35 protein-coding genes, 1 rRNA gene and 1 pseudogene (1 of these 37 only partly in view) are annotated in these 41,285 nt (G+C 71.0%); 18 read left to right on the forward strand and 19 right to left on the reverse strand.

Translation table 11 applies throughout. The features are described 5' to 3' along the window. Positions 1 to 235, forward strand: the 3' portion of a protein-coding gene (locus tag ACH4SP_RS15915) for an Lsr2 family protein (protein ID WP_398414964.1). Its footprint begins 98 nt before the window's first position; only the last 235 of its 333 coding nucleotides appear in the window; the start codon falls outside the window, past its left edge; the stop codon is at positions 233 to 235. On the opposite strand, the gene ACH4SP_RS15920 is transcribed toward ACH4SP_RS15915, so the two are convergent. After that, a complete protein-coding gene (locus tag ACH4SP_RS15920; RefSeq protein WP_398414966.1) occupies positions 214 to 810 on the reverse strand; it encodes an SCO3374 family protein in 597 nt (198 codons plus the stop codon). The two genes, ACH4SP_RS15915 and ACH4SP_RS15920, sit on opposite strands and share 22 nt — an antisense overlap. A 430-nt stretch (positions 811 to 1,240) precedes the next feature. Here ACH4SP_RS15920 and ACH4SP_RS15925 point away from each other — a divergent pair, with 430 nt between their 5' ends. Further along, positions 1,241 to 3,766: an ATP-dependent Clp protease ATP-binding subunit gene (locus tag ACH4SP_RS15925; RefSeq protein ID WP_398414968.1), complete on the forward strand. Its 2,526-nt coding sequence runs from the start codon at positions 1,241 to 1,243 to the stop codon at positions 3,764 to 3,766. Positions 3,767 to 3,896: 130 nt separating this feature from the next. On the opposite strand, the gene ACH4SP_RS15930 is transcribed toward ACH4SP_RS15925, so the two are convergent. From ACH4SP_RS15930 to ACH4SP_RS15945, 4 genes are all read right to left on the reverse strand, one after another. Beyond that, positions 3,897 to 6,416 carry an NACHT domain-containing protein gene (locus ACH4SP_RS15930; RefSeq protein WP_398414970.1) on the reverse strand — a complete coding sequence of 840 codons (2,520 nt, stop codon included), beginning with the start codon at positions 6,414 to 6,416 and terminating at the stop codon, positions 3,897 to 3,899. A 13-nt stretch (positions 6,417 to 6,429) separates the two neighbouring features. Then, complete coding sequence (locus ACH4SP_RS15935) at positions 6,430 to 6,774, reverse strand: trypco2 family protein (protein ID WP_398414973.1); 345 nt, start codon at positions 6,772 to 6,774, stop codon at positions 6,430 to 6,432. Between the two features lie 181 nt (positions 6,775 to 6,955). Beyond that, complete coding sequence (locus ACH4SP_RS15940) at positions 6,956 to 7,201, reverse strand: hypothetical protein (protein WP_398414975.1); 246 nt, start codon at positions 7,199 to 7,201, stop codon at positions 6,956 to 6,958. Next, a complete protein-coding gene (locus ACH4SP_RS15945; RefSeq protein WP_398414977.1) occupies positions 7,198 to 7,527 on the reverse strand; it encodes a hypothetical protein in 330 nt (109 codons plus the stop codon). Before ACH4SP_RS15945 ends, ACH4SP_RS15940 begins: the two co-directional genes overlap by 4 nt. A gap of 587 nt (positions 7,528 to 8,114) precedes the next feature. Here ACH4SP_RS15945 and ACH4SP_RS15950 point away from each other — a divergent pair. After that, a complete protein-coding gene (locus tag ACH4SP_RS15950) occupies positions 8,115 to 8,699 on the forward strand; it encodes a M23 family metallopeptidase (protein WP_398414979.1) in 585 nt (194 codons plus the stop codon). Positions 8,700 to 8,719: 20 nt separating this feature from the next. On the opposite strand, the gene ACH4SP_RS15955 is transcribed toward ACH4SP_RS15950, so the two are convergent. Then, positions 8,720 to 9,304, reverse strand: a complete 585-nt coding sequence (locus ACH4SP_RS15955) for a TetR/AcrR family transcriptional regulator (RefSeq protein ID WP_398414982.1) — start codon at positions 9,302 to 9,304, stop codon at positions 8,720 to 8,722. Between the two features lie 125 nt (positions 9,305 to 9,429). On the opposite strand from ACH4SP_RS15955, the gene ACH4SP_RS15960 reads away from it, so the two are divergent. Further along, complete coding sequence (locus ACH4SP_RS15960; RefSeq protein ID WP_398414984.1) at positions 9,430 to 11,031, forward strand: MDR family MFS transporter; 1,602 nt, start codon at positions 9,430 to 9,432, stop codon at positions 11,029 to 11,031. A 97-nt stretch (positions 11,032 to 11,128) separates the two neighbouring features. Here ACH4SP_RS15960 and cseC read toward each other — a convergent pair whose 3' ends face one another. From cseC to ACH4SP_RS15990, 6 genes and pseudogenes are all read right to left on the reverse strand, one after another. Beyond that, positions 11,129 to 12,433: a two-component system sensor histidine kinase CseC gene (cseC, locus tag ACH4SP_RS15965; protein ID WP_398414986.1), complete on the reverse strand. Its 1,305-nt coding sequence runs from the start codon at positions 12,431 to 12,433 to the stop codon at positions 11,129 to 11,131. A 93-nt stretch (positions 12,434 to 12,526) separates the two neighbouring features. After that, the gene (gene cseB, locus ACH4SP_RS15970; RefSeq protein ID WP_398414988.1) at positions 12,527 to 13,228 is read right to left on the reverse strand and encodes a two-component system response regulator CseB; all 702 of its coding nucleotides are present in this window, start codon (positions 13,226 to 13,228) and stop codon (positions 12,527 to 12,529) included. Positions 13,229 to 13,430: 202 nt separating this feature from the next. Beyond that, a pseudogene (locus ACH4SP_RS15975) lies at positions 13,431 to 14,126 on the reverse strand (hypothetical protein); the annotation flags it as partial. Continuing rightward, positions 14,114 to 14,716 carry a SigE family RNA polymerase sigma factor gene (locus tag ACH4SP_RS15980; RefSeq protein ID WP_398414990.1) on the reverse strand — a complete coding sequence of 201 codons (603 nt, stop codon included), beginning with the start codon at positions 14,714 to 14,716 and terminating at the stop codon, positions 14,114 to 14,116. The pseudogene ACH4SP_RS15975 and the gene ACH4SP_RS15980, both read right to left, overlap by 13 nt. 157 nt (positions 14,717 to 14,873) lie before the next feature. Then, positions 14,874 to 15,836, reverse strand: coding sequence for an A/G-specific adenine glycosylase (locus tag ACH4SP_RS15985; protein ID WP_398414993.1), 963 nt, complete (start codon positions 15,834 to 15,836; stop codon positions 14,874 to 14,876). Between the two features lie 51 nt (positions 15,837 to 15,887). Beyond that, positions 15,888 to 16,514: a phosphatase PAP2 family protein gene (locus ACH4SP_RS15990; RefSeq protein WP_398414995.1), complete on the reverse strand. Its 627-nt coding sequence runs from the start codon at positions 16,512 to 16,514 to the stop codon at positions 15,888 to 15,890. A gap of 185 nt (positions 16,515 to 16,699) precedes the next feature. Between ACH4SP_RS15990 and ACH4SP_RS15995 the strand changes: the two genes are divergently transcribed. Beyond that, positions 16,700 to 17,563 carry a hypothetical protein gene (locus tag ACH4SP_RS15995; RefSeq protein ID WP_398414997.1) on the forward strand — a complete coding sequence of 288 codons (864 nt, stop codon included), beginning with the start codon at positions 16,700 to 16,702 and terminating at the stop codon, positions 17,561 to 17,563. Between the two features lie 314 nt (positions 17,564 to 17,877). Here ACH4SP_RS15995 and disA read toward each other — a convergent pair whose 3' ends face one another. Both disA and radA read right to left on the reverse strand, forming a co-directional pair. Continuing rightward, positions 17,878 to 19,017 carry a DNA integrity scanning diadenylate cyclase DisA gene (gene disA / locus ACH4SP_RS16000; RefSeq protein ID WP_398414999.1) on the reverse strand — a complete coding sequence of 380 codons (1,140 nt, stop codon included), beginning with the start codon at positions 19,015 to 19,017 and terminating at the stop codon, positions 17,878 to 17,880. 103 nt (positions 19,018 to 19,120) lie between these two features. Then, positions 19,121 to 20,530 carry a DNA repair protein RadA gene (radA, locus tag ACH4SP_RS16005; RefSeq protein WP_398415112.1) on the reverse strand — a complete coding sequence of 470 codons (1,410 nt, stop codon included), beginning with the start codon at positions 20,528 to 20,530 and terminating at the stop codon, positions 19,121 to 19,123. Positions 20,531 to 20,757: 227 nt separating this feature from the next. Between radA and ACH4SP_RS16010 the strand changes: the two genes are divergently transcribed. Beyond that, on the forward strand, positions 20,758 to 22,554 hold the full coding sequence (locus tag ACH4SP_RS16010; RefSeq protein WP_398415001.1) for a hypothetical protein: 1,797 nt from the start codon (positions 20,758 to 20,760) through the stop codon (positions 22,552 to 22,554). A gap of 212 nt (positions 22,555 to 22,766) precedes the next feature. Here ACH4SP_RS16010 and ACH4SP_RS16015 read toward each other — a convergent pair whose 3' ends face one another. Further along, the gene (locus ACH4SP_RS16015) at positions 22,767 to 23,603 is read right to left on the reverse strand and encodes a hypothetical protein (protein WP_398415003.1); all 837 of its coding nucleotides are present in this window, start codon (positions 23,601 to 23,603) and stop codon (positions 22,767 to 22,769) included. A gap of 54 nt (positions 23,604 to 23,657) precedes the next feature. On the opposite strand from ACH4SP_RS16015, the gene ACH4SP_RS16020 reads away from it, so the two are divergent. The 4 genes from ACH4SP_RS16020 (at position 23,658) to ilvD (ending at position 28,298) form a co-directional block, all read left to right on the forward strand. Beyond that, positions 23,658 to 24,590 carry a Ppx/GppA family phosphatase gene (locus ACH4SP_RS16020; RefSeq protein WP_398415005.1) on the forward strand — a complete coding sequence of 311 codons (933 nt, stop codon included), beginning with the start codon at positions 23,658 to 23,660 and terminating at the stop codon, positions 24,588 to 24,590. A 187-nt stretch (positions 24,591 to 24,777) separates the two neighbouring features. Beyond that, positions 24,778 to 25,614 (forward strand): sugar phosphate isomerase/epimerase family protein, encoded by an 837-nt coding sequence (locus ACH4SP_RS16025; protein WP_398415114.1) that lies wholly within the window; start codon positions 24,778 to 24,780, stop codon positions 25,612 to 25,614. Further along, positions 25,611 to 26,237, forward strand: coding sequence for a TetR family transcriptional regulator (locus ACH4SP_RS16030; RefSeq protein WP_398415007.1), 627 nt, complete (start codon positions 25,611 to 25,613; stop codon positions 26,235 to 26,237). The genes ACH4SP_RS16025 and ACH4SP_RS16030 overlap by 4 nt, the downstream gene beginning before the upstream one ends. A gap of 210 nt (positions 26,238 to 26,447) precedes the next feature. Beyond that, on the forward strand, positions 26,448 to 28,298 hold the full coding sequence (gene ilvD / locus ACH4SP_RS16035; protein WP_398415009.1) for a dihydroxy-acid dehydratase: 1,851 nt from the start codon (positions 26,448 to 26,450) through the stop codon (positions 28,296 to 28,298). 13 nt (positions 28,299 to 28,311) lie between these two features. On the opposite strand, the gene ACH4SP_RS16040 is transcribed toward ilvD, so the two are convergent. After that, entirely contained in the window at positions 28,312 to 30,696 is a 2,385-nt protein-coding gene (locus ACH4SP_RS16040) for a serine/threonine-protein kinase (RefSeq protein ID WP_398415011.1), read from the reverse strand. A gap of 1,065 nt (positions 30,697 to 31,761) precedes the next feature. On the opposite strand from ACH4SP_RS16040, the gene ACH4SP_RS16045 reads away from it, so the two are divergent. Together ACH4SP_RS16045 and ACH4SP_RS16050 are read left to right on the forward strand one after the other, a co-directional pair. Next, a complete protein-coding gene (locus tag ACH4SP_RS16045) occupies positions 31,762 to 32,289 on the forward strand; it encodes a hypothetical protein (protein WP_398415013.1) in 528 nt (175 codons plus the stop codon). A gap of 38 nt (positions 32,290 to 32,327) precedes the next feature. Further along, entirely contained in the window at positions 32,328 to 33,188 is an 861-nt protein-coding gene (locus ACH4SP_RS16050) for a class I SAM-dependent methyltransferase (RefSeq protein WP_398415015.1), read from the forward strand. Between the two features lie 97 nt (positions 33,189 to 33,285). Here the strand turns inward: ACH4SP_RS16050 and ACH4SP_RS16055 are convergent, their stop codons facing one another. Beyond that, complete coding sequence (locus tag ACH4SP_RS16055) at positions 33,286 to 33,537, reverse strand: hypothetical protein (protein WP_398415017.1); 252 nt, start codon at positions 33,535 to 33,537, stop codon at positions 33,286 to 33,288. A gap of 117 nt (positions 33,538 to 33,654) precedes the next feature. On the opposite strand from ACH4SP_RS16055, the gene ACH4SP_RS16060 reads away from it, so the two are divergent. Then, the gene (locus tag ACH4SP_RS16060; protein ID WP_398415019.1) at positions 33,655 to 34,254 is read left to right on the forward strand and encodes a TetR/AcrR family transcriptional regulator; all 600 of its coding nucleotides are present in this window, start codon (positions 33,655 to 33,657) and stop codon (positions 34,252 to 34,254) included. Positions 34,255 to 34,360: 106 nt separating this feature from the next. Here ACH4SP_RS16060 and ACH4SP_RS16065 read toward each other — a convergent pair whose 3' ends face one another. Further along, entirely contained in the window at positions 34,361 to 35,854 is a 1,494-nt protein-coding gene (locus tag ACH4SP_RS16065; RefSeq protein ID WP_398415021.1) for a SulP family inorganic anion transporter, read from the reverse strand. A 389-nt stretch (positions 35,855 to 36,243) separates the two neighbouring features. On the opposite strand from ACH4SP_RS16065, the gene ACH4SP_RS16070 reads away from it, so the two are divergent. The 4 genes from ACH4SP_RS16070 to ACH4SP_RS16085 all read left to right on the forward strand — a co-directional run bounded on the left by ACH4SP_RS16070 (position 36,244) and on the right by ACH4SP_RS16085 (position 39,305). Further along, on the forward strand, positions 36,244 to 37,041 hold the full coding sequence (locus tag ACH4SP_RS16070) for an ABC transporter ATP-binding protein (protein ID WP_398415023.1): 798 nt from the start codon (positions 36,244 to 36,246) through the stop codon (positions 37,039 to 37,041). Between the two features lie 93 nt (positions 37,042 to 37,134). Beyond that, a complete protein-coding gene (locus ACH4SP_RS16075; protein WP_398415025.1) occupies positions 37,135 to 37,911 on the forward strand; it encodes an ABC transporter permease in 777 nt (258 codons plus the stop codon). A 120-nt stretch (positions 37,912 to 38,031) separates the two neighbouring features. Continuing rightward, positions 38,032 to 38,895 (forward strand): pyrroline-5-carboxylate reductase, encoded by an 864-nt coding sequence (gene proC, locus ACH4SP_RS16080; protein WP_398415027.1) that lies wholly within the window; start codon positions 38,032 to 38,034, stop codon positions 38,893 to 38,895. Positions 38,896 to 38,957: 62 nt separating this feature from the next. Continuing rightward, on the forward strand, positions 38,958 to 39,305 hold the full coding sequence (locus tag ACH4SP_RS16085; RefSeq protein ID WP_398415029.1) for a hypothetical protein: 348 nt from the start codon (positions 38,958 to 38,960) through the stop codon (positions 39,303 to 39,305). Between the two features lie 48 nt (positions 39,306 to 39,353). Here the strand turns inward: ACH4SP_RS16085 and trpS are convergent, their stop codons facing one another. Then, on the reverse strand, positions 39,354 to 40,352 hold the full coding sequence (gene trpS, locus ACH4SP_RS16090; RefSeq protein ID WP_398415032.1) for a tryptophan--tRNA ligase: 999 nt from the start codon (positions 40,350 to 40,352) through the stop codon (positions 39,354 to 39,356). An 846-nt stretch (positions 40,353 to 41,198) separates the two neighbouring features. Between trpS and ACH4SP_RS16095 the strand changes: the two genes are divergently transcribed. Further along, a 16S ribosomal RNA gene (locus ACH4SP_RS16095) occupies positions 41,199 to 41,285 on the forward strand; the annotation flags it as partial.

A 41,285-nucleotide genomic window follows, 5' to 3' on the forward strand; every position in this document is an offset into this window, starting at 1 on the left:
CGACCTCACCACCGCGAACGCGGAGAAGCTCCGCGGGCTGCTCGACCCGTACACGAAGAACGGCCGTCGCACGGGTGGCCGTGCCGCGGGTCGTGGCAAGGCGCGCGCCGTTTCCGGTGGCAGCCAGAACACGGCTGAGATCCGCAAGTGGGCCAAGGAGAACGACTACGACGTGAACGACCGCGGCCGCGTCCCCGGCCACGTGCGTGAGGCCTACGAGAAGGCCAACGGCTGAGTCTGCCGTCCTTTTGGCAGTCCCGTATTCACGTTGATCAAACGGGCCCGGTGGCATTCCGTCGCCGCTGCGGCCACAAGGCGTACGAGATCGGGGGCGGCTTCGCGGCCCCCGATGCCGGCGAATACCGGAAGCGACTGTTCCCAGTCGTGCCCCGGTACCGGGGGCCGCAGCCACAGTGCGGCCCCGCCCGCTGCGGAAGGCGCTGTTCCGGGCGGTGCGGGAGCGGTGATCAGGCCACCCGTGCCGATCGCCCGCAGATCCAGGGCGACGGAGCCCCACTCCAGCCACTCCAGGAGTGACGGCACCTCGTCGGCGCTCCCCGGGGCGACCAGCAGCTGCATCCGTCGCCCCAGCAGCGCGACGGGCCCGGTGGGCCCGATCCTGCGCAGTACGGCGTGGCCGGCGGCGGCGGGCAGCTCCAGTACGTCGAACCGCAGCCCGGTACGCAGCAGAACCGGTTCTTCGGGGGCGGTGACCGTCGCCCAGCCGAGCTCGTCCTCGTACCAGGGGGCCCACTGCGCGATGCCGCCGACGGGCGGTGCCGGCCGGGGGCGGGGAACGGTGGGAACCATGCCCGGAGCAACTCCCGAAACGACAGGTGGTTACGCTGTGTCGGTCGACGGATGCGCTCCGTGGGGGAAATGGGGGCGTACGGGCGCATCCGGTGGCGCAAGGATGTTCGCCCGTAGCTGAGGGAACCGGCGTGCGCCGCATGGAGTGTCACTGCTTGCGGGTAGGACAGTCCTAGTGGGGAGGGGCGACACGCATGCGAAGCGGTCCCACGTTCGCCATCGGCGTAGTGGCGATAGGGGTAACTGCTTGGCCTGCGGGAACATCGTCTCGCACCATCGAGTTGAGGAAGTAGTCGGCTGTTCAGGCCGGGAGGCAAGAACGGGTGTCGGCAGTTGGAATGAGCTGTCCCGCCCCGCGGGACTAGCATGCGGAAGGACAGGGAGGGGACCGACCCCTTAACTGCCCGACCGCTCTGAGGAGCGAATAACGATGTTCGAGAGGTTCACCGACCGCGCGCGGCGGGTTGTCGTCCTGGCTCAGGAAGAAGCCCGGATGCTCAACCACAACTACATCGGCACCGAGCACATCCTCCTGGGTCTGATCCACGAGGGTGAGGGTGTCGCCGCTAAGGCCCTGGAGAGCCTCGGCATTTCGCTTGAGGCGGTTCGCCAGCAGGTCGAGGAGATCATCGGTCAGGGCCAGCAGGCTCCGTCCGGCCACATTCCCTTCACCCCGCGTGCGAAGAAGGTCCTGGAGCTGTCGCTCCGCGAGGCCCTCCAGCTCGGCCACAACTACATCGGCACCGAGCACATCCTGCTCGGCCTGATTCGCGAGGGCGAGGGCGTCGCCGCCCAGGTCCTGGTGAAGCTGGGCGCCGATCTCAACCGGGTGCGGCAGCAGGTCATCCAGCTGCTCTCCGGCTACCAGGGCAAGGAGACCGCCGCAGCCGGCGGACCTGCCGAGGGCACGCCCTCGACGTCCCTGGTGCTCGACCAGTTCGGCCGGAACCTCACCCAGGCCGCTCGTGAGTCCAAGCTCGACCCGGTCATCGGGCGCGAGAAGGAGATCGAGCGGGTCATGCAGGTGCTGTCCCGCCGCACGAAGAACAACCCGGTCCTCATCGGCGAGCCCGGCGTCGGCAAGACCGCCGTCGTCGAGGGACTGGCGCAGGCCATCGTCAAGGGCGAGGTGCCCGAGACCCTCAAGGACAAGCACCTCTACACCCTCGACCTCGGCGCGCTCGTCGCCGGTTCCCGCTACCGCGGTGACTTCGAGGAGCGGCTGAAGAAGGTCCTCAAGGAGATCCGCACCCGCGGCGACATCATCCTGTTCATCGACGAGCTGCACACGCTCGTCGGCGCGGGTGCCGCAGAGGGCGCGATCGACGCGGCTTCGATCCTGAAGCCGATGCTGGCCCGCGGTGAGCTCCAGACCATCGGTGCCACCACGCTCGACGAGTACCGCAAGCACCTGGAGAAGGACGCCGCTCTTGAGCGCCGCTTCCAGCCGATCCAGGTGGCGGAGCCCTCGCTCCCGCACACCATCGAGATCCTCAAGGGTCTGCGCGACCGTTACGAGGCCCACCACCGTGTCTCCATCACGGACGAGGCCCTCGTCCAGGCGGCGACGCTGGCGGACCGGTACATCTCGGACCGCTTCCTCCCGGACAAGGCGATCGACCTGATCGACGAGGCCGGATCGCGAATGCGCATCCGCCGGATGACCGCGCCGCCGGACCTCCGCGAGTTCGACGAGAAGATCGCCAACGTCCGCAGGGACAAGGAGTCGGCGATCGACTCGCAGGACTTCGAGAAGGCCGCCTCCCTGCGTGACAAGGAGAAGCAGCTCCTCGCCGCGAAGGCCAAGCGGGAGAAGGAGTGGAAGGCCGGCGACATGGACGTCGTCGCCGAGGTCGACGGCGAGCTCATCGCCGAGGTCCTCGCGACCGCGACCGGCATCCCGGTCTTCAAGCTGACCGAGGAGGAGTCCTCGCGACTGCTCCGCATGGAGGACGAGCTGCACAAGCGCGTCATCGGTCAGCAGGACGCCATCAAGGCCCTCTCGCAGGCGATCCGCCGTACGCGGGCCGGTCTGAAGGACCCGAAGCGTCCCGGTGGCTCGTTCATCTTCGCCGGTCCTTCCGGTGTCGGTAAGACCGAGCTGTCCAAGACGCTCGCCGAGTTCCTCTTCGGCGACGAGGACGCACTGATCTCCCTCGACATGTCGGAGTTCAGCGAGAAGCACACGGTCTCGCGCCTCTTCGGCTCGCCCCCCGGCTACGTGGGGTACGAAGAGGGCGGCCAGCTGACGGAGAAGGTGCGCCGCAAGCCGTTCTCGGTCGTCCTCTTCGACGAGGTCGAGAAGGCCCACCCGGACATCTTCAACTCCCTGCTGCAGATCCTGGAGGACGGTCGCCTGACCGACTCCCAGGGCCGCGTCGTGGACTTCAAGAACACGGTCATCATCATGACGACCAACCTGGGTACGCGGGACATCTCGAAGGGCTTCAACCTGGGCTTCGCCGCCCAGGGCGACGTCAAGACGAACTACGAGCGGATGAAGGTCAAGGTCAACGAAGAGCTCAAGCAGCACTTCAGGCCCGAGTTCCTCAACCGTGTCGACGACACGGTCGTCTTCCACCAGCTGACCGAGGAAGACATCATCCAGATCGTCGACCTCATGATCGACAAGGTGGACGAGCGTCTCAAGGACCGCGACATGGGCATCGAGCTGAGCTCGGAGGCCAAGTCGCTGCTCGCCAAGAAGGGCTACGACCCCGTGATGGGCGCCCGGCCGCTGCGCCGGACGATCCAGCGCGAGATCGAGGACATCCTCTCCGAGAAGATCCTCTTCGGTGAGCTGCGCCCCGGTCACATCGTGGTCGTCGGCACCGAGGGCGAGGGTGACGCGAAGACGTTCACCTTCCGCGGCGAGGAGAAGGCGGCCCTGCCGGACGCCCCGCCGATCGAGTCCGCTGCCGGTGGCAACGGGCCGAACATGACGAAGGACGCCTAACGCGTATCGCTTGGCGCGTGCGCCGAGGTGAGCGTGTGAGGGGGCCGGCCCCGGAAACCCAAGGGTTTCCGGGGCCGGCCCTTTTCTCGTGGCTGCGGAGGATCGAATCCGGCCCGGCTGCGCCCCGCCCTCACTGCTGCTGGTGATTTCGGACCGCGTCGGCAAGCGCGTACAGGTCCTGACCCTCATAGGTGCCGCCCAGGGTGATCACCGGGTAGTGGTCGGCCAGCAGGGGGAGCTGGGCCAGCCGTTCAGCCGTGCCGATGGCGATTTCGTACGGTGAGGACGCGAGCCGCGCGAGCACGTCGCGGGCGTACTCGGCCGTGGGGAACGAGGACCATGCGTCCGTGAGCTCCTGGGCGGTCTCCTCGCCGGCGCTCCGCGCGAGCCCGGCCGCGTACTCCAGGGCCTCCGCCCCGCCGATCCGGGCGAGCATCCGGATCGTGCAGTGGGCGTGCGTGTTGCTCAGTTCTCCGGGCGGGGGCAGCAGCGGGATCGCGGACGGGCCGAGGCGGGCCAGCTGGGCGGCGTGGTCGCTGCTCGCGGGCGGGACGACCGTGCGGAGCTGGTTGCGGATGTGGCGGGCCAGGGTCTCGTCGAGATAGGTGGCGTGCTGGGCGCAGAGGGCGGTCAGGACGGGGCGGGTGCCACATTCCAGGAGGCCGGTGAGCAGCCGGTGGAGTTCGCGGCGGTTGCAGTGGCCGGCCGCGAGGAGGGTGACGTCCTCCCATTGCGGGTTCTCCGCGTGCAGGAGCAACTCCGCTATGTGATCTCCCTCGACGAATTCCCGGGCGGCCAGGAAATCCTGGAATGTGCGGTGGGTGAATTGGAAGAAGTCGTCCGTCCGTTCCTGGAGGAGACCGGTCCGGTTGACCAGGTGGGTGAGGATCGCATCGGACGAGCCCTGGGCGCGGACGCGTTCCATTCCGGCGAGCGCCGGCTGGAGCTGACGTACGGCCTGTAGGCGGGTGAATTCCGTTTGTCCGCCGCGGACCTGCCAGATCGCTATCCGCTGGAGGAGCTGGGTGTGTTCCTCGATGGTCATCTCGATGCCCTCGGGCGAGCCGATCTTGCGCCGTTTGTCGCGGTTGCCGAGAAGCATGTTGAGGGCGGACCGGTAGAGGTCCCAGCGCGTTTCCGGCAGGAATCCCTGGCGGGCCCGGTGCACCGCACAGATCACCGCGCAGAGCAGCGGAGTGCGGGCGAGGTCGGCGAGGGCCGGACTCTGTCGGAACTGGTGGGCGAGATCGCGCTCCAGTTCGGAGATTTCCTCGTGGGGATCGGAGGTGCTGAGGCGGGCGGCCCGGTGCCAGGCGGTGACGAAGGACTGGATGTCGCCATTCCGCATGGGGAGAAGGCGTAATTCTTCGAAGCCCTCGGAGCCGAGCCAGCCCGGATCGACGGCGAGGGGGCGGGACGTGACGATGCAGCGGTTGTCCGGGTAGCGGGCGAGGAGGTCCGAGAGCCAGGTGTGGGCGTCCTCGCGGTCGTCCTGGGAGACCTCGTCGAGGCCGTCGACCAGGATCAGCGCACGGCCCGCCTTCAGTACCCGACCGGCCCAGCCGTCCGGAGCCTCGTCGATCATCAGGCGTGAGGCGGTGGGGAGCTGGGCCGGGCCCGGGAAGGAGCGGCCCTGCGCCCGGAGGGTGCGGAGCGGGACGACGTACGGGACGAGGCCGTTGAGCTCGGCGAGCCCGGGGCCGAGGGTGCCGGCCGCGGCGTGGGAGGCGAGCCACCAGACGAGGGTGGTCTTGCCCGCGCCGGCGTCACCGCGGAGCAGGACGCGGGGGCGGGCGGTGAGGAGGCTGTCGATGCGCTGGGGCGTACGGGCCGTCCGGTCGCCGGTGGACTGGGCCTCCAGGCTCAGATAGGCGGTGTCGAGGTCCCACTCGGTGTCCGGCTTGCCGAGCTCGTCGAGACCGAAGATCTTGGTCTTGCGGTAGGCGGCGCGCAGTGCGTGGGCGTACTCGCGCTCGTGGGGCGGGTCCTCGGGGTGCGCGCCGGAGATGTTCTCCAGCCGGAACACCGGTTCCTGGTGCAGCAGGCGGTACACCTGGCGGAAGGACTCGTCCTCGGTGAGCAGCGTGAGCGGCACGCACGTCACGCGCCGCAGCCCGCGGCCGGTCCGCACCGACCGGACGATGCCGAGCAGATTGCCGCCGGCGAAGACCGGGGCGCCGGAGAGGCCCGCCAGCGGAGAGGGCCCCTCGGGGCTCTCATCGGCCGGCGGGCGGTCGAACTCGAAGGTCAGCTCGCGGCGGATCAGACCGGCCGACGGCAGCACGGTGCCGGTGAAGTGGTCCGTGTCCAGCTTCGCGCCGTCGTCGTACCGCTGGATGTCGGGGAAGCCGACGATCTCGCAGCCGGGGAGCGGGCTGCGGGTGTCGGTGCTGCTCGCCCTGGCGTCCTGGTGCCAGGCGCGGAGCAGCGAGTCGTCCGGGGTCAGCAGCGCGGCGTCGAGAGAACGGCTGCGCCAGGCCACGGTGTAGCGCCGGGTGCCCGGATGATTCGGGTGGGCCACCCGCACCGGGGACCTGGGGTTGTCCCCGATGACGTGCGAGCAGGTCAGGATGGTCCGGCCGAGGAAGACGCCGCTGCCCTGCCGGGCACCGAGGACCGCGACGGCCGCGCACGCGTGGTCGGTGCTCATCGGCGGCGGCCTCTCACTCCACGTCGCCGAAGTTGCTCAGGTCCGCCGGGGGGTCGTTGCCCACGTCCACCGAGGCCCCCGTCGACCGCACCTTCGGCTTCAACGTCAGCGACACCTTGTGCGTACGCCCGGTGGAGCGCGCCGCGTCCGCCCCCGCCTCCACCACCCACGCCTTGACCTTCGCCCCGCCCTTGATCTCCTTGCGGAGCTCCACCGTGAACTCCATCTGGATGTCGCCGACGGTGAACGTGATCTCCTTGCCGGCCGAGCGCGCGGCGGCCCGCAGCAGCTGGTTGCGGACCGACTCGACCGCGTCCGCCAGCTCGATGCCGTCGAATTCGTGCGAGGAACTGGCCATGGCGGACCCCCTGGGCTGAGTGGTGTGCCTTGTGCACCGTGAACTGTTCACTCCTACAACGGAGTTGGGAGGGGTTCCGGTTCCCGCTGTGCGCAATTCACGCATGCACGACTTGCGTGTGCACGGCTCACGCCTGTGACGTGTGTACCGCTCACGTGCGTACGGCTCACGTGTGCACGGCTCACGCGTGCACGATCCGTACCACCGTCACCACCAGCACCGCCGCGCTCACGTAGTAGACGACCACCGCCCCGCCGGCGACCCCTTGGCGCCGGTCCTTCTCGCCCTTCACGTCTCTCGTGCCCTGGCCGTACGGGTCCTTGGCGAGCGCGCGCATCGAGTGCTCGAAGCGCTGGCGGAGGTCGGGGTGCATCGCGTGCCGGGCCGTCTCCGCAGCCGGGGCGTACTGGATGCGCAGACGCGTCATGAGGCTTCCGGACGGGGTCGGGGCTCGTCGGACGAGGCGGCCACGCAGTCCGAGAAGTCGCCGGTCGCGAGGCGGGCGAACACGGCCTCGTCCTCCTCGGCGGCATCCGTCGGGGCCAGCGCCCAGCGGGCCAGTACTAAGGGGAGGTCGAGTGCCGGGGTGCGGGCGATCTCGGCGTCCAGATCGGCCGCCTGGGCGGCGGTGAGGGCGGCGCGGATGGTGGGGAGCGTGGCAGGGAGGTCGATCTGCCGGCCGCTGACCACCGTGTGCCAGAGGATGCCGCTGCTGCCGGTGTTGCTGTTCTCGCCCTTGCGGTCTTCCCCCATACGGTGCCCCTCCGGTCCGGCCAGCACGGTCCCCCGCCACCACGGTACGCCGACGCCCCTCATGCGGTTGAGACTGGCGCACGAGGAACGAACGGGCTAGGGAAACGGCGGCTCATCGTCCGTACGAGTGGGTGACGGGTGCCCGATTGACGCCGTATCGGCCCGTACGGAAGCCCTGTGGAGGGCCTGCGGAGGCCCGTACGGAAGCGGCGCACGGGCGCGCCCGTGACAAGGCGCACAGGGGTTTCGCTGCCTACTAGCCGGGATAGTGGTCCGTTTCGGACCTCCGGCGGGATCTTGGCGGAGGGGTGCGCGGGGGCCTTCGACCGGCGGGGCGGGACCGCCGCGGAGCTGGGGTGTCTGTCCGAATCGGGGTGTTCTGGCTAGGAGCTAAACCCGCTCCGTCCAAGATTTTTCGGAGTGCGCGGAAGAGCCCCGCACGGCGTCAAGATGCGGAATCCCGACGATCCCGCTACGAGGCCGCGTAGTAAGTGGGGGGTTTGGGGCTCCGGACCCGGCCGGGTTACCAATGTGGAGCAAGCCCGGCGAACCCGCCGGGTTCCGTCACTTCCGGAGGTATCGCCCGTATGTCGAAGCGCGCCACGTCCCGCCGAATCCGTACCGCCGTCGTCGCCACCACGGTCGGTGCGGCGTGCGTGGTCGGAGCCGGGAGCGCCTTCGCCGCGGGGGCCTCGGTGCCCGCCAAGGCGGCGGCTCCGGCGAAGGCCGAGAAGAAGAAGGCCGCCAAGAAGAAGGCGTGGGCCAAGCCGGTCCAGCGGTACGCGCTCTCCGCCACGTACGGCAAGGGCGGCGGCATGTGGGCCCACAAGCACTCCGGCCAGGACTTCGCCGTGCCGATCGGCACCACCGTCAAGGCCGCCGCGGCCGGCACCGTCGTCAAGGCGGGCCCGAACGGCGGCGGCGACGGCCCCGCGTACGGCAACGCGATCGTGGTGAAGCACGCCAACAACACGTACTCGCAGTACGCCCACCTGTCCCGCATCCAGGTGCGCGTCGGCCAGCACGTCGCGGCCGGGAAGCAGATAGCCCTGTCGGGCAACACCGGCAACTCCTCCGGCCCCCACCTGCACTTCGAGATCCGTACGAGCCCGAACTACGGCTCCTCGATCAACCCGGTCGCCTACCTGCGCTCGGTCGGCGTGACCGTCTGACCCTGAGAAGGAAGAGACGGTCAGGCCGAGTCGGCCTGCGTGATCAGCTCGATGGCGACTTCGAGGACGGCCTTCTGCTTGTCCTCGAAGTCGCCTTCGACGTCTTTCAGCGCGAACATCCCCGCGTGCATCGTGAACAGCGCGCTCATGCACCTGACCTGGCCGATCAGCGGTCCGTCCGGCTCCCGCATCAGCGCCATCATCTTGAGCATCCGGCTCTTGATGCTGTCGCCGATGCTCAGGTCCCGCACGGTCGCCTGGTTCTCCTGCATGAAGCGGAAGAGGGGGCCCGCGTCGTTCAGTGCGGCGCTGTAGCGGGTCAGCAGGTCCTTCTTGGTGTCCAGCGTGCGCGGCTGGCTCTCGCCCCAGTCGATCAGCTCGTCCATCGGGCGGGTCAGGTCCTGGAAGAGGCTGATCAGGATGTCTTCCTTGGTCTTGAAGTGGTAGTACAGCGCCGCCTTGGTCACTTCGAGCCGCTCGGCGATCTCCCGCAGAGAGGTCTTCTCGTACCCGTGCTCAGCGAACAGCTCCAGCGCCACGTCCTGGATGCGCTGACGCGTGTCACCCCGGCGCGGCCGGCTCGTTCCGCTGGCGCTGCTGCTCATCGACGTACTCCCAAGGGTTGTTCAACTCGCCAAAACTTACTTGACGCCCGGCTAGTTACGGGTCTAGCTTCCTGAAGTGTAGCCAACTTGCCGGGCGGCAAGTAAGTACCAAAGGGGAGCGGGACATGAAGACCACGGGGAAACCAGTGCCGGAGTCACCAGCGGCGGAGCAGGCGGGGAAGCAGTCGCGCAGTGTGCGCGTCGTCCTCCTCGCGCTCATGATCGCCATGTTGCTCGCCATGCTGGACAACATGATCATCGGCACCGCGATGCCGACCATCGTCGGTGAACTCGGCGGTCTGGAGCACCTGTCCTGGGTGGTCACCGCGTACACGCTCGCCACCGCCGCCTCCACCCCCATCTGGGGCAAGCTCGGCGACCTCTACGGCCGGAAGGGCATCTTCCTCACGTCCATAGTCATCTTCGTCCTCGGCTCCGTGCTCAGCGGAATGGCCCAGGACATGGGGCAGCTGATCGGCTTCCGGGCCGTCCAGGGCCTGGGCGCGGGCGGTCTGATGGTCGGCGTGATGGCGATCATCGGCGACCTGATTCCGCCGCGTGAGCGCGGCAAGTACCAGGGCATGATGGCCGGCGTGATGGCGCTCGCCATGATCGGCGGGCCGCTGGTCGGCGGTGCGATCACCGACGGCCTCGGCTGGCGCTGGTCCTTCTACATCAACGTCCCGCTCGGCGCGCTCGCCCTCGTCATGATCACCTCCGTGCTGCACCTCCCGAAGAAGGAGCGCGGCAAGGCGAACATCGACTACCTCGGCACCGTGCTGCTGACCCTCGGCATCACGGCGATCGTGCTGGTCACGACGTGGGGCGGCAGCGAGTACGCCTGGGGCTCGGGGCAGATCCTGGGGCTGGCGGCCGTCGGCGTCCTGGCGATCGTCAGCTTCCTGTACGTGGAGACGAAGGCCGTCGAGCCGGTCATTCCGCTGCACATCTTCCGCAACCGGAACTTCACCCTCATGTCGGTGATCGGCTTCATCGTCGGCTTCGTGATGTTCGGCGCGGTCCTCTACCTGCCGCTGTTCCAGCAGTCCGTGCAGGGCGCGTCGGCCACCAACTCCGGGCTGCTCCTGCTGCCGATGCTGATGTCGATGATGGTCGTCTCGCTGATCGTCGGCCGGGTCACCACCAACACCGGCAAGTACAAGATGTTCCCGATCCTGGGCGGCGCGCTGGTCACCGTCGGGCTCTTCCTCCTCTCGACGATGGGCACCGACACCACCCGCCTCGTCTCCGGGATCTACATGGCGGTCCTCGGTGCGGGCATGGGCTTCCTGATGCAGATCACGATGCTCGTCGCGCAGAACAGCGTCGAGCCGAAGGACATGGGCGTCGCGTCCTCGTCCACGACCCTCTTCCGTACGCTCGGCAGCTCGTTCGGCGTCTCGGTGATGGGTGCGCTGTTCACCGCCCGGGTGACCGACTCGATGGTGGCCCAGGGCGCGTCGTCCGGCGGGCTGCCGCAGGGCGCGGCGCTGGACGCGGCGAGCCTGCTGAAGCTGCCGGCGGAGATGCGCGAGATGTACCAGGTCGCGGTGTCGTCCGGCACGCACGGCGCGTTCCTGCTGGGCACGGGCATCGCGGTGATCGGGTTCGTGGCGGCGTTCTTCGTCAAGGAGGTCATGCTCAAGGGCGCGGGCCCGGAGAAGACCGCCGGGTCGGACAAGGCCAAGGACGGCAAGGCCGAGGACGCGGTCCCGGCTTCGGTCTGAGGGGTACGGGGCTCAGCCCTGAGGCTTCACGGAAGGGGGCCCGCAGCAGCACGCTGCGGGCCCCCTTCCCGTACCGGAAGACTCCGTACCGGAAGCCCTACCTCCGGCGCGGCGGCAGATCCGCCAGGTTGACGATCGGGAAGCTCCCCGTCGCCGTCGGCGCATGCTCCGGAAGCCACAGGACGGCGATCGCCCCGCCGTCCACCTGGGCGTTGCGGAACGTAAGCCTCGCCCCGAGCACCCTGGCCTGACCCGCGGCGATGGTCAGTCCGAGGCCGTGGCCCTGGCCCGCCCGGTCGCTGGACCCGGTACGGAACCGGCTCGGGCCCTCGCGCAGCAGATCCGCGGGGAAGCCCTTGCCGTGGTCGCGCACCCGCACGACCCGGCCCTCGACGGTTACCTCGAACGGGGGCTTCCCGTGCTTGGCCGCGTTGCCGAGGAGGTTGCCGATGATGCGTTCCAGCCGGCGCGGATCGGTGTTCACATGGCTCTCGTGCACGACCGTGACGACCGCGTCCGGGTAAAGCGACGCGACCCGGCGCGAGACGAACTGGCCGAGCGCGATCTCCTGCATCTCCGCCCGCTCGGCCGCACTGTCCAGACGCGCCACTTCCAGTACGTCCTCGACCAGCGTCCGCAGCGCCTGCGCCCGGTCCCGTACGAGCTCGGTGGGGCGTCCGGGCGGCAGCAGTTCGGCGGCGGTGAGCAGCCCGGTGACCGGGGTGCGCAGCTCGTGCGCGATGTCGGCGGTCACCCGGCGCTCGGCCTCGACCCGCTCCTGGAGGGCGTCGGTCAGGGCGTCCACGGCATGGGCCAGGTCGTCGGTCTCGTCCCGTACGACACCGCCGATCGCGTCCAGCACCCGTACCTGCGTATTGCCGTGCGCCACGTCGGTGGCGGCGGACGCGGCCTTGCGCAGCCGGCGCGAGATGGAGCCGCCGATGAGGATGCCGAGCACGGAACCGCCGATGACGACGGCGACCGAGGCGATCACCAGGGACCGGTCGAGGGCCGTCACGACGGCGGCGTTGTTGGGGAAGCGGGTGTGCAGGGAGAGGATGTCGTTGCCCGGGTAGGGGACCGCGGCCCACACCTCGGGCACCCCGTCCGGGTCCTCCTGGACGTGGGTGGCGCGGCGGCCGTGCGCGAGCTTGGCGCGCAGCTCGTCGGGCAGGGCCGGGTCGTTGAGCTTGGAGCCGACCTTCGGGTCGCGGGACGACTCGTACAGCCGCTGCGCGAACTGGAGCCGCTCCAGCTGCAGGTCACGGGCGTTGTCGAGCATCGAGACCCGGGCGGAATTGTGTACGACGAGGCTCAGCGCGACGGCGATGAGCGCGCTGACGGCGGCGATGGCGCAACTGATCTTCCAGCGGATGCCGGTGCGCAGGGAGGAGCGCCTCATGCGGAGTGCCTCACACGGTGTGCCTCATGCGGAATCCTCATACGGGGGACCTCATGCGGAATCCTCATGCGGAGTGCCTCATACGGACCGGACTCACGCCTTCAACTTGTAGCCGAAGCCGCGGACCGTCTCGATCCGGTCCTGGCCGATCTTCGTACGCAGCCGCTGGACATGGACGTCCACGACACGGGTGTCGCCGCCCCAGCCGTAGTCCCAGACCCGCTCCAGCAGCTTGTCGCGGGAGAGCACCGTGCCCGGCGCGGAGGAGAACTCCAGGAGCAGCCGCATCTCGGTCGGCGTCAGCGCCACCGGCTCGCCGTTCCTGCGGACCTCCATGCCCTCCGTGTCGACCTCCAGCTCGCCGAAGGTCAGCAGACCGCCGCCCTCACCGTCCTGCACCGGCTCCAGGGCGCCGCCGCCCGACGCGTGCCCGAAGCGGCGCAGCACCGCACGGATGCGCGCGACCAGCACCGAACCGTCGAAGGGCTTCGTCACGTAGTCGTCGGCGCCCGCCTCCAGGCCCAGCACCACGTCGATCGAGTCGGCCCGCGCGGACAGCATGATCACCGGCACGGTCGACTCGTCACGGATGCGGCGGCACAGACTGACCCCGTCCATCCCCGGCAGCATCACGTCCAGCAGCGCGATGTCGGGCTGCTGCGCGCGGAACGCCTCAAGCCCCGACAGGCCGTCCGGCATCGCGGTGACGGTGAATCCGTCCCGCTCCAGAGCCAGCTGGGTCGCCTCGCGGATCACATCGTCGTCCTCGACGAACAGGACGTGGGTATCGGCCATGTGCTGCTCTCTGCTCTCTCGGTCAGTCCTGGGACGGCGGTTCGGTGCCCTGTGAAGGCGTCGCGGTGCGCGGTGCGGAAGGGGCGGAGGGAGTGGTGGCGGGCGCGGGCGACGAGTCCCGGGCGGCCTCGCCCGCGGCCTTCCGCTTCGCGTCCTGCACCGCCTGCTCCTCCTGCTTCGTGCTCTGCTTCTCGCTGCTCTTGTCGCCGTTGCCGACGTCCGTGCTGTAGCTGTTCTCCACCCTGTCGTGCTCGGTGAACTTGTGCCCGGCCCAGCGGTACGTCACGATCACCTCGCCGGACGGGAACGCCACCGGATCGCCCTGCTTGTACTCCGGACGGGTCACCACCAGGTCGCCCCGGTCGATCTCCGCGTACACGGCGGGTTCCTCGGCCACGAAGACGTTCTCGTACCGCCCATTCTCCTCGCGGAACACGTAGGAGCCGATCCCGACCGCGTCGCCGCAGGTCATCACGTTGACCACGACGTCGTCCGTGGGGCCGGCGGTGACCTTGCCGTAGGAGGCGTCGACCGGGTAGACGTCCTTCACGCACGGCTTCAGGTCGCGCTTGACGGACTCGCTGACCTTCGGGTCGTTCTTGAGGAGCTCGACGGGGTCCATCCGCTTGGGGGGCACCGCCGTGGGCATCGACTCCGTCGCCTTCGGCGTCGGGTTGGCCTTCGCGGCGACCGGGTCGGAGCGGGCCGGGCCCTCGTCGCGGGTGCCCGTGCCGCCCGCGCTGCAGGAGACCGCGAACAGGCCGACGGCGGCGAGCCCGGCCATCGCCGTTCCGCTCACCGCCAGTACGCCCCGGTGGGACCGTTCCCTGCCGAGGCCGCCGTCCTTCGTGCTGTAGCTGCCGCTGTCGCTGCTGTTACCGCCGCCTAGGCCGCGCACCGCTCCTGCCCCCGTTCGCCCCGCACTCCGCCCCGCATGTTGCCGCCGCTGCCGACGTCCGTGCGGCCGTCGCCGCGCTCCAGAGCCCTGGCGTCCAGGTCGCGGTTCTCCAGCTCCTGACGGAGCCGGGCGAGCGCCCGGTGCAGGGTGCTCTTGACCGTACCGGCAGACATGCCCAGTGCGGCAGCGGTCTCCTCGGTGCTCATCTGCTCCCAGTGCCGCAATACGACCACGCTGCGCTGCTTCGGCGCCAGCACCCCGAGGATGTCCATCAGCAGGGCGCGGTCCGCGCGCTGCTCCGTGCCGTCCTCGACGCGGGCGTCGGGCAGCTGCTCGGTGGGCACCTCGTCCAGCTTGCGGGCCCGCCACCACTCCGTACGCGTGTTGATCATGACACGGCGGAGGTAGGCGTCCGCGAGGGACTTGTCCTCTATGCCGTCCCAGCGGCCGTACGTACGGGCCAGTGCGGTCTGGAGCAGGTCCTGTGCGTCGACCGGGTCCGGAACGAGACGGCGGGCACTGCGCAGCAGGGCCTCCTGCCGCGTGCGTACGTACTCCTCGAATCCGAGCACCTCGCCGCCGTGCGCCATTCGAACCGCCTCCGTCCCGTGTCCAGCCGGGGTTCCCGACTGTCTGCCCCTGTGGATCCGAAGTTACGGAGGCGTTGTCACGGGGCTGTGCGGGTCAGCACTCGGAGGACGCACGGCTGTCCATCGGTTGTGTAACGACGAGTTGCCCGGAAGAGGTTTAACTCTGCGGAAGCCGGTAGACGCCGCCCGCCAGCGGCTCCACCAAACCGTCCGAGACCAGCCCGTCCAGGGCCCGCGCCCGTTGCACCGGTTCGTGCCACACCGCGTCAAGATCCTTCTGCGGTACGGGAGTCACGGCCTCGCGCAGTACGGCGAGGAGCCGCCCGCGCACCTGCCGGTCCGTCCCCGCGTACGTCTGCGTACGCCGTGCCGGACCCTCGTGCGGAGGCTTCCCGGCCTGCAGCCAGGCGCACTGCGCGGCGATCGGGCAGCGCCCGCACTCCGGGTTCTTCGCGGTGCACACCAGCGCGCCGAGCTCCATCGAGGACGCGGCCCAGCGGGCTGCCGTCGCCGTGTCCTCGGGGAGCAGCGCACGGGCGAGCTTGCGCTCGGCGGCGGTGGTCGCGTTCGGCGGGTACTCGACGCCGGTCACCGCGCGTGCGATCACCCGTCGCACGTTCGTGTCGAGGACGGCGTGCCGTTGTCCGTACGCGAACGAGGCGACGGCGGCGGCTGTGTACTCGCCGATGCCGGGCAGCGACAGGAGCTGGCTGTGCTCGGACGGGACGTCTCCGCCGTGCCGTTCCGTTATGGCGGTGGCCGCGCCGTGCAGACGCAGGGCCCGGCGCGGGTAGCCGAGCCGGCCCCAGGCGCGGACGGCCTCGCCGGACGGCTCGGCGGCCAGGTCGGCGGGGCGCGGCCAGCGGGCCAGCCACTGCTCGTACACCGGAAGGACCCGGTTGACGGGCGTCTGCTGGAGCATGAACTCGCTGACCATCACCCCCCACGGGCCCGCTTCGGGGTGCCGCCAGGGGAGGTCCCGGGCGTGGCCATCGAACCAGATGTTGACGTCGGGGTGCAGGACGGGCAGCGCGGCAGCGGGCTCGGACGGGGTGGCGGGCGCGGGGGCGGACGGGGTGGGGGACATGGTCTGGGGCTTGAACTCAGTGGTCGCAGTCATGGCACCTCCGATCCTGGCACGAAACGGTGTGCGGACAGCCGTACGACAAGCTCATGTCAGGCTCCGTGACCGGCGGTCGGCACCCGGGCCCGCGAACCAGAGCAGCAGACCGACGCTGCTCGCCCGCATCCACATGATCACTCCCTGGGCGAGCCGGGCACAGCCCCACACCAGCAGCCCCGCTCCGACGCCGCCGATCAGCAGACCGGCCAGCACGTCGTGCGGGTAGTGGACGCCGACGAAGACCCGGGAGAACGCCATCAGCACGGCCATCGGCGCGACGAACACCGCGAGCCGCGGCCAGGCCAGGGCAAGCCCGACGGCGGCGGCGCCCGCGATGGCGGAGTGGTTGCTGGGGAACGACCAGTCGCCGACGGCCGGGCACTCGACCAGCGGCCGGGCGGCCCTGGCGACGGCCCGGCACGGCCGGTCCTCGTTGATGAACGACTTGAAGAGTTCGCTCGCCACGTACATCACCCCCGTCGCCAGCGGGGCGAGCACGGCGACCGCGACGGACGCCGCACTGTCGCTGCGGGCCCGCCACCAGACGACGAGGAACAGGGCGGCGAAGACCAGGAGCCCCAGCTCCGTCCATATCTCGGCGAGGAACTGGAACCAGCCGGGAGTGGAGTGCGCGAAGTTGAGGATGGCGCGGTAGAGCGCGCTGCTGCTGTCCATGGCCACAGACGTTACGGAATGGACGGGGGGCGTTCACAATCGCCGATCGTCAACGCCCGCGCGAGGCCGCACCCGACGAAAGTGGGGGCCGGTTCTCCTCATCCGGAATGATGATCGGCAAAAGATGCCGCGACAGCGGCGGGTGGGGCAGGAGTTGGGCCCGCATCTCTCGTAGAGTTCGGGCCGTGGGATCTCTGCGTAATCCAGTCGGGCCGCTCCCCTCCTCCATTTACTGGCGACGGAGGGCCGTCGGGCTGTCCTTGCTGGCGTTGGTGGTGGTGCTGGTGCTCTGGTTCGTGCTCGCCGGCGGGGGAGCCGACGACAAGAACGGCGCGGGCAAGGGCGGACCCTCGCCCGCCGCCTCCATCACCCCGGGCCCCTCGGGCACCGGCCCCGTGGTCCCGGGCGAGCCGGGCGGCCGCGACACGTCGGGCGGCAACGGCGGTGCGGACGGGGGCAGTACGGGCGGCAGTGCCTCGTCCGGCGAGGCCGATTCCGGCGGGGGTACGGGCGGTGACGCGGCATCGGGCGGCGCCGGCGGTACGGGTGGCACGGGCAGTGCCGGCGCGGGTACGGGCGGTGGCGGTGCGGGTGGCGCGGGCGGCGCAGGGGGTGCGGGTGGTGCGGGTCAGCAGGTTCCGGCGAACTCGCCGCTCCCCAACTGTGCTCCAGGATCGCTGGAGTTGACGATCCGGGCGGTCCCGGTCCAGGTCCCCGTCGACAAGAACCCGAAGTTCGAACTGACCGCGAAGAACACCGCGGCCACGGCCTGCAAGATGGACTTCGGCCCGGACTCGGCGACCGTGACCATCAAGAACGCCGAGAGCGAGAAGGTCTGGTCCTCGAAGGACTGCCCCAAGGGCGCGAAGTCGCTGCTGCTGCAGATCCCGGCGAAGACGACGGTGACGCACACGGTCGAGTGGGACAGGAAGCGCAGCGACGCGACGAAGTGCGAGGCGCCGGCGGGTGGGCAGGTCGCCCCGGGCACGTACGTGGTGGAACTGGCCGGAGCGAAGATCCCGGCCTCCATCTCCCTGGAGAAGGACTAGCCGACGGGCCGGGCGGGTGGGTGACGCCGGCCGCGGGGCGGGTGGGTTGCACGTGCGGGTGCGTCGTGGCTGGCCGCCGGGCCGGTGGTCGTCGTGCGGGTGCGTCGTGGCTGATCGCGCAGTTCCCCGCGCCCCTAACTGCCTGCCCCCTAGCCCCTTGGGCGGCTGACGCCGCCACCCCCTAGCCCTCTTGGGCAGCGGGGCCGCCCCCCGGGGGCGGGACGGGTGGGCAAGGGGGCGGCCCCCCACTGCGGCACGCCCCTTCCGCGACCGCACGCGCACGCGAGCCCGCTCAGCCCGCCGCCCGCGCCCAGCTACACGTACCGTTCCAGAATCGAAGACTCCGCCAGCCGCGAAAGCCCCTCCCGCACCGAGCGCGCCCTCGCCTCCCCGACCCCGTCCACCGTCTGCAGGTCGTCCACGCTCGCGGCCAGCAGCTTCTGCAGACCGCCGAAGTGCTCGACCAGCCGCTCGATGATCGCCCCCGGCAGCCTCGGCACCTTGGCCAGGAGTCGGTAGCCGCGCGGCGATACCGCCGAATCCAGCGTCTCGGGCGACCCGCTGTAGCCCAGCGCCCGCGCCACCGTGGGAAGTTCCAGCAGCTCGCTGTGGGTCAGCGCGTCCAGCTCCGTCAGCGCCTCGGCCACCGTCCGCGACCGCTTCGCCGTCGGTTCCGGTACGTAGTCCCGTACGACGAGCTCGCGCTCCGGCTCGACCCCCGCGATCAACTCGTCGAGCTGGAGGGAAAGGAGGCGGCCGTCGGTGCCCAACTCGACCACGTACTCCGCGATTTCGGTCGCGATCCGCCGCACCATCTCCAGTCGCTGGGCGACCGCCGTGACGTCCCGGACCGTCACCAGGTCCTCGATCTCCAGCGCGGAGAGAGTGCCGGCGACCTCGTCGAGGCGGAGCTTGTAGCGCTCCAGGGTGGCGAGCGCCTGGTTGGCGCGCGACAGGATCGCGGCCGACTCCTCCAGGACCCGGCGCTCTCCGTTCACGTACAGCGCGATCAGGCGCATCGACTGGGACACCGACACCACCGGGAAGTGGCACTGCTTGGAGACGCGGTCCGCCGTGCGGTGCCGGGTGCCGGTCTCCTCGGTGTGGATGGACGCGTCGGGGACCAGCTGGACGCCGGCCCGCAGGATCTTCGTCATGTCCTTGTCGAGGATGAGCGCGCCGTCGAGCTTGCAGAGCTCGCGCAGGCGCGTCGCGGTGAACTCGACGTCCAGGACGAAGCCGCCCGTGCACATCGACTCGACGGTCTTGTCCATACCGAGGACGATCAGGCCGCCGGTGTTGCCGCGCAGGATCCGCTCCAGGCCGTCGCGCAGCGCCATGCCGGGGGCGACGGCGCTCAGCGAGGCGCGGATCTGGGCCTCGTTGCCAGAGCCGGAGTTGCTGGAGCCTCCGCCGGACTTTCCGGGTGATGAGGCCCGGTCGTTGGCTGCCACTGCACTCCTCCGGTCACGGGGGTCACGGGTCGGGTTCCGCCCCTGCCCGGGACGGTCAACTTCGCCTCGCGGACGCGGTGGACAGGCGAGACCAGGCCAAAGTCTACCGGCGCTCCTCCTCACTCCGTGGGGCCTGTGCGCGAGACCGGCGCGGAAGGACGCTCAGGGCGGCCCCCATGTCGGCCACCTCGATCACCTTCATCCCGGCCGGGACACGGCCCGGGTCGCTCGGAACCAGGGCGTGGGTGAAGCCGAGCCGGTGTGCTTCGGCCAGTCTTCGTTGTACGCCCGTGACCCGGCGGATCTCTCCGGCGAGTCCCACTTCGCCGATCGCGACCAGATTCTTGGGCAGCGGGGTGTCGCTGGCGGCCGAGGCGAGGGCGAGCGCGACCGCCAGGTCGGAGGCGGGCTCGGAGAGCTTCACGCCGCCGACCGTCGCGCAGTAGATGTCGCGCTTGCCCAGCGCGCTGATCTTTCCGCGCTGCTCCAGCACCGCCAGCATCATCGAGACGCGGGAGGTCTCCAGGCCGGAGGTGGTGCGGCGGGGGGAGGGGATCTGGGAGTCGACGGTGAGCGCCTGGACCTCGGCGACCAGCGGGCGTCGGCCCTCCAGCGTCACGGTCAGGCAGGTGCCGGGGACGGCCACGTCGCGCCGGGTGAGGAAGAGGCCAGAGGGGTCGGTGAGACCGGTGATGCCCTCGTCGTGCAGTTCGAAGCAGCCGACCTCGTCGGTCGCCCCGTACCGGTTCTTCACGCCGCGGACCAGGCGCAGGCGGGCATGCCGGTCGCCCTCGAAGGAGAGGACGACGTCCACGAGGTGTTCGAGCAGGCGGGGGCCCGCGATGTTGCCGTCCTTGGTGACGTGGCCGACCAGGAGGGTCGACATGCCGCGCTCCTTGGACGCCCGGATGAGGGCGCCCGCCACCTCCCTGACCTGGGCCATCCCACCGGGCGCGCCGTCGATCTCGGGCGAGGCGACGGTCTGGACCGAGTCGAGGATCAGGAGGGAGGGCTTGACGGCGTCCAGGTGGCCCAGGACCGCAGACAGGTCGGTCTCGGCGGCCAGGTAGAGGTGGTCGTTGAGGGCGTGGATGCGGTCGGCGCGCAGCCGGACCTGGCTCGCCGACTCCTCGCCCGTCACATAGAGCGTGCGGTGCTCGTCGCTGGCCGCCTTCGCGGCGACGTCGAGCAGGAGCGTCGACTTCCCGACGCCCGGCTCGCCCGCGATCAGGGCCACGGCGCCGGGCACCAGGCCGCCGCCGAGCACCCGGTCCAGCTCGTCGACGCCGGTGGAGCGGGCGGTGGCGGTGCGGCCGTCGACCTGGCCGATGGGCAGCGCGGCGCTGGAGACCCGGCCCGCGGCGGTCGTACGGACCGCGGGCGCGCCGTACTCCTCGACCGTCCCCCAGGCCTGGCACTCGGGGCAGCGGCCGAGCCACTTGGCGGTCGTCCAGCCGCAGTCGGTGCAGCGGTAGGACGGCCGGTCCTTCGCGGATTTCGTACGGGCAGCCATGGCGTCACCGTACAGACGGGGTCTGACAACGCCGTACGAGCCCACCCCGCAGCCGCGCGGGCCGCCCTCGGTGGTCGCGGTGCGTGAGGGCATAGGCCACTGGTATGGGGCAGAAGAGGGCGGAATGTGGGATTCCTGCCCTCTTTTGAGGGATCTGTTCACCCGTATGGATTAAAAGGGCTCAAGGAGAGCCAGGGGGCGGGTGCGGCGCCCCTACGGTCGGCCGGGTGACGACCAGCAGGCGGGAGCACCCCACGCAGACCACCGGAAGCACCGGCACCACGGGTGGCGCCGGCACCACCGGCGCGCACCGGACGCGCTGGCGTGCGCCCCGTACGCTCGCCCAGCGGCCCCCGTCGCGGTACGAGCCGTATCTGGACGGGCTGTTCACCTACGCCCTGTCGGTGCTGCGCGACCACGACGTGGCGACTGCGGTACTCGGCGATGTGCTCGCGCTCGCCGAGCGCAGCCACGGACGCAGCCCTTCCGGCGAACCGGAACGCAAGGCCTGGCTCTACGCACTCACCCGCTGGTCCTGTCTGCGCAGCCTCGCCGAGGAGAAGCGCCGCAGGCAGGGCGCGCACGGCGGCCACCAGGCCCACCGCCCGCCCTCGGCCGTCCCCGAACCGGAACTTCCGGTCGAGGAGAGCGTGGCGCGCAGACGGCACGCCGACCTCACCCTCCTCGCCTGGCCCGAGGCGGCCGGCACCACACCCGAACAGCGCGAGGCCCTGGAGCTGGCCGTGCGCCACGGCCTCGGCGCCCGGCAGGTCGCGGCCGTCCTCGGCCTGGACCACCCGGAGGCCCGCGAGCTGCTCGCCGCCGCGGCCTGCGAGGTGGAGCGCACCCGGGCGGCGCTGATCGTCGTCGAGACCGGCACCTGCCCGACCGTCACCCGGCTCACCGGCGACGACCAGGTCCTGCTCAGCACCGCCCTGCGCGGCGAACTCGTCCGGCACGTCGACGACTGCCCGGTCTGCCGCCGCGCGGCCGAGCGTGCGGGCGCGGGCGGCCCCTGGCCCGGAACGGGCGCTTCCGCCGGTCGGCTTCCGCTGGTGGAGGCACCGCGGGCGGCGGCTTACGTGGCGATGCTGCACGCGCCGCGGGTGCCGAGGGGCGGCGTTCCGCGCTTCGACCGCGAGGGGTTCCCGCTCGATCCGAAGGACCGGGCGGCCCGCCGCGAACGCCTCCGTACGAGAGCGCTGACGACGACGGTCGTCGCGACCGTCGTCGCCGCGCCGATCCTCGCCCTGTGGGCCGCGTACCGGGGGGCGCCCACGACCGGGGAGGGCCCCCGGGGCGCGTCGGTGACGGCGAGCGAGGCGGACGGGACGCCGGGGCGGGACGGCGCTCCGTACGACGGCGGCGGCGACGCGTACGAGAACACGGGCAACGCACACAGCAGGCCGGGCCCCGGCCCCTCGGTCGGCAGCGGGGCGCGGGGCGGCGGCCAGGACGTCTCGGTCAAGGTCGTCACCCCCGGGCGGGCGTCGGCACCCGGCGCGGGGCGCCTCGCGGTGGCGGCGGAGTCGGCGGGCCACACGACGGTCGTACGGCTGACGGTGTCCGGGGGCGGGCCCGTCGCCTGGTCGATGTGGGCCAACGCGCCGTGGCTGCACCTGAGTCGGACCTCGGGAACTCTCGCGCCGGGGGAGTCGTTCACGGTCTACATCACGGTCGACCGCGACAGGGAACCAGCCGATCCCTGGACGGCCAGGCTCGGGGTCTCGCCGTCCGGTGCGGTGATGACGGTGTCGGGGAGGGGGGCGATGCCGACGCCTTCGGAGCCGCGGCCGTCGGATCCGGGGCCGGGTGGTACGGAGGGGCCGGGGCCGGGGCCGACGGTGCCGACCACGCCGCCGCCGTCGCCTACGGCTTCGCAGTCGCCGAGTACGCCGCCGACTTCGCCGCCGCCGACGACGGATCCGCCGAGCACGCCGCCGCCGAGCACTCCTCCGCCGACGGAGCAGCCGTCGCCGACGGCGACCCAGCCGTCGGAACCGGGGCCGTCGGGGACGGGCTGAGCGGTCGCGCGGGCGCGTGCGGTCGCGGGATGGGGCGTGCCGCAGTGGGGGGCCGCCCCCTTGCCCACCCGTCCCGCCCCCGGGGGGCGGCCCCGCTGCCCAAGGGGGCTAGGGGGTCGGCGGCGTCAGCCGCCAACGGGGCTCGGGGGCAGGCATTTAGGGGCGCGGGGAACTGCGCGACCAGCCACGACGCACCCGCACAACGACCACCCTCAGCGACCCGACGGGTCCGCCGGATGTGGGGCCACCAGGGGGAGCTGGGAGGCGAGTCTGGCCTCGCACAGCTCGACGAGCCGCGCATACCCCCCGGCCCCCATCAGCTCCGTCAGCTCCGGCCGGTACGACACGTACACCGGATCCCCCGCCCCGTGGGCGGACGTCGCCGACGTGCACCACCAGTGCAGGTCGTGGCCGCCGGGGCCCCACCCCCGCCGGTCGTACTCACCGATCGTGACCTGCAGGATCTTCGTGTCGTCCGGCCGCTCGATCCAGTCGTACGTCCGCCGCACCGGCAGCTGCCAGCACACGTCCGGCTTGGTCTCCAGCGGCTCCTTGCCCTCCTTCAGGGCGAGGATGTGCAGGGAGCAGCCCGCTCCGCCCGCGAACCCCGGCCGGTTCTGGAAGATGCACGAGCCCTCCCACCGCCGGGTCTGGCGTTCGCCGTCCTCGTCCTCCTGGGTCCAGCCGCCCTTCGCCGTCCCCACGTCGTGGAACTGCCAGATGTCCGGGGTCAGCCGCGCCACGTGCCCCGCGACCCGCTTCTCGTCGTCCTCGTCGGAGAAGTGCGCCCCGAGCGTGCAGCAACCGTCGTCGGCGCGGCCGAGCTTGATGCCCTGGCAGCCGCTGCCGAAGATGCACGTCCACTTCGAGGTCAGCCAGGTCAGATCGCAGCGGAAGACCTGCTCCTCGTCCTCGGGGTCGGGGAATTCGACCCACGCCCGGGCGAAGTCCAGCCCCTGCTCGTCACTGCTCGCCACCACATTCGCGAGCGCGTCCGACTTCGACTGCTTCGCGGCTTTTCCCGGCTTCGCCTTTTTCGTCTTTGGCACGGGGCAAGGGTAGGCGCAGGAACGCCCGCGGCGCGCCGCAGTAGCGTTCCGTGCATGAGACTCGGAGTCCTCGACGTCGGTTCGAACACGGTGCACCTGCTGGTGGTGGACGCCCATCGCGGCGCACGCCCTCTTCCCGCGCACTCCTTCAAGGCGGAACTCCGCCTGGCGGAGCTGCTCGACGAGGACGGTGCGATCGGATCCGTCGGCATAACCCGCCTGGTCGCCACCGTCGGCGAAGCCCTGGAGGCCGCCGAGGACAAGGGCTGCGAGGACGTCATGGCGTTCGCGACCTCGGCCGTGCGCGAAGCCAGCAACGCCGACCACGTACTGGCCCGCGTGCGCGAGGAGACCGGCGCCGACCTCCAGGTCCTGTCCGGCGAGGACGAGGCCCGGCTGACCTTCCTGGCCGCCCGCCGCTGGTTCGGCTGGTCGGCGGGCAAGCTGCTGCTGCTCGACATCGGCGGCGGCTCGCTGGAGATCGCGTACGGGATGGACGAGGACCCGGACACCGCCGTCAGCCTCCCGCTGGGGGCGGGCCGCCTCACCGCGGGACATCTCCCGGGGGACCCGCCCGATGCCCAGGACGTACGGGCCCTGCGTCGGCACGTACGCGCACAAATCGCCCGTACGGTGGGGGAATTCGCCCGATTCGGACCGCCGGACCATGTGGTGGCCAGCTCCAAGACGTTCCGCCAGCTCGCCCGGATCGCGGGCGCCGCACGCTCTGCCGAAGGTCTCTACGTACAACGTGAGCTGAGTCGCAGTTCGCTCCGGGAGTGGGTGCCGAAACTGGCCGCGATGACCGCCGAGCAGCGCACCCACCTGCCCGGCGTCTCCGCCGACCGCGCGCCCCAGCTGCTGGCGGGGGCCCTGGTCGCGGAGGGTGCGATGGACCTCTTCGAGGTCGGGGCGCTGGAGATCTGCCCGTGGGCGCTGCGCGAGGGCGTCATCCTGCGACGGCTGGACCGCCTGCCCTCGTCATGAGCGGACGGATGGCCGGACAGTCGTGATGGAACGGACGGCCGGACAGCCGTGAGCGGACGGACGGCCGGACAGCCGCGAGCGGACGGATGGCCGGACAACGACGGAGCGGGAGACCTCGGCTCCACCCGTCCGAGAGGGGGACCGTACGCTGTTCCTCGTGGCAGAAGTGGCGAAACCTGTGGAGCCGGTGGTACGCATCCCCGATGCGAAGGTCGCGCTGTCCACCGCCTCCGTTTACCCGGAGTCGACGGCGACGGCCTTCGAGATCGCCGCGCGCCTCGGCTACGACGGCGTAGAGGTCATGGTCTGGACGGACCCGGTCAGCCAGGACATCGAGGCACTGCGCCGACTCTCCGACTACCACGGCGTGCCGATCCTCGCCGTGCACGCGCCGTGTCTGCTGATCACGCAGCGAGTGTGGTCGACGGACCCGTGGGTCAAGCTGCAGCGCGCGCAGGCCGCGGCCGAGAAGCTGGGTGCGTCGACGGTCGTCGTCCACCCGCCCTTCCGCTGGCAGCGCGGTTACGCCCGCGACTTCGTGACCGGGATCTGGCGGATGGCCGAGGAGACCGACGTCCGCTTCGCCGTCGAGAACATGTACCCGTGGCGCTACAAGGACCGCGAGATGCTGGCGTACGCCCCCGAGTGGGACGTCACCAAGGACGACTACCGGCACTTCACCGTCGACCTCTCGCACACCGCGACCGCCCGCACCGACGCCATGGCCATGATCGACCGCATGGGCGACCGGCTCGGCCACGTCCACCTCGCGGACGGCAAGGGGTCGGCGAAGGACGAGCACCTGGTGCCGGGCCGCGGCACCCAGCCCTGCGCGGAACTCCTGGAGCGCCTGGCCGCCACCGGCTTCGACGGACACGTGGTCGTCGAGGTCAACACCCGCCGGGCCATGTCGTCCGCCGAACGCGAGGCCGACCTCGCCGAGGCCCTCGCCTTCACCCGCCTGCACCTGGCGTCGACGTCCTCGCCCCCGGCGAACGGTCCTGTGCGGGTACCGGGCGCATGAGCCCCCCGGTGGAGCCGGGCGCTCCGCGCCGCCGCGGGCGCCCGCCCCGTACCGCGGCGGGGGAATCGGCCCCGGCCGCCCGCGACCGGATCCTGGCCGCGGCCCGCACCGAGTTCGCCGAGCGCGGCTACGACAAGACCTCCGTACGCTCCATCGCCAAGGCCGCCGGCGTCGACTCGGCCCTCGTCCACCACTACTTCGGTACGAAGGACGAGGTCTTCGCGGCGGCCGTCGAGGTCTCCTTCGAACCGGCCCTGGCCCTGGAGGCCCTGACCGGACAGGGCGTCGACGGCATCGGCGAGCGCATCGCCCGCTACTTCTTCGGCGTCTGGGAGAACCCGGCGACCCGGGGCCCGCTCCTCGCGGTCGTACGGTCGGCGCTGACGCACGAGGCGGCGGCGAAGGTGCTGCGCGGCTTCGTACTGCGCCGCCTGCTGGAGCGGATCGCGGCGGACCTCGACGTACCGGACCCGACGTTCCGGGCGGAGCTGGCCCTCTCGCACATGATCGGGATCGCGATCGTGCGGTACGCGCTGGAGGTCGAGCCGCTGGCGTCGGCGGAGGTGGACGACATCGTGGCGATGGTCGCCCCGACCCTCCAGCGGTACCTGACCGAAAGCTGACCGGGGCCGGGAGCAAACCGGCCGGGGCCGGGTGCCGTACCCGAAGCCTGTGCGACCACCGTGACCGAAAGCTGAACAGCTATTCCGCCATCCGGACAAGCTGTCCGAATCCTGGATCCGAGGCGTACGCTCGACGGCAGTCGCACCGTATGCAGCCTTTCGACATCCGCTGCGTCCGCCGGATATCCGTACTCCTGGGAAGTGAACCCGATGCCCGAGCTGAGGTCCCGCACCGTCACCCACGGCCGCAACATGGCAGGCGCCCGCGCGCTCATGCGCGCCTCCGGTGTAGCGAGCGAGGACATCGGCAAGCCGATCATCGCGGTCGCCAACTCCTTCACCGAGTTCGTCCCCGGCCACACCCACCTCGCGCCGGTCGGCCGGATCGTCTCCGAGGCGATCCTCGCGGCGGGCGCCGTCCCCCGCGAGTTCAACACCATCGCGGTCGACGACGGCATCGCGATGGGCCACGGCGGAATGCTGTACTCCCTCCCGTCCCGCGACCTGATCGCGGACTCGGTCGAGTACATGGTGGAGGCCCACTGTGCCGACGCCCTGATCTGCATCTCCAACTGCGACAAGATCACCCCGGGCATGCTGATGGCGGCGCTCCGCCTCAACATCCCCACGATCTTCGTCTCAGGCGGCCCGATGGAGTCGGGCCGGGCCACCCTCGTCGACGGCTCGGTCCGCACCCTCGACCTGGTCGACGCGATGTCCGACGCGGTCAACGACAAGATCTCCGACGAGGACATCCGCCGCATCGAGGAGAACGCCTGCCCGACCTGCGGCTCCTGTTCCGGCATGTTCACCGCCAACTCGATGAACTGCCTCGCCGAGGCCATCGGACTCGCCCTCCCCGGCAACGGCTCGGTCCTCGCCACGCACACGGCCCGCAAGGCCCTGTACGAGGACGCGGGCCGCACGATCGTCGAGATCACCAAGCGCCACTACGAGCAGGACGACGCGACCGTCCTCCCGCGCGCCATCGCCTCGCGCGCCGCGTTCGAGAACGCCATGGCCCTCGACATCGCCATGGGCGGCTCCACCAACACGATCCTGCACCTGCTGGCCGCCGCCCAGGAGGCCGAACTCGACTTCGGGCTCCCGGAGATGGACGAGATCTCGCGCCGCGTCCCCTGCCTCGCCAAGGTCGCTCCGAACGTCGGCAAGAACCGCACGTACTACATGGAGGACGTCCACCGGGCCGGCGGCATCCCCGCCATCCTCGGCGAGCTCCACCGCGGCGGACTCCTCAACGAGGACGTGTACTCCGTGCACTCCCCGTCCCTCGCGGACTGGCTCAAGAACTGGGACGTGCGCGGAGGTTCGCCCTCCCCGGACGCCGTCGAGCTCTGGCACGCGGCCCCCGGCTGCGTCCGCTCCGCCACCGCCTTCTCGCAGTCCGAGCGCTGGGACACCCTCGACACGGACGCCGCGGAGGGCTGCATCCGCTCCGTCGAGCACGCCTACTCCAAGGACGGCGGCCTCGCCGTCCTCAAGGGCAACCTCGCCGTCGACGGCTGCGTCGTGAAGACGGCGGGCGTCGACGAGTCGATCTGGACCTTCGAGGGCCCCGCCGTCGTCTGCGAGTCGCAGGAGGCAGCCGTCGAGAAGATCCTCCTCAAGCAGGTCAAGGAGGGCGACGTCGTCGTCATCCGCTACGAGGGCCCCAAGGGCGGCCCCGGCATGCAGGAGATGCTCTACCCGACGTCGTACCTGAAGGGCCGAGGCCTCGGCAAGGCGTGCGCGCTGGTCACCGACGGCCGCTTCTCCGGCGGCACTTCGGGCCTGTCGATCGGCCACGCATCGCCCGAGGCGGCCTCGGGCGGGACGATCGCGCTCGTCGAGGACGGCGACCGCATCCGCATCGACATCCCGAACCGTACGATCGAACTCCTCGTCCCCGACGAGCAGTTGGCAGCCCGCAGGGCGGCACTCGGCGGCGTCTACGCCCCGAGGAACCGCGAGCGCAAGGTGTCCGCCGCCCTGCGCGCCTACGCGGCGATGGCGACGAGCGCGGACCGGGGCGCGGTGCGGGACGTGTCGAAGCTGGGCTAGGACCGGCCGGCTCTCAAGGCCGGGCCGGACCGCCGCCCCCGCCCCCTCCCGGGGGTGGGGGCGGCGGCGCTCCACGGCCCCCGTCCCTGCCGCTCTCCCCGCCCCCCGGCCGCAGCGCCGGATCCGCCGGGTCGAAGGAGAAGACCTCACCGCTCGTGCCGGTGACGATCAGCGAGCCGTCCGCGCGCAGCACCGTCGTGTCGTGGTACGCGGCGGGCGGTGTGCTCCGGTGCGCCGAGCGCCAGATCTCCTTGCCCGTACGGGAGTCGAGCGCGAGCACCTGCCCGCTGAGGCTCGGCAGGAACAGGGCGTCTCCCGTGCGGTCGGTCGCCGGAACGCCCAGCCCCCGCACCCCGGCCTCCCGCTGCCAGCGGAGGCTGCCGGTCCGGGCGTCGTACGCGGAGACCGTCCCCCAGTGGTGCACGAAGTAGACGGTGCCGTGGCGCAGCACCGGACGCCCCTTCGGCAGGCCCGACAGGGCGAGGGTGCGCGGGGCGCGGACGCCGGTGGGGTCGACCAGGAGGAGCGAGGAGTGGCTGCCCTCGTGGTTGGCGTGCTCGGCGGCGTCACCGAACCGCCCCCACTTGGCGAAGACCAGCAGACCCTTGTCGATCCCGAGGAGGTCGTGGTCCCGGCCCCGGGTCACCAGGGCGGCCGACCTGCCGTCGCCGCTCGCGTACCGGACGTAACTCCGGGGCGCGGCACCGTCGTCGGGGCGCGTGCAGGACCCGTACAGCTGCCCTTCGAGTACGAGCGGGGAGCAGGCCTGCCCGTCCGGGTTCTTCGCGGTCCAGCGGGTGGCGCCGGTGAGGGTGTCGCGGGCGACGACGGTGCGCAGGCCCGCGTCGGGGGTGACGACGAGATCGCCGAGGACGGCGGGCGGCTCGTAGCCGCCGACGGGCCGGTGCCAGAGGCGGTGGCCGTCCCGGGTGTCGAGGGCGGTGAGCCGCCGGGCCGAGTCCGACAGGGTCTCGTAGACGAAGACCACCGCGCCCTTGGCGGCGGCCTCGGACGGGGAGGAGTCGTTGGTCTCCTGGGTGCCGGGGGCCGTCGGCGGCTCCGGCGCGCGCCAGACGGTGGAACCTGTGGCCGCATCCAGCCGTACGGTCCTGAGGTGGACCCCGCCGCAGTGCACGGCGGGCCCCGACACGGTGCAGCGGACCCCCTCGAAGGGACCCCACGCGCCCGCGGCGGTGGGCAGCGCGGTCTGCCAGGAACGCCGGGCGGCCGGTGGCTGCCCATCACTCGCACTGCCCTTGTCGGAGGGGGCCGATGACCCCGGGGGACCGGGGGAGTGCAGCAGGAGTACGAGCCCGCCGACGCCGAGCGCGAGCAGGAACGCGGCGGCGGAGCCGATGCGGACACGGCGGGAGAGGAGACCGAGGGGCGCACGGAGCGTACGGGGCGTACGGGGCGTACGGGGTGGCGGCGTGGGGTGGTCACCGCCGGAGGCCCCGCGGCGAACGACGACGGTGTCCGTATCGGTGTCGGTATCGGTGTCGGGACCCGCGTCGGCGACTGCGTCCGCGTTCGCATCCGCATCCGCATCCGCGTCCGCATTGGCGTCTGCCCCTTCCACCACGGGGACGGTCGCGGGTGTCCATCTCCGTAACAGCGTGGCCAGTTCGTCCGTGTCCGGACGGTCCTGCGGATCCTTGACCAGGCAGTACTCCAGGATCCCGCGCAGCGGCTCGTGCACGCCGTCGAGCACGGGCCGCTCGTGCACCACCTGATACGCCGTCATGTAAGGGCTGTCCGCGTCGAACGGGCCGCGCCCCACGGCCGCGTACACGAGCAGCGTGGCGAGCGAGAAGACGTCGGAGGCGGGGCCGATGGTGCGGGGGCTGTTGAGCTGCTCGGGCGACATGAACGGCGGAGTGCCCATCACGTGCCCGGTGACGGTCAGGGCACGGTTGCCGACGGCGCGCGAGACGCCGAAGTCGATGACGCGGGGCCCGTCATGGGCCATGAGTACGTTGGCGGGCTTGAGATCGCGATGGACGACGCCGACGCGATGGATGTCCCGCAACGCCTCGACGAGCCCGAGGGCCAGCAGCCTCAACTCCCCTTCCGCCAGCGGGCCCTGCTGCTCCAGCCGCTCGGCGAGGGTCGGCCCGGGTACGTACTGGGTCGCCATCCACGGCCGTACGGCATCGGGATCGGCATCCAGGACGGCCGCGGTGAAGGCCCCGCTCACCCTCCTCGCGGCGGCGATCTCCTGCCGGAAACGGGTCCGGAAATCCGGGTCGGCGGAGTACTGCTCGTGGATCACCTTGACGGCGACCTCGCGACCGGAGGGGGACCTGCCGAGAAAAACGGTGCCCATGCCACCGGTACCGAGCCGGCCAAGGAGCCGGTAGTCCCCGATGAACCGGGGATCGTCCGCCGCGAGCGACACGGCTCAGCTCCCTTCAACTCCCTCACCGGGAGAAGTGCGTGGTCCCCTCACCCTAGAACGCACGAGCCCCCCAATCTCCCAAAACCGGAATGCCCCCACCCCAACCCTCCCCACACCCCTCACGCTTGCTGGTGCTTTGTGCTTGGGCGCACCCCGGTGCTTCACGCTTGCGCGGGCTTCGTGCTTGCGGGTGCTTCACGCTTGCGCGGGCTTCATGGTCGCTGGTGCTTTGTGCTTGCGTGGGCTTCATGCGTGCTGGCGTTTTGTGCCTGCGCGTACCCGGCGCTTGCTGGTGCTTTGCGGTTGCGCGGGCTTCATGCTGGTGCTGGTGCTGGTGCTTGGGTGCGCCCAGTGCTTGCTGGCGTTCTGTGCTTGCGCGCACCCGATGCTTGCCTGCGCTCCACGCTTGCGCACACCCCATGCTTGCCTGTTCCTGACGCTTGGGCGCGCTTCACGCTTGCGTGCACCTCACGCTTGCCCGTGCCCTTCGGGTCCCGTGTTCTCTGGCCTGCCCTCCTGCTCCCATGTCCTCCGGCCCGCGCTTTCCGCTCCTGGCTGCGCCCCGCTCGTGGCTGTGCCCGTCGGCTCCGACCCCCTGTCGGCTCTCTCCTGCTCCGACTCCCGCGCCCTCGCTCTGCGCCGTGCCCCATCCACTCCCTCTCCTCCTCCGGCTCTCGCGTCCCCCGCCTGCCCGAGCCCTCCTGCTCCCGTGTTCTCTGGTCGCCCTTTCCGCGCCCGCCCGCGCCCCGCTCGTGGCTGCTCCAGCTTGACCCCGACTCCCGCGCCCCCGCTCCCCCGGCTCCCGCGTCCCACGTCTGCCCGCGCCCCCAGTTCCCGCTCACTTTCCCCGCCCCTCCCTGCCCCTCCCTCTCCTCCCCCCTGCGGGCATGCGTTCCGCCAGGGGCGCGGGGGTCCCCTGCTCCTTAAGAGCTTGGAGAGGGTGTGGGCACAGCGGAACCCTCGCTCCGGGCACGAGCACCCCCGCCCCACCCGCACTCATCCCCGAACCTGCACCCGCCCCGCGCCCCCACCCGCCTCCACCCACCCCCGGGGATAATCGACCCCGTGAGCGACAACCCCCAGAACTCCGACGCCGACGCGGCCGCCCCCACCACCCCGGCCGGCCCCCAGCCCGAGCCCCTCCGTTTCTTCGGCACGACCTGGCTGCACCACGACAACGGCTACGCCCTGCGCCGCGCAGGCGCATCGGTCGGCTCGATCGTGGCAGCGGTGGCCGGCTGCTTCCTCCTCCGCTTCGCCTACCAGGGCCTCCAGATCGCAGACGTCGGCGGCATCGTCGGCATGCTCATCGTGGTGATGTTCGCGATCTGCAGCGCCATCGCGTTCCGCAAGACCTGGGAGGGCTTCACCACCCGCCCCGCGGACCCGGCCCGCGAGCAGTCCCTCCGCAGCCTGAAGACCATCGGCTTCGTCGGCTCGCTCCTCGCGTACTTCTTCCGCTCCCTGACCGAGGCCCCCGGCGAGAAACTGCACCGCACGGAGTACGAGACGGCCCTCACGCAGTACGAACGTCGCCGGGGCTCCCGTACCGGCAACCCCGCCGCCCGCAAGAAGAAGCCCAAGCGCAAGTAGCCCTCCCCAAAGATCACCCCGAAGGCCAGGATGACCTCATGGCCACCAACCCCACTCCCACCCCCAACCCCAACCCCACGCCCAACCCCAACCCCAATCCCGCCCCCGCCCCCGCCCACTTCAAGTCCCGCGCCCACTCCTTCAACGCCGCAGCCGCCAGCTACGCCGCCCACCGTCCCTCGTACCCGCCCGCTCTCCTGGACGCCGTCGAGGAACTGGCCGGCCGCCCCCTCGCCGGCGCCCGCGTGGCCGACATCGGCGCAGGCACGGGCCTCGGAACCGCCGTGCTCGTTGCCCGCGGCGCCCGCCCGATCGCCGTCGAACCGGGCGACGGCATGGCCGCCGAGTTCCGCCGCACCCTCCCCGACGTCCCGCTCGTCCGGGGCGACGGCAACCACCTCCCCCTCGCCACCGCCTCCGCCGACTTCATTACGTACGCCCAGGCCTGGCACTGGACCGACGCCACGCTCTCCGCCCCGGAGGCGATGCGCGTCCTGCGCCCCGGCGGCGCGCTCGCCCTCTGGTGGAACGTCCTGGACGACACCACTCAGTGGGTCGCCGACCAGGACACCCGCCTCCGCACCTTCTTCGCCGGCACCGGATCGGGCACTCCCGCCAATCCGAGCCCGATGGGCGCCCACGGCAGCATGAAGAACCGCATCGACCACCACACCGGCGGCCTGAACTTCCAGGCCCGCGAGGTCCCCTGGAGCCGCCGCATCTCCATCGACGACCACCTGGCGAACCTCAGCACCCACTCGGCGTTCCTGATCCACGACCCGGAATCCACCGACCGCTTCTTCGCCCAGGAACGCGTCGAACTCCTCAAGGTCTTCCCGTCCGGCCGGCTCGAAGAGCCGTACGTGGTCGAACTCCACCTGGCCCGCGCCCCTCACTGAACACCCGCACCAGGGGCACGCGGCACATGGCACGGGGTGGAAACACGAGCCCACCCCTCACCCCCGGCCCCTCGCCCTCGCCCCCCGGACGGAACCCTCACCCCCGCCGAATCCCCCACCTCACCCCCGCCCACACCAGCAGTACGCCCCCCACAGCCCCGACCACCCAGTCCGAAGCCGCCGGAACCCCCGCCTCCCGAAGCAGCGCCGCCACCCCGAAGCTGGTGCCCCACACCCTCTCCGTCAGGGCCGAACCGAACCCCTGCACAAAGAAGAGCGTCCCGACGATCCACAGCGCCGTCTGCCCACCGGCCCTGCCCGCCCCACTCACCGCTCGTCCCGAAGCCATTCGTACACACACCTTCCTCATGGTCGACAATGCGCACCGCCGTTCCGATGCGCTTGCATCGGTACGACCGTAACAGCGTTCCGATGCAAACGCATCACATCGCCTAGACTTCCCGTCATGCCGAGACAGGTGGACCACGACAGCCGACGCCGTCAGATCGCTCAGGGCGTCTTCGAGCTCATCGCCGAACGCGGCCTCGAAGCCGCGACCCTGCGCGACGTCGCCGCGCGGGCGGGCGTCTCCATGGGGGCGGCGCAGCGCTGCTTCCGTACCAAGGAGGAGATGCTGCTCTTCGCGCTGGAGCATATGAACCAGCAGGTCACCGCCCGGATCCAGGCCGCGATCGCCGACTCGGAGGATCCGGGGTCGACGATCACGATGCTGGAGCAGACGCTCCTCGGCACGATCCCCACGGACGAACAGGGCCGCGCCGAGGCCCGGGTCTGGCTGGCCTTCTCCGCCCAGGCGGCCATCGACCCGAAACTGGCCGCGGTGCAGCGCGAGCAGTACGACGGCCTGGCCGAGCTCATCACCCTGCTCATCCGCGTCGCGCAGGACGCCGGCGGCCTGCGCGACGACCTCGACGCCAAGTCCGAGGCCGAAGCCCTGATCACCTACGCGGACGGCCTGAACATCCAGCTCCTGCTGTCCCGGACGACCCCCGCCGAGGCCCGATCCGCCCTGCGCGCCCAGCTCACCGCCCTCCGCACCCCCTGAAGAAAGCCTGGCGGAACCCAGCCCCCCGCCAGGAACCCCGGCCCCCGCCAGGAACCCCGTCCCCCGCCAGGAACCCCGTCCCCCGCTACGCCACCAACGGCCCCCGCTACGCCACCAACACCGAAGCCACCCCATCCTCATCACCGTCCCCGCCAACACCCCCGCCCCCGGCCCCGGCCCCGGACCCGCCCCCGGCCCCCACCCGCGCCCGCCTCCGCTGCTCCGCCCACCCCTCCAGCGCCGCCGCACACGCATGATCCGTATGCCGCAGCCCGCTCAGATCCAGCCGTACGACCCGGTCCTGCGGCAACGCCTCCAGCGCCCCCAACAGCTTCGGCAACCGCAGGAAGGTGGCGTTCCCCAGCACCCGCACCCCCAGCACGCCACCCTCCTTGCCCTCCCCGTCGTCCTCCTCGACCTCCACATGCACATGGCTGATGTCCCAAGCCGTCTTCGCCACCGCCAGCAGCAACCCCAGCACCACCCCCTCGAAGAGATTCGTCACCACGATCGCCACGGCAGTCACCCCCAGCACCACGGACTCCCCCCGGTGCTCCCGCCACAGCGGCCCCAACGCCCGTACCGGTACGAGCTTCCAGCCCGCGTGCACCAGCACCCCCGCCAGCGCCGCCACCGGAATCACCCCGAGCGCGGCGGGCAGCAGCGCGGCGAACACCAGCAGCCACACCCCGTGCAGCACCCGCGACACCTTGGTCCGCGCCCCCGCCTGCACATTGGCCGCACTGCGCACGATGACCGCCGTCATCGGCAGCGCCCCGAGCACCCCGCACACCGCGTTCCCGGCCCCCTGTGCCATCAATTCCTTGTCGTAGTCGGTACGAGGCCCCTCGTGCAGCCGGTCCACCGCCGCCGCGCTGAACAGCGACTCCGCCGACGCGATCAGCGCGAACGCCAGCACGGTCCCGACCACCCCGACCTCCGCCAGCCGCGCGAAATCGTCCCCGCCCGGCAGCCGCACGGCATCGAGCAGCCCCTGCACCTCGACCCTCCGCACCCTCAGATCCAGCAGTGCGGTCGCCCCGGCAGCCAGTGCCACGGCCACCAGCGGCGCGGGTACGGTCCGGGCCGCCCACCGCCACCTCGGCCAGACCACCAGCACCAGCACGGTCCCGACCCCGACACAGAGCGCGGCCGCACTGGGAACCCCGCTCACCAGCCCCACCAGCCCGGCCACCTTCTCCACCCCACCCGCCGGAGCCTGCGCGTCGGCCATCGCGTACACCTGCCCGGCCATGAGTACGAGCCCGATCCCGGCGAGCATCCCCTGCACCACGGCCACCGAGATCGCCCGGAACCACCGCCCGAGCCCGAGCCCGCCGAGCAGCAGCTGCACCAGCCCTGCCCCCAGCACGAGAACGCCGAGCGACCCCGCCCCGTACCGCTGCACGGCCTCGTACACGAGCACGGTCAACCCGGCGGCAGGCCCACTGACCTGCAAACTGCTCCCCGGCAGCAGCCCCACCACGAGCCCGCCCACGATCCCGGTGATCAGCCCGAGCTCGGCGGGCACCCCGGACGCGACGGCCACGCCCACGCACAACGGCACGGCAACAAGAAAGACGACAAGGGACGCGGTCACATCCGCACGAAGCGGACCTCGAAGAGAACTTCGAAGGGAACCTCGAAGAGAACCACGGAGAGAGCCACGAAGAGAGCCACGAAGAGAGCCACGAAACGAGAACGGCAGGACACGCACAGCAAGCACCTCCACAGAAGAACCGGACGTCGGAGATGCGCGGGCACCGAGAGATGCAGAGCGGGGGTCACTGCACGGTGAAGTCAATTCTGTCCCGAGGGAGTTGAGGAATCCCGCCCCCGCCCACCTCTCCCGGGTCGGACGGAAGCACCCGCTCCGCCCCACCCCGCGCGCACGCCCCCGAACACCCCCGGCACGCCCCTCCAGTCCTTGACGCCTCCCCGCCGCGGGCGCACAATTCATCACACGATGAATAAACACTGGAGCCCGCCATGACCACCCCCCGCCCCACGGCCACCGATGCCGCCGCTGCCACCGATGCCGCGGCCCCGGCCGCCCCGCCCCCGGCTCTCGCCGCCCGCTCCCTCACCGTCACCCGCGGCCACCGCCCCGTCCTCCACGACCTCACCTTCACCATTCCCCCGGCCCGGATCACCGGCCTCCTGGGCCCCTCCGGCTGCGGCAAATCCACCCTGCTGCGCGCAGTGGTCGGTACGCAGGCCAAAGTCACCGGCACCCTCACGGTCCTGGGCCTGCCCGCAGGGCACGCGACCCTCCGCCCCCGCATCGGCTACGTCACCCAATCCCCGTCCGTCTACGACGACTTGACGGTCCGGCAGAACCTCGCGTACTTCGCCGCGATCCTCACCCCCGGCCGGGCCGCCGCCGACCGCCGCCGCGAGTCCGTCACCCGCACCCTCGCCGACGTCGACCTCACCGCCCACGCCGACGACCTCACCGGCAACCTCTCCGGCGGCCAACGCAGCCGCGTCTCACTCGCCGTGGCGCTCCTCGGCACCCCGGAACTGCTCGTCCTCGACGAGCCGACGGTCGGTCTGGACCCGGTCCTGCGCCGCGACCTCTGGGACCTCTTCCACGCCCTCGCCGCCGACCGCGGCACCACCCTCCTGGTCTCCTCCCACGTCATGGACGAGGCCGAACGCTGCGACCGCCTCCTCCTCATGCGCGAGGGCCGGATCCTCGCCCAGGACACCCCGGCCGCCCTCCGCGCCCGTACGGACACCCCCACGGTCGAGGAAGCCTTCCTCCACCTGGTCGCCACCACATAACCCACCCCAGCCGCCAGCACCCCCAGCCATCCCACTCACCTCACGCCTCACGCCCCACGCCCCACCCCCGACTCCCTCCCCGAAGGGACCGCCATGTCCCCCCACCGCACCCTCACCACCGCAGCCCGCGTACTGCGCCAACTGCGCCACGACCCCCGCGCGACGGCCCTGATGCTCCTGGTCCCGGCAGTGATGATCACGCTCCTGCGCTTCGTCTTCGACACGCCGGCACCGGGCCAGGGAGGCGGCGGGGGAGAGGGCGGGGGAGCGAGCCCCTTCGACGCCGTGGGAGCCTCACTCCTCGGCATCTTCCCGCTGGTCACCATGTTCCTGGTGACCTCCATCGCCACCCTCCGCGAACGCACCGGCGGAACCCTCGAACGCCTCCTCGCCATGCCCCTCGGCAAGGCGGAGCTGATCGGCGGCTACGCGCTCGCCTTCTCCCTGCTGGCGCTGATCCAGGCCGCGCTCACCACCGCGCTCGCGGTCTGGCTGCTGGGCCTGAACGTCATGGGCTCCCCCTGGCTGCTCCTCCTGGTGGCCCTCCTGGACGCACTGCTCGGCACGGCCCTGGGCCTCTTCGTCTCGGCCTTCGCGGCATCGGAGTTCCAGGCGGTCCAGTTCATGCCGGTGGTGATCTTCCCGCAGCTGCTCCTCTGCGGCCTGTTCGCCCCGCGCGCCACCATGCAGCCCGTCCTGGAAGCGATCTCCACGGTCCTGCCCATGTCGTACGCGGTGGACGCCATGACCGAGATCCGCACCCACGCCGAGGTCACGGCCACCTTCGTCCGCAGCACCTCGATCGTCGCCGCGGTCGCCCTCCTGGTCCTCTGCCTGGGCGCCGCCACCCTCCGCCGCCGCACCCCCTGACCCACCCCACGCCCGGCCCCCTCCCGCACCTCCCACTCCTCGGACACGCCTCCACCCCCACCCGCCCCGATGCAAGGATGTCCAGGTACCTGAGCCCCACCGCCCCGGAGGGTGTCCCGCATGACCCAGCAGACAGCCGCAACGCACACCGCCACATCCGACTCACCCGCACCCGCCCCGAAGACCGTTGCGGTCCTCGGCACCGGAAAGATCGGCGAAGCCCTCCTCAGCGGGATGATCCGCGGCGGCCGCCGCCCGGCAGACCTCCTGGTCACGGCCCGCCGCAGCGAACGCGCCGACGAACTCCGCACCCGCTACGGCGTCGAGTCCGTCTCCAACGCCGAAGCCGCCAAGCGCGCCGACACCCTCATCCTCACCGTGAAGCCCCAGGACATGGGCAAGCTCCTGGACGAGCTCGCCCCGCACGTCCCCGCCGACCGCCTGGTCATCAGCGGCGCCGCCGGCATCCCCACCTCCTTCTTCGAGGAGCGCCTCGCCGCCGGCACCCCCGTGGTCCGCGTCATGACGAACACCCCCGCCCTCGTCGACGAGGCCATGTCCGTCATCTCGGCGGGCAGTCACGCGACCCCCGCCCACCTGGCCCACGCGGAGGAGATCTTCGGCGGCGTCGGCAAGACCCTCCGCGTCCCCGAGTCCCAGCAGGACGCGGCCACCGCCCTCTCCGGTTCGGGCCCGGCGTACTTCTACTTCCTCGTCGAGGCGATGACCGACGCCGGCATCCTGCTGGGCCTGCCCCGCGCCCAGGCCCACGACCTGATCGTCCAGGCCGCCATCGGGGCCGCGGTCATGCTCCGCGACAGCGGCGAGCACCCCGTGAAGCTCCGCGAAGCCGTCACCTCCCCGGCCGGCACCACCATCAGCGCCATCCGCGAGCTGGAGAACCACGGGGTACGGGCCGCCCTCATCGCCGCCCTGGAAGCCGCCCGCGACCGCAGCCGCGAACTGGCCTCGGGCAACGGCTGACCCGCCACCCGAACGGGTCACCGGGACGAGCCGACCCCGCTCCCGCGTGCTGCTCTGAACCCATGACCACGACCACTCACCGCTTCACCGGCGCCCTGCTGGCCGCAACCGCGGTCGCCCTCCTCACCACCACCGGAACGGCAGCCGCCGCCACCTCCCCCCAAGGCGGCGGCGAGCTGTTCCACGGCGTGGTGACAGCCGCGAACGGCGCCAAGGTCCACGACGACACGGACCCCAGGTCCCCCTCCGAGGTCACCCTCCCCAAGGGCTACGAGGTCCTCATCGTCTGCAAGGTCCCCGGCTGGTTCCTGCTGCTCAACGAGGAGACCCTGGACGAGGACGAACCCGAGATCGGCTGGGCCCAGTCCCCGGCCATCCAGGTCCAGGGCAAGCAGCCCACCACCTGCTGACCGCCCTGCCCGGCTCCCCGCAGAGCACCCCGCGGGCCACCGTGCAGATCACCCCGCGGGCAACAACCCGATGGCCCGGTACGCCGCATCCACGGTGGGCCGGGCCATCGCCCGCGCCAGCTCCGCCCCCTTCCTCAGCACTCCCTCCACATACCCGGCGTCCGCCGCCAGCTCCGCATGCCTCTCCCGCACCGGCCGCAACACCTCCACCACCGCGTCCGCCGTATCCCTCTTGAGCGCCCCGTACGACTCATAACGACCGGCCAGCTCCTCCGGGTTCCCACCCGTACAGGCCGCCAGCACATCGAGCAGATTCGCACCCCCGGGCCGCCCCTCCGGGTCGTACTCCACCCCGGCCCCGCTGTCGGTCACCGCCCGCATGACCTTCTTCCGTACGACATCGGGCTCGTCCAGCACGAAGACGACCCCGCCCGTACTCGCACTCGTCTTCCCCATCTTGGAAGCCGGCTCCTGAAGGTCCATGACCCGCGCCGCAACCTGGGGTTTGGTCGCCCGGGGCACCACGAAGGTGTGCCCGTACCGCTGGTTGAACCGCATCGCCAGGTCCCGCGTCAGCTCGACGTGCTGCGTCTGGTCGTCCCCCACCGGCACCTCGTCCGCTCCGTAGACGAGGATGTCCGCCGCCATCAGCACCGGATACGTCAGCAGCGACAGCCGCACGCTCTCCCCGGCCGCCTGCGCCTTCGCGCTCTTCTCCTTGTACTGGATCATCCGCCGCACCTCCCCGTCGGAGGCCGTGCACTCCAGTACGTACGACAGCCGCGCATGCTCATCGACATGGCTCTGCACGAACAAGGTGCACACCGCCGGATCGAGCCCGGCCGCCAGCAACAGCGTCGCCGCCTGCCGACTGAGCCGCAGCAGCCGAGCCGGGTCGTGCTCCACGGTCAGCGCGTGCAGGTCCACCACGCAGAACAGCGCCTCGCCCCGGTGCTGATCCACCTGGGCCCACCGCCGCACCGCGCCGAGGTAGTTCCCCAAGGTCATGTGCCCGGTCGGCTGAATCCCGCTGAAGATCCGCGTCATCTCTCTTGTTCCTCCTGGTCGAGGCCGCCACCACCGGCGACCGACCTCCCGGAGGGAGATACGCAAACGGCCGCCGAAGCGGCGGCCGTGGATGCATACGTGTGCGTGGCCGCCGTCAGGCGGCCCACCAGCAGAGGGTGCACGTACGCGTAGTCATGCGGACCACCGTAGCCCCACACCCCGGGGTTGACACACGATTAACCGATACGTAATGTTCTCCGAGCTGTCCGACTGTGAGTACTGACCCCGGTCGGTCCCCGGACAGTCATTCCGCACCAACCACTCTGAGCAGGCGACACTCCGTCGCACTGTCTCCGTGTGCACTTTTGCGAAATGAGGAATCCGCGTTCGAGAGGGCGCACCCCGATTGGCATCGGGGCCCAGGAATCCGCTAATGTCTCACTCGTCGGAACGGCCCAACAGCCGCAAAGACAAACCCCGCTGACTGGGAATCAGGCCCGAAAGGATCTGATAGAGTCGGAACCGCCGGAAAGGGAAAACGCGAAAGCGAAGAACCTGGAAAGCACCGAGGAAGTCGGAACGGAAACGGTCTGATAGAGTCGGAAACGCAAGAACAACAGAAACACCGAACGAAAACGTCCGGAGGAAAGCCCGCGAGGGTGAGTACAAAGGAAGCGTCCGTTCCTTGAGAACTCAACAGCGTGCCAAAAGTCAACGCCAAATATGTTGATACCCCGGCCACTTCGGTGGTTGGTGGTTCCTTTGAAGTCCTACTGGCCCATGCGGCGGGTAGGCAAACACTAGCGAGGACGCAGGAACACACCGTCTTATTCCGATGGTGGCTGTTCCGCTCTTCCGATGTGTGAACCCGATTACGGGTAAACATTCACGGAGAGTTTGATCCTGGCTCAGGACGAACGCTGGCGGCGTGCTTAACACATGCAAGTCGAACGATGAAGCCCTTCGGGGTGG

It is taken from the genome of Streptomyces sp. NPDC021093 (assembly GCF_044333135.1).
Taxonomy (GTDB): Bacteria; Actinomycetota; Actinomycetes; order Streptomycetales; family Streptomycetaceae; genus Streptomyces.

What these genes read in the sequence shown, in the direction of transcription:
- radA (WP_398415112.1), bottom strand. Translation starts at nt 20,530, where the DNA reads ATGGCTGCCCGTACGAAATCCGCGAAGGACCGGCCGTCCTACCGCTGC.
- ACH4SP_RS15955 (WP_398414982.1), bottom strand. Translation starts at nt 9,304, where the DNA reads ATGAGCAGCAGCGCCAGCGGAACGAGCCGGCCGCGCCGGGGTGACACG.
- ACH4SP_RS15990 (WP_398414995.1), bottom strand. Translation starts at nt 16,514, where the DNA reads ATGGACAGCAGCAGCGCGCTCTACCGCGCCATCCTCAACTTCGCGCAC.
- ACH4SP_RS15935 (WP_398414973.1), bottom strand. Translation starts at nt 6,774, where the DNA reads ATGGCCAGTTCCTCGCACGAATTCGACGGCATCGAGCTGGCGGACGCG.
- ACH4SP_RS16055 (WP_398415017.1), bottom strand. Translation starts at nt 33,537, where the DNA reads ATGGCTTCGGGACGAGCGGTGAGTGGGGCGGGCAGGGCCGGTGGGCAG.
- ACH4SP_RS16060 (WP_398415019.1), top strand. Translation starts at nt 33,655, where the DNA reads ATGCCGAGACAGGTGGACCACGACAGCCGACGCCGTCAGATCGCTCAG.
- ACH4SP_RS15925 (WP_398414968.1), top strand. Translation starts at nt 1,241, where the DNA reads ATGTTCGAGAGGTTCACCGACCGCGCGCGGCGGGTTGTCGTCCTGGCT.
- cseB (WP_398414988.1), bottom strand. Translation starts at nt 13,228, where the DNA reads ATGGCCGATACCCACGTCCTGTTCGTCGAGGACGACGATGTGATCCGC.
- proC (WP_398415027.1), top strand. Translation starts at nt 38,032, where the DNA reads ATGACCCAGCAGACAGCCGCAACGCACACCGCCACATCCGACTCACCC.
- ACH4SP_RS15940 (WP_398414975.1), bottom strand. Translation starts at nt 7,201, where the DNA reads ATGACGCGTCTGCGCATCCAGTACGCCCCGGCTGCGGAGACGGCCCGG.
- ACH4SP_RS16075 (WP_398415025.1), top strand. Translation starts at nt 37,135, where the DNA reads ATGTCCCCCCACCGCACCCTCACCACCGCAGCCCGCGTACTGCGCCAA.
- ACH4SP_RS15930 (WP_398414970.1), bottom strand. Translation starts at nt 6,416, where the DNA reads ATGAGCACCGACCACGCGTGCGCGGCCGTCGCGGTCCTCGGTGCCCGG.
- ACH4SP_RS15920 (WP_398414966.1), bottom strand. Translation starts at nt 810, where the DNA reads ATGGTTCCCACCGTTCCCCGCCCCCGGCCGGCACCGCCCGTCGGCGGC.
- trpS (WP_398415032.1), bottom strand. Translation starts at nt 40,352, where the DNA reads ATGACGCGGATCTTCAGCGGGATTCAGCCGACCGGGCACATGACCTTG.
- ACH4SP_RS16070 (WP_398415023.1), top strand. Translation starts at nt 36,244, where the DNA reads ATGACCACCCCCCGCCCCACGGCCACCGATGCCGCCGCTGCCACCGAT.
- ACH4SP_RS15945 (WP_398414977.1), bottom strand. Translation starts at nt 7,527, where the DNA reads ATGGGGGAAGACCGCAAGGGCGAGAACAGCAACACCGGCAGCAGCGGC.
- ilvD (WP_398415009.1), top strand. Translation starts at nt 26,448, where the DNA reads ATGCCCGAGCTGAGGTCCCGCACCGTCACCCACGGCCGCAACATGGCA.
- ACH4SP_RS16030 (WP_398415007.1), top strand. Translation starts at nt 25,611, where the DNA reads ATGAGCCCCCCGGTGGAGCCGGGCGCTCCGCGCCGCCGCGGGCGCCCG.
- ACH4SP_RS15985 (WP_398414993.1), bottom strand. Translation starts at nt 15,836, where the DNA reads ATGACTGCGACCACTGAGTTCAAGCCCCAGACCATGTCCCCCACCCCG.
- cseC (WP_398414986.1), bottom strand. Translation starts at nt 12,433, where the DNA reads ATGAGGCGCTCCTCCCTGCGCACCGGCATCCGCTGGAAGATCAGTTGC.
- ACH4SP_RS15950 (WP_398414979.1), top strand. Translation starts at nt 8,115, where the DNA reads ATGTCGAAGCGCGCCACGTCCCGCCGAATCCGTACCGCCGTCGTCGCC.
- ACH4SP_RS16085 (WP_398415029.1), top strand. Translation starts at nt 38,958, where the DNA reads ATGACCACGACCACTCACCGCTTCACCGGCGCCCTGCTGGCCGCAACC.
- ACH4SP_RS16050 (WP_398415015.1), top strand. Translation starts at nt 32,328, where the DNA reads ATGGCCACCAACCCCACTCCCACCCCCAACCCCAACCCCACGCCCAAC.
- ACH4SP_RS15960 (WP_398414984.1), top strand. Translation starts at nt 9,430, where the DNA reads ATGAAGACCACGGGGAAACCAGTGCCGGAGTCACCAGCGGCGGAGCAG.
- ACH4SP_RS15980 (WP_398414990.1), bottom strand. Translation starts at nt 14,716, where the DNA reads ATGGCGCACGGCGGCGAGGTGCTCGGATTCGAGGAGTACGTACGCACG.
- ACH4SP_RS16020 (WP_398415005.1), top strand. Translation starts at nt 23,658, where the DNA reads ATGAGACTCGGAGTCCTCGACGTCGGTTCGAACACGGTGCACCTGCTG.